This is a genomic window from Paraniabella aurantiaca, assembly GCF_050309965.1.
Taxonomy (GTDB): domain Bacteria; phylum Bacteroidota; class Bacteroidia; order Chitinophagales; family Chitinophagaceae; genus Niabella.
This window is the reverse complement of record NZ_JBLOSY010000001.1, coordinates 2,074,951-2,132,621: the sequence shown is the minus strand read 5'-3', so window position 1 is coordinate 2,132,621 and position 57,671 is coordinate 2,074,951. Positions and strand designations below refer to the sequence as shown.

The window sequence follows — 57,671 nt, the reverse complement described above, 5'->3', positions numbered from 1 at the left end:
ATGACTCACTAGCCATTTCGTTAGAATCAACAGACTTCAACTCCGGTACGACAAAGTCTCTTTTGTTAATGACAACCTGCTTTAAAAAAGTCTTTAGCTTCCATGAATTCTCATACATATCATCATATATATATTTTATCTGTCCATTTTTAAACCTTAAACTGGCTGCCTCCATTGGATAACCCAACAAATACGGAAAATTCTTCTTCCCTGTATATATTATCTCCTCCAGGTCATCTACTGAAAATATTTCTTTATTAAAACAAATGAAGTTGCAGTCTATACGAATAATGGGCACATTCTTCCAATAAACATAAGCAGAATAAAATCCCGTAAAACAAGTCATGCCATTAAAGACGACAATTAGTATAATTTTTGAAATCGTATACTGATCCTCTCCATGTTTAAACAGAATCAATGGCATCAACGAGCCCAGCGCAAGCAAAGACAGGATAACGACAATATTTACCAGGTAAAATTTGATTTTATGCCTTACTGATACTACAGTCATAATAAAATATAAATGTAATAATAAACTTTATGTCTATTGTATGAGCCAGTTTCTCCCAACTAAATATTTCCTGCACTTTTCACAAAAACCGGTTTCTTCATTCAATGGATTTCGGCCTTCTGCATTCCTCATATAACAGGATTTTACAGGACAGTGTGGTAGCCCAGAGGCATGTCCTAATTCATGAACAGCCAGCTTATATAGCGGTTCATCTGCCTGCATTTTTGAAAGCCTGAAAGTCGATACAATGCAAGAACGGCCGGGCCAGTAGCTTAATCCCATCACACCCCAATCGGGAATGTCATTTTTACCAATGCTAATGTCCTTATCAGTAACACCCAATACTATTACATTTTTATCCGGGTGTTTTACTAACAAAAAATTCAGCAGAGAATCGGCCCGGTAACGTTGCCTTGGTGCAGAAAATGCCAGCTTTGGCAAATCAATTGTTGCACTCACTTTAACAGCATGAAAATGCAACTTTAATCGCTTTGCGATAGCATCTACCTGCTTTTGAGAAATACCTGAAAATGGCTGTACTACGATTGTTGTAGCAACAGGCATTACGTTCTTTTTCTTTTCGGAACAAGCTACACTCAATAAAACGGCCGTCACCATCATTAACCTAAACAACCAATAGATTCGGGGTTTACGCATGCTCATTTGTCCAATATATTAGCCTGTGCCTGCTCCAATAATCTATTGATAAAGTCGAACAATGCTGTTGCCTGGTATTTAAACGAAGTCTGGTACTTGATCCTTATACTGCTACCCGAGAGCTTATCGAAATATACCCAGCCACCGATCTCTCGCATCATATATTTGGGTTGCGTATTCGCATTAAATACGCTATCAGGTTGATAATTTGCTAAAAAGTCTTCATGTATTTGCTGAATGATTTTGAGGTTCTCTACCATCACCTTCCCAATGTTGATATTTTCCTGTTGCCACTCTACATAAGGATCAAAATAAAGATTGCCCTCAAAGTCATAGCGTTGATCGTAATACCCGATAACTGAAGAAAAATCAGGGAACTTAACCGGCAGGTCAGAATGCCTGGGTAGTATCAGGAAAGGCGACAACCTATCGTCGATTATCTCAATAATATCGCCGTCAATAGTTCTCGCAATAGTGAGACCATTTAGCGCCCGGGTTTCTTCGACCACTTCCCAATTCCAAAAATCCATGTAGTCCAAAAAATTATTCTGTATAAAACCGGGATCGGGTTCTTCGATCATTAACAGTTCATTGATGGAGCCAAAGCCTAATTGACCTAAAAAGCTTTTATAACCGTCGGGTAACGAAAATTTTACCGATTGATTTATTTGCTGCAATTGATGATCAGACAGCGGTTGTAGCTTGCCTACTATAAAAACATTTTCGTTCATAGGGTCTATTCTATAAGTTGGTTGAAGCTATTCATTTTCTTCGTTGCTTTTTACCTCTATATAGCTTTCAGGCGTGTATGTTACTCTTGCAAAATTTTTGGTAATGAGTTCTGTAGCTACTACCTCTCCACTTTTAAATTTCAGGATCTTATCTCGCCATATCTCGTTTTTCCGATAAAACTGTCCATCTATCTTTAAAAACCGGTGATCTTTTTCTGTAACATGATACGCATAGTCTAATTCAGCATCAATCCGGAGTTCTCCTTCCAGGCATTTATCTGTAAACCACAAATTAATCTGAAAAGTATGATCGGTATTGTTCGCAAACTGGTAGTCGCGGTAATTATAGAAAACGGTAGCCCCGCTGCCAAAAGGTAAAACCCGCCCATCATCAGGAAACGGATCGAAGGAATGATGATAACGCTCTGTAACCGTTAAAGGACTATGAATCACCAACCAATGAATAAGGTTAGATATCTGGCAAATACCGCCGCCAATTCCTGCTCTCGCTTTTCCGAAGGATAACTCCATTCCCAATAAATATCCCTTTCGCCTGGTGGGTAAGCCTACCAATTTGCAAAAGGAAAAAGTTTCGCCCGGCCGGATGAGGATGCCATCAATTTGCTTTGCTGCAATTTTCAAATTAGTTACTTTATTTACCTGTAACTGCCTGTCGCTGTCGCCCAGCTTTTTTAATAGAACCGATTGATGTTTTTTTATCCTAAAAGGAAGTTTTTCAGTTGAGTGTTTGCGGGTGTATGTTGTAGTATCAAAATACCATTGGCTATAACGCCTCAACCGCCTAACCCAAACGGCGAGGAAGTATAATGCGGGGTGTCGCTGACTAATTAATCTCCTTTTTGTCACAGTATGTTGCATGAATAAGCTAACAAAGGCCAGTATCCTCACTCAATTTTCTTACGCTGCTCATTATAAAGACCCACCAACAGGCTATTACCATTCTTATCTATCTTTACGCCTCCATACTTAGCACTGTCATATTTTTCGGCCTGTCCTTCTTCAAAAAAGAAAGATTCGGCACCTATATTTACGTTCCAATAATCCGGCGCGGTATATGTAATAAGATGCTCTCCTTTATGTAGCGGAATTATATTTTTTTGAAACCGTACCCGGTTGGCTACGCCATTCGAATCTAACCGAACAACGCAATAGCCGCGTTTAGGCATACTGTCAGCATTAAGGTTTTCAGAGATAGCATACCTCAATGTCATATAATCACCCTGCATTAAAGAGCGGGGATCAACAGGGGCCAATTCCAACAAAACCAGTTGCCCCTCTTCCAACAATTGCTCTTTTTTTATAATAGAGTAATTGAAGTAAACCAGTAATACAACCAGGTTCACCAATATAACGATCCATTTAATTTTTTTCATTGGTGCCTAATTTTATGTGCGTGAACAGGTAAATAACAATAAAAAGAATACCCGACGAAAATAGTAATATCGATTTAGTGAGCAGGGTTATATTAAGATCATAATAATATTGTGAGATAAAATAGATAAAGGCCAAAACACCCAACACAAAACCTGTTTTATCATTGATTAAAAAGCTTAGCAGAATAATTAAGATAGCGCCTGATATGGCAGGTGAAGACAATGTAGGCAATAATACCAAAACGGTAAAAACGCTGATCAAAATTTTGTGTCGCATCTTAGTTACATTCAGTATTGCAAATAATTGGAATACTACATAAACAATAGCAGCAATAATAACAACAGAACACAGCCAGCTATAACTAAAGTAAGCATGCACCAACCCATTCTTACCAACCAACACCAACCCGGCAAGAAAAGAGAACACGAGCCCCGTTCTCAAGGGGTTATAGAGCCTGGACAATGCTTTATTGCTGGTAATGATGGCTGCTTCTTTAAGGAAGAGCCAGGCCATTAGCAAGGCCATTACTGCTACATACAAGCTAACCAGGTTGTACTGACGATTAGATAGGATAAGTGTCAGTATGCTTCCGTTTACGATCAATAAAGCCACAAAGGACAGTATATAGGTTTGTACAGATACCAGGGAGCAAAAGGCGATACCAATAAAAACAGTAAAAATAATGTTCGCATTTACCTGCATCTTGTCCAAACCTACCCCCAGTAATACAAAGCCTATAATAAAGAAGGAGACGCATAGGGTGTCCATAATTATTTTATCCGCCTTCCTGCTTAACACAGCAGATCCGGCAATAGCGGCTATTCCTAAAAACAATAAGCCCATTTCAGAATCGTACAGGCCTACCAAAAAAAGAAACCCGATAAATGCCAGGCTAGCCAGTATGCCACCTACAACAGACAGTATTTTCACCGCAATGGATGGATGGACGTGATCATGCTTTTGATACGTAGCAATAATAGCGTCCGCATCATATCGAACCTTTTCGTCGCCGTTAGCTATATGTGCTAACAATACTTCTATATGCTCCTTAGTTTTCATTTTTATCGTTTTCGTGTTGATCTGCTAAACCTAACTGAGATGCCTCATTGTTCCATTGCCGCTGCAATGAAAGGAGCCCCTTTATTACCAGTGTTACACTGCCAATAATAAACATACAAACAAACAGGAGCATGGAACCATAATCTGAGGTTTTGAGCAGTAAAGCAGATAATATAATGATCATGCTGAGTGGAATAATCGAGAGATAAATCAGCTTCCTGGCTTTTAAGCCATACAGTATACCGACTGCAAAAGCCACTATGGTGAATAAAACCAGGAAAGGAAAAGATCCAGCGTTTCCTTCAAAAACGCCTATCACCATCCCGATGGTAGCGTAGGTAACCGATGCCAATGCGATGGTATTTAAAAACCAGCCTGGTGCATGCAAATCTTTTTTATACTTCGACAGTAGGATGAAACCAAATAGCACCAGGGCATTCACAACAAAGAGCAGGGTGAAAATAAAAATCTCGTCCCAGTCTTTCGCCACTTGCTGGGTATATAATATGACAGTGGTATTAATCAATAACAGATACAGCAACCATAGTGGTGCAAAATTTGATACTACTGCCCACAGGGTTATAAACACCACCCATGCTAAAAAGAAATCATAAGCATTGGCTCCTGTTTGGTACACCTGCCCAAATACCGCGAACAGCACACCTACTAAAGCCGCTGCGCCGGTTAGTATAATGTTCCTTGTATTAGCGTTGAGTTTAGGAAGAAATATTAAACCCGTTGTTACCATGATCAGGGCTTCCACCAATCCTATTTTGGCAAACTTGTGCAGGCTGGCCCAGTTGTAGGCAAAAAAGAAAATGATACCGGCCACTGTAAACCCAATGCCCAATGTTATAAAAAACAACTGCAGAAACTTTTGCCAGGCTTCTTTATTGTTGTAAACATGGGCCTCCAACAGACCGGCTACTTTCTTTTTGTCCAGGTTACTATGGCGGCTTACAATATGTACATCTTCCCTTTCTATATTGTTCATATACAAATATGTTTAAAATTCAGGACAACACTTGTTTTAATACCACGATTGAACAGATGATTAACAATATCTCCGATTAGCTGTCTAAATTATAGGGATTGCAGGTGTTATAGTTTGATATTTGTCAAAAAATATGATAAGGCTTTGTCAATTGCTCAATCTCTATTAATATCGTAATTTCTAGCGTCCCTTGCAAGATTGATTTGCGGGAACTACTAAGCATTACTTAACTGCGATGGCGCGAAGACGCCAGGAATTTACAAGGCTTAGGCAGGTTTATTGTATAGAATACAGTAAGGCCAGTTCAATTCCGCTTCAATAAGCCTAATACACATTATCCAGCTTCACCTTTGTCAGCTTCTTCAAACTACCCTTCTGCGTTTTAGTATGCCCCTGCCAGTGATAGGTTTTGCCGCTTACCTGGGTAATGATGCCCGTTTTGCCAGCCTGCTCATATATTCGATACACTGCCGATGCATTTTTAAAAACAACAGCCATATCTCCAGGCTTGTTTTCAAAAGTAAAGTCATGGCTTTGGTACACGGCTTCCAACGGATAAGAAAACTCCACCTCATCCTTATTTTTAAGAACCGCATAGTACAACATACGGTCGTTAAAATTAAATAACACTACCTGCTTACCGTTTTGAGGCACTTTAAAAGATAGTATTACATCCACCCCCTCCTCACTCAGATCAATGCTTTTAGCAGTCGATGCTACCATTCTTTTACCATTCCATTTTTCGACGGTGCTGGTATAAAAAGGTGCATGATATTCTTCTGTAACTATGCTGATTTCTTTAGGTATGTTATTTACTACGCTATACTCCGAAGATTGGTGCCAGCAACAGCCGTCCTTAGTCATGGTGTAGATTTTCTTTTCTTTGGCATCCACGCTAAACATGCCGCAGTTTTCCTGTGCCAGTTTTGTAAAAGCCTCATTAAAACGAAAGCCCTGCCCTGTAGCCAGGTAAATACGAAAGGAAGGTCCATGATAGCAACTGTTCTGTCCATCGCAAATGGCAAAGTCTTTTTTACCATCAAAATTGTAATCTTCGTACATAATGAGGCTTTGCTCACCGTATGGTAGCGACTTGACATTAGCCTTGGCTTTTCCATCGTGTAAGGAAAGTGCCAGCTCTTCAGCATCCACTTTAATCAGCTGTTTATTAGTTTGGGCATTATAGATAGCTACCCAACCTTTACTAAACACTTCGCTTGTATCGCTGATAAAAATTTTACCGTAATACTCTTTTGAAAAATGATCTACTTTAAATACGGTTTGTCCACAGCAAAACACAGAAATCAACAAAGCAGCCAGGGTAGCATTAAATTTCATAAGAATTAGTTGTGTTGCAAATTTACTAGTTATACTATTGAACTATTAAGGGATGAGGACCATTAGGGAGAACGCTTAATGATCCTAAACTTGTTAATGGTTTAATTTTTCTCCACTGCTTCGCCTATATTTCTTGAACCATGAAGGCATTAAGGTTATTAAGAAGAAGAACGCTTAATGATTCTTAACTCCTCTTACCATATTATTTTTCAAAGTCTACTTTATACAGCGTTAGGTACTGCGCAGGCAAATGCAAGGCCGGAGCTGATCTTGAGATAACACAGCCAGAACTATCTGCCCCGCTTTTTATAGTAATATCATTACCTGATACTTTTACCTCAGCAGGTGTTTTAAATAAGAAAAAATACTGCTTGTTTTGATAAACGCTTACGATGTTTAAATCGTTTTGCTTTTCCACCTTTAAAAAATCCGGTGCGCGGCCTCCCATGGATGGAGGTACGGCATAATTGGCAGTGCCTATAACGAAACGCTTATCCTTGCTCAATGCAGTTAATGCTTTCGCTATTGGCTCATCATAATCGTAAGAACTCCCGGTTGATTTAATATTGGTGATCAGCTTCCAGTTTTTGTCATACAGGTTAAAAGCATTACCATCTTTCACTGCTATATAATCAAAGCGCTCTTTATAAAAATGATCCCAGGGCTTTACATCCTCCTTATATTGATATTGTTGCTCCGAAGCGTAATCAGTTGCGGCAGTATTATTATAAATACTAAAAGGAAAATCATACTCGTCAGAATTAATTTCTTTCACCTTCACCATTTTTTTATTGTTTTTAAAAACATAATAATTGCTGCGTTTGGGAAATTCCGTTTTTGGTTCTCTAACTATTTGCGGAGGAGTTAGTCCATTTTTATCTTTTTTGGGAGCAGGCTTAGGGCTTGCATCTTTGATAAGTTTCGGTAATTTTTGAAATTTTGCAACAATATAGTCCGGCCCCAGGTTCTTAAACTCATAAAATTTTTCTTTCAGCGGAATTTGCAATCCAGACTTCTGGCCCTGTAAATATTCTTTCTTATTGTTAGTGATGAATTCAAAATACTCGTCCTGTATATAAACATGATTGGGTTGAAATTCATCATACTCCTTTTTACTTCCGTTGTATAAATGAAACACCAGGGTTTTACCCTTCTTATTTTCAAGAATAGTAAGACTATCAATTGAATTGTGTCTTTCCCAATCTGAGTAAGCAGCTTTTACAACATCATTGCCTTGCACATCAGTAATACCATACAAGCCATTGTGCTGATAAGTGAAATACTTTTGCTGGGCTAAGCCAACAAGGGGCAACATGAGAAACAGGAATAATAATTTTTTCATAAAAGGTTTTGAATATCTATTTTTTTACACAGGTCTTAATATAGCTCTGGTACAATTAAAGTTCAAAAATAGGGATATATTAAATTTCTTTTTAAAACATTAAGGGATAAAGGTAATTAAGAATAGCGCTTGATGAGGCCTGATTTCTTTATAATCACTCATACATAGTAGCTCCCTTAAATATATCAGCAAATAATTTCCAGCTCGCCTCGTTGGCATTTATGTTTTGTTGTGTATTATCATAGTAGCCTTGTATATCTTCAGCATAAGCGCTTATAGCTTCTAAAAAATCTGGCAGGGTTTTGTTCTCCCAACTGTCAGGATTTTCAATAAAATCTCTTCTTAGCTGCTCTATAAATTCTATAAAGGTTTGCCGACTATGTATTTCAAAATCTGCAGTTTCATTCGTCATATTTTAATCTTATAAGGTATAAAGGCAATTAAGAAGAATATCTTACGTTTTAATGCTTTGATTCTATAGGGATCCAAATTTCTTCTTCTGACATAGGATCATTATTCTGGTATTTATCACCCAGCACTTCAAAATGTGGCCTGTTGCTTAAAGTATAGTTGGAACCGGGCAACCATGTTTCAAAAATATACTGAAAAATAGAATTATCTGTATTCAATCCTTTATAGGCAAAAACTGCGTAAAGGCCGCCCTGCAAAATAAAGGTCTCCATTCCTGCTGGTACACTTTCAAAATTTGCCACTTCAACCGCTGCCCATCTTTCAAACTGGTTCGTTGGTTGAAAGTCGATAAAATGTTTTGGGCCATAAATAACTAATGATATCAGATCACCGGTCAGGTTATTAGCTATTTCTTTATGCCTGGGTACAAAGCTTTGCCAGAGCTCACCAATTTTATAGTGAGCAAAACTCATAGTTAGCCGTTTGCCTATTAATTTCTTTTCTGATATTGTTTCAATGCGTGGTTCTATCATTGACTTTAACATTATTTCAACCTATCAATACTCATTAGGATACAAAGACACTGAAGCCACATAATCACCATTCTTATCAACATACCGGGCCCTTAATTCTACATCATTTTTTTTGAACACCGTAAGGTCGGGATTTTTTGCAACTGCTTTTAGCATCGCTTCCTTTTGCACATCTTTGAGCGCCTGCGTATCAATTTGTGTTTTTTCTATAGTAGTAAGCGTGTAGTTATATTGAAAAGTTTTGCCCGACAACGCATTAACACCGTCAAATCTTGTTGTGCTATCAATTATAATAGGTACATGGGCATTGATCTTATTAGCAGCCTGTATTAAATCGTCATTAAAACTGGTATCTGAAGTACCAAACGCTACCCTTAGAATAAAGCTTATAAATGCGACTATGATTATCCCGAATATGATTCTTGCACCAGTACTTGTTTGTTTTTGTATTTCGTACATATAGGTTATTTATTTTTCTCCATTATCAGCAGCTCGAATGTTTCTGGTATGAAGGCAATTAAGAACAACGCCTTAATGAACCTTAACTTCTTAATGTTTTACTTCTTCCCCGTTACCAGCAGCTCGCACACTTCAACACCCAATACCTCAGCAATTTTAAATAAACTTTCAACCGTAGGTTGGTTATCATTGGTGCACCATTTGGAAACAGCAGCTTTACTAACACCCATTGTTTCAGCCAGCCATATATTGGTTTTTTCCTTTTCGATCAGGACAATTTTTATTCGATTGAAGCGTCGTTTTTGTTTTGCCATCAATTGTATTTCAGATGCGGAAAGTGATTTAGAGGCAACTAACTGAAAAAACATGAATAAGCATCAAAAAGAAAAAATAGACCTATTTAAAATTAATTAATTAACTTTAAGTAAACTTTTAATACTTTTGTTAGACTTTAATAAAGAGATAATGATTCTTATAGATACTTCTTAATGATCATCTAAATTTGCAAGCACATAAGTAATTTATAGCGTGTTTGCTTTATTCTCGTTCTCCGAAACTACGACCTTCGAAACGAACCGGGAAATAAGGTAAATCGCTCACGTTCTTGCGTGGGCGTTCTTATTCTGGTTCAGGGTGTCGTAGCCCTCGGAGACGATAAGGACTAACCCACGCATTTTTATTGCGGGGTATCTTATTTACTTCAACACACCTGCAATGAACTACACCACCACCACTTTCAACGAAGCCGAATGGCTGCGTGTATTGTTTTTACTAAGCGATACGGAGCAATGGCTGCAACAACAGCATACCCAACATTTTTACCAATTGCCATTAAAGCAACATAAAAAGCTACTGCGTAATAACTGGTATTTAAGTCCGGCTGCATTGGCCCATATTATAGAGCGGCATTACTATAAAATAAGCCGGCATCCCTGCGCGGGTAAGTTTACCACTAGCATACCCGAGTTAGTGGCTTATATACGCGAAGCCTTTACACAGCCATCCACGCCCGTGCCGGATAGTGTGAACCTGCAACGCACCTTAACCACACCTACGCCTATTGGCTTCGACAACCAAGGTAATACCGTAGCAGCGCTCACCGTAATCAGCAATGCCGGAGGCCGCATTATTACTGCATTTCCGGGACATATTTACTCACCGCTATAAATAACTATGAAAAACCAATACCAGCTTTGCGGCTTACTCAGCCGCGCTACCCTATTTTGTAAAGGCAATCCTTTAAAAGCTGATGCGCTTGCAATGATCCAGGAATTTTTTAGTTATGCTACACCACAAGAGCATTTAAAAGCCATTGATGATTTCTGTACCGCTGCTTTAAAAGACGGCTATCATTGGCAGCAGGGCAGCGCGGCCAATGCCCTCTTTTATAGTGAGCAGCTGGAGCTGCTGCTGGAAGCGGCTTATCTCATTTATATAAAGCCTCAAAAGTATCCTTTTAAAAAACGCGCCGTTGCTAACCTATCCGTAAAGGAGTTGCCTGTATTATTATCGGCTAAAGAATATCAAAACCAGTTGCTGGTGATAGCGCAGTTTTTTAAACAGCCTTTATTGCATTGGAAGCAGTTATTATATGCCTGCACGCATGGCGTGTTGTCGAATAGCTCTGTAGCGGAGGAAGTGGATGCAGCGGAAGTGTTGGGGTTGTGTAATGAGTTGAAGCGGTTGGTGGGTGCGGCTAATTGTATTATAGAAAGATAGCTACCAATAATGTTCCTGCAGCTATAGAGAAATAGTTAGCGCCACTACTTTCTTTGAAGCCTGAAAGGCTGATATGATTATAAAAGACCATCATTAATCGATTGCAATCCCGTAGGGATGACATTATTACAAATCTCTTAAGACTGATAGCATAATATCACCCCTTCGGGGTTTAAACCGCTTTTCTTAGGCCGTGTTATAATTATTTCATCCCTTGCGGGATTAAGATGAATTGAATGAGCTGAACCTGATCTTAAGTATTACCCAAACACATGTAAATTAGATTAGATTAAATACGGATATGTACACCATAGAAAAAAGAAAACTATTGATAATTGAAGAAGTGCTGAAAGTGGATAATGAAGAGGTTTTAAAGGCTTTGGAGGGGATGTTGAAAAATACCAAAACAAAGACGCCTCGTAAGCTAGAAGTAATTCATGGCGATTAGCTGGAAAAGTGGAGATATCAACTATTTTTACATTTCCAAAAAAATCAGTTGCTAATGAGAAGATGCATAGTCTATGTTAGGTTGAACCTGTTATGTCTTTCGCTAATTATTTGTCAGGCCTGTAAGAAAGAAACTAATTCGTCCTCTGCGCCCGTGAATTTAGAAAATTACAGGACATTTCAGCTATCTGCCGGCGATTACAAAAGTTTTGTACTAAAATCTGATCACACCCTCTGGGCTGCTGGAAGCAATCAAAATGAAGAGTTCGGATTAGGCGTCGCACCTGAAGTGAAGAATGGTTTAATTAAGATAATGACTAATGTGTCAGCAGTTTCCTCCGGAATTGTATATACGTTGGTTGTAAAAAACGACGGCACTTTGTGGATGTCGGGTAAGAATGGGCCTGGCCTGGAAGCCGGTGTAGGGTTTATAAAAATAGCCGATGATGTTGTCAGTGCAAAGGCGGTATATGTGACCGGTATAGCACTCGGTGTTTTCTTGAAAAGCGATAAAAGCGTTTGGATGATAAGTGCAGGACAAGAGCCTAAAGTGCGAAAGCTTATGGATGGGGTTTCAAAAATAGAGGCCGGTGCCCGCCATGCATTATTCCTTAGCCCCGACCATGTCCTTTGGGGATTTGGAGAAAATTCCAGTGGACAATTTGGTACTGGCCATAACGACCCCAGAATGCCCAATGGGATGGCCACAACTCCTATCCAGCTAACGAACAACGTAATTGATATGGCAGGAGGCAATTTACACACACTCATTCTTAAAACAGACAAAACACTTTGGGCAGCTGGTAATAATGGTGGTGGCCAACTTGGCGATGGAACAACGACTACCAGATTCTTGCCGGTAAAAATAACGGATAAGGTTATTGGTATTTCGTGCGGCTTTACCCACAGTTTTTACATTAAAGAAGATCTCTCTCTTTGGGCAATGGGCAATAACGGAAGTGGTCAATTTGGCGATGGAACAACTAATGGAAAACTGGTCCCAATAAAAATTACAGATAAGGTAGTTAAAGTAAGCTCCGGAATTTCACAAACTATTATATTAAAAACGGATAGTACATTTTGGGCCGCGGGATCAAACAAATACGGAGAACTGGGCACTGGAGAAACAACATCAAGTCTGACTTTCGCAAAAATGAAGTTTAATGAATAAGATAATTGCGTGCACCGGGTAGCTAAGATCAAATTCTTAAACACTTTACACGCACACGAAGTCCAGCAACGCATAGCCCGCGTATAAGAACTCGGCCAGTAAATAAATAAAAAACCCGGGGGTCAACCGGGTTTTATTTTTCAATTTTTTATTTCTTTACGCTTCGCAGCTCACACAGGTAACCAAACTTGTTACCAGCTCTTTGCTCACACTCTGGCTGCGCTGGTAGTACAGGGTTTTTACACCCAGCTGCCATGCTTCAATCATCAGCTTGTTTACATCTTTAATGGGCAGGTTGCTGGGTATGTTCAGGTTCAGGCTCTGTGCCTGGTCTACATACTGCTGGCGAATGGCGGCCTGCTGTACAATCTCCAGCTGGCTTATTTCTTTAAAGGTTTTAAATACCGATTTTTCTTCAGGGGTTAAACCGCCTACCTGCTGCACGCTACCGTGGTTCAGCATAATATTGCGCCAGGTATCTTCATTATCGATGCCTTTAAACTCCAGTAATTGTTTCAGGTATTTGTTCTGGCGCATAAAGTTACCTTTTGCCAAACCTGCTTTATAATAGTTACTGCTGAATGGTTCAATACCCGGAGAGGTTTGTCCTAATATAGCAGAAGAAGAAGTTGTAGGAGCAATAGCCATGGTAGTGGTATTGCGGCGGCCATAGCCTTTTAATACTTCCGGCTCACCATAAATTCTTGCCAAGTCCATCGTAGCTTTATCAGCTTTCTCTTTAATATCAGCAAATATTTTAGAAGTCAGCTGTTTGGCTCTTAAACCTTCAAACGGAATCATATTGCGCTGCAGGTAAGAGTGCCAGCCCAATACACCCAGGCCTAAAGCACGGTGACGCTTAGCGAATTTGTTGGCGCTTGCCAGGTAGTGATTACCTTCTGTTTTATTAATAAATTCCTGTAAAACCGCATCCAGGAAGAAGATAGCCAAACGCACCGCATCGGTATCTTTCCACTCATCATACAGCTCCAGGTTCATAGAGCTCAGGCAGCAAATGAACGACTCGTCATTGGTAGAAGGCAGCATGATCTCCGAGCAAAGATTGCTGGCATTGATCATGTAGTTCAGATCTTTATATACCTGAGGTTTGTTACGGTTTACGTTATCGGTAAAGAAGATATAAGGCAATCCTTTCTGCTGGCGGCTTTCGAGCAGCTTAGCCCAGATCTCACGTTTTTCTTTATCGCCATCAACCATATCCTGCATCCAGTAGTCGGGTACGCATACACCGGTAAACAGGTTTTGTATGGGGTGACCAATGCTTTTGATCTGTAAAAATTCGCCGATATCCGGATGATCAATATCCAGGTAAGCTGCAAAAGCACCGCGGCGCACACCTCCCTGAGAAATGGTATCCATCGCTGTATCAAACAAACGCATAAAGCTTACCGCACCGCTACTTTTACCGTTATCGGTAACCGAGCTACCACGGCCACGCAGATCTCCAAAATAAGCTGATGTACCACCGCCTATTTTAGTCTGCATGATCACTTCACCCAGCTTATGTGTAATGCCCTCGATATGATCGGGTACATGTACGTTAAAACAAGAAATAGGCAACCCTCTTTCAGTACCCATATTGGCCCAGATAGGCGAGCTCAGGCTCATCCAGCCACGCTCTACCATTTCCATAAACGCTTCTTTCAATTCCGGCTTATACAGGCGTTGCGCTGCTGCTGCACACACACGCTCAATAGCGCCTTCTACGGTTTCACCCTTCAACAGGTAACCGCGGTTGAGTATTTGCTCACTTTCTTCGTTTCTCCACCACATTTTCTCTGTGATGGGCGTTTTTTGTATCATTGGGTCCATTACTTCCATTTTGCTATAGGTTTTAACAGGTTTTAGTATTTATTGTTTAGAGGGCGTAGTTAAGTTTACGGTTGACAGTTGTTAGTTGACTGCTGTCATCTGTACACTGTCATCTATCAACTAAAAAAGATCATCCGCCGTAATACTCTTATCGTGCTTGGTATAATCAACCGGGCGCTTTGCAAAAAAATCGTCCAGGCTGTTGGCAAACACTTCTTCTTCAAACCAGCGCATGGGGCGGTATTGCTCGGCGCTGATAAAGTATTGCGATGGCAGGCCAATTTTATTCAGGCTTTCATCTACACGGAACTTGATAAAATTGCTCAGGTCTTTTTTGTTCAGAATATCTACATCCCCCTCTTCAAATATCCAGTCCAGTATCTGCTCTTCAATAGCAATCGACTCTTTTACCATATCGGTAATGCGCGAAAGCGTTGCTTCGTTCAGCACTTCAGGATATTCTTCTTTTATTTTATTGATCAGGTAGATACCGGCATTGGCATGTATCTGCTCGTCAACCGATGTCCAGGCAATAATATTGCTTACGTTCTTCATCCAGCCTTTAAAGCGGGTAAAAGACAGAATAATCGCAAACTGGCTGAATAAGGATACGTTTTCAATTAAGATTGTGAACAAAATCAGCGCAATACTATACTCCTGCTTGTCGTTCGACTTGGTATTTTTTAAAACATTCGATAAATATTCGATACGTTCTTTAATTACCGGTACTTCTATCAATGTTTCGAACTCATCATTGTAACCCAGCACTTCCACCAGTCTGGAGTAAGCTTCGCTATGACGAAACTCGCACTCAGCAAAGGTGCTCCCCAGGCCATTCAGCTCAGGTTTAGGCAGGTGATTGTACAGGTTGCCCCAAAAAGATTTTACGGCCACTTCAATTTGAGCGATCGCCAGTAAAGCGCGCTTTACGGCGTTACGCTCAGCAGGCGTAAGATGGCTGTGGAAATCCTGTGTATCTGCGGTGAAATCCACTTCGGAGTGCACCCAGAACGATTTATTGATAGCGCTGGTAAACTGCAATACCTCGGGGTATTCAAAGGGCTTATAGTTTACGCGTTTGTCGAACAATCCCATGATCAAAAATTTTTAAAATAAGGTTCTATAAAATAGAAGAGAGACAAAGGGCCTTTAGCATTACCGGTTAAGTAACTGACTATCAAGCATTTCTGCCTTTTCTTCTTTAAAATATAATTTGGATTTTAACTTTCCGTTGTTAATGGCCTGGCTTACATCCGCCTCACACATCTTAACACTACCGGTTAAGCAATTGTTAACTACAATCCGCAAAACCGAGTACAAATTAATTCAATAAAAAACAGAAATAGTAAAGTTGTTATTCACACGATGTGCGAAACTTTGGTTGGATTTTTTGAACGGTTGATAACCTGTTTTTTATAAATTATGGGTACCGGCAAAATATAATTAGTCATTGACACAGTGCTACTTATACAAGTGCTTTATAGGAGAATCATTGCCCTGAAAAGCCCTGTGGAAAAGGGTTTGAACGCTTTTGTTTAAATGTTGTTAACCTGTAACTAACATAGCGGGCTATTCAACACCTAACTGCCTGAAAGCCGTGCCCAGGGCCGTTTTTATTCTGGCCGATCTTACTCTGCGCATGCGTTAACCGTGGAGGATACTTTTATATGTTGGACAAGTCATCAACCGAATTATTGCGGCCGGAGAACCTATGCAGGGGGATTATTGATAGGTCTGTCGCGGTTGTAGATACCTCGCGCGGGGTTGCGGGCCACTTCGTTGGGGTTGGTAAACCTATAATTGGGTCCGGAACCTCAAAAATGAGGCTGCATAACCCTGGGGGGCCAGTAAAAGACCGCGCCGAATATATATTTTATACGATGAGACAGGTAAAAGACCTGTAGGGAGGTATGCAAAACACGTACAAACCTGTTGCGACTAACCAACACCGCTTTTAGCTTGCTTCGCCGGTTGCAAATTCGTCGATTGATGAATAATGTCACCCCTTCGGGGTTCCACTACGCAATACCCTGTTTTCTATAGCAATACCATTCCTTCTGAATTGATCAACATGCCATCCGCTACTGCATAGGTTAAGACCTATTGAAGGGCGCACTGTGGTTATTTTACGCTTATGAGTAAAGTTTTGTGCTTACGAATGTCCGCTCTGCGTTTGCTCTGCGCACTCCTTTTTCTGCGGTTAATCCCTTTTCAATTATAAGGGGGTAAGAAGAAAAGAGATAGTGCAGCGTTATTTAATTTTCATCCTATACTTTCATCGGTTTTTACGGTGTCGCAACTTATTGAATATACTCCGGAGCCCTGGTATGTTTTATGAAAATATAACCATCAAACAGATCAGAAATCTTCATTTCATCACTATACAAAATACCCTTGGGCGGTCCGTAACCAATAAGGCGAAGCGGAAGGGCTGTTGTATCAGTTTTCAACTTATCTAAGCTTATGAAGAATGCTTCGTTTTTTTGCTCAGAGAAAAACTCATCCCATCCCGGCTTTTTTACATCAGGTAATTTATACTTCTGCATTGAGTTGGACTTTGTATTAAACCGGTCTGCCGTGCCGCCATAAGCTCCCTCTGCAGTACCTGTTGCTAACGAATAATAAGCCGGCTCTAGCTGCTTTATGTAACCTCCGCAACCACCCACCATATTATTTTTGAATGGGGATTTTAAGGCCAGATGAACGGTATGTGCCCAAATAATCATTTTATCATTCTTTGCCAAATCAACAGCCATGCGTGCCATATTTTTATCGCGCCCACCCTCGCCCATACACCAGAACTTTACGTTATTGATTGATGCCTGAAGCAGGTCTGACGCAGGCACGTCATTCACCTTCATAAGGCTGTCTATTTGTTTCAGGTTGGAGCGCGTGTTTTGAACACTGGCTCTTATATTAGCCCTATCCACATTTTTCATCTGGTTACTCCAGGCATTGTCATAAAATAAGGCATCTTTAATCAGGTTTTCTGATAGAAGCATCAAATCCTTATTTCCTGTTTTCTTTATTTCCTCGTTAATTATTTTCGCGGTGTTCGCCTGGTAATTAAAATCCATCCCAACAATAGAAATCTTATCAGCATGAGTTTGGTTAAAAGTTCTGATCCATTCAAAAAATGCTTCTACTTCTGCTGTTTGCCATAATGAATTCAAGCTCATCTTCATCCCTTCTTTTACAGGTTTTTCAGAATTGACCCACTGGTTTAAATAGTAAGTATCGCCAAATGCATTCTCAAAACAAATGATCCTGAAACCTTTCTTCTCAACGAATTCTTTAATTAAACTGATCCGGATATCATTAAACTCCTTTGTACCATGCGTTCCCTCTCCCAATCCTACAATTTTATGTTTTCCCATTTCTTCGATCAGCGGCTGAAGCTTTAATATAGTGGCCTTATTATCAGCGATGTTTAAAGGCACAATGCTCTCGTCTATTTTAGGTTGAGCAAAAAGATATAACGTAAAATGCAGTAGGAGAAGTAGCATCACAGGCAGTTTCATAATGTTTTGTTTAGCTAAAAATAAAAATTTCTATCATGTAAAAATTGTTAATTTTCATGATCAATGTTAATAAACAAACGACATGTTTATTTGCAGTAACAATAACTATATTTCTATATGAATCTGAGAAAAATAGAGGCAGCAGATAATGCTACACTTGCTACCATTATACGTAGTGCTTTTGAAGAATTTGACGCTCCCAAAACAGGCACCGTTTATTCTGATGCCACAACCGATGACCTATTCACATTATTCTTAAAAGAGCGATCAGTATTATGGGTAGCTGAGATAAATGGGGTTATAGCAGGATGCTGTGGCGTGTATCCAACGCCGGGACTTCCGCCTGACTATGCGGAGTTGGTCAAGTTTTATTTAAGCAAAGCCGCGCGCGGGCTGGGTGTGGGTCGTGCTTTAATGGAGCAATGCACGCAATCGGCCATAGACATGGGCTATACACATTTGTACCTGGAAAGCCAGCCTAAGTTTAGCCATGCAGTTCGTATTTATGAAAAGCAGGGCTACCGGCTGCTGGACCACCCTTTGGGAGAGTCGGGGCATACGTCTTGTGATATATGGATGGTGAAGGAGTTGAGCGGTGATTCCTAAAGAGACTCACATCGAGGACGGCGAGTCCGCTGGCGCAGAGACTCGCCTGTTGACTCGAAGAGATCAGAGTCGCTAGCCGAGTCTCACAGCAGGAAAGTGTGTGAAGGCGTGGACTCGGCGCAGAACGAGATGTACCCGGTGTTAACGTGTGAGGTCGACATCTGCTAACTCTAAATAATGCAACACTTCGTAACAGCCTTGTTTACCTGTGAGATAATACCCTGCGGAACAATGTATATAGTTAACCGGAGCATCAGCCAACATCCATTTGCCTTTGCAGGGATTAGCATGAATATAATTGAGCTTTTGTCTTAAGAATGCATTGATTCTGCATTCCTTCCAATTAAAAGAATCCTCCCACACTTCATGCAATTTATTTCTTTTCCTATCAGACATGTTTACGTCCCACTTCAGTTTATGCAGCAGCGTTTCTTCGCTCATTGCTTTTAAACGCTTTACAATGCCATAGGCCATAAATCGCTTACCATTTCCCACTATAGTGTTAATCGGTTGACCGGTGTTTCTAAAAGCTATCAGCACATGTATATGATTGGGCATAATTACATACCCTACAATATAATGTCCTTTGCTCTTTAGGTAGTCGAACCACTGATATACCAGATCGTAACCATCTACAATTTGTATCAAAGGTTGCCAGTGCAGGCAGGTGAAGGTGATAAAATACACGCCCTCCGGTTCGGTGATTTTTCTTTTGGTTGGCATAGCATAAAGTTACGACTCCTTTAGAGATCCGACAAGGATAAGAATAGTCGAGCCCAGGTTACACTCGACTGAATAACTAAAAACCCCGCTGTTTAGTACAGCGGGGCCAAATCACGTCATTTAACGTCGAGTCCTATGGAGACTCGACTGCTAATGCTTAAAATGCCTCATACCTGTCAAAACCATTGCCAGGTTGTTCTCTTTACAATAGTCGATAGAGTCCTTATCGCGGATAGAACCTCCGGGCTGGATAAAGGCTGCAATGCCTGCGCTGTGCGCTATTTGTACGCTATCATTAAAAGGGAAAAATGCATCACTTGCTAATACTGCACCATTCAGGTCAAAACCAAATTGTTTGGCTTTTTCCAATGAATGACGCACCGCATCTACACGGCTGGTTTGCCCGGCGCCCTTACCTACTAATTGCTTATTCTTTACCAAAGCAATGGCATTCGATTTTAAATGCTTGCAGATGATATTCGCAAATTCCAGATCTGCTTTTTCTTCAGCTGTTGCAGTACGGCCACCTTCTTCTTTCCACTCAGTATAAGATCCTTCATCAGTGGCTTGTTGCAACACACCGTTTAATACAGACTTAAACTGCACTTTTACCTGTGGCAATTCTTTCAGCTGTAATAGTATCCTGTTCTTTTTAGATTTCAGGATGGTTAAAGCTGCTTCATCAAACGCAGGAGCAATCAATACTTCAAAGAAAATTTCGTTGATGGCGTTAGCTGTAGCTTCATCAATAGTACCATTAGTAACCAATACACCACCAAATGCACTTTCAGGATCACCAGCTAAAGCAGTAGTCCAGGCATCAGCTGTAGTGCTGCGACCGCCTACACCACAAACATTGGTATGCTTAATGATGGCAAAAACAACCTCATCCGTTTTAGGAAACTCAGCGATCAGTTGTACCGCTGCATCCACATCCACCAGGTTATTATAAGAAAGTTCTTTACCATTTAATTTTTCAAACAGCTTGTCGTAATCGCCGTAGAAAATGCCCTGCTGGTGCGGGTTTTCGCCGTAACGCATAATTTTAGGATGCGTTTCTGAATGGAAGAAATATTCCACATCAGTATTGGTTGTATTGAAATATTTAGCAATAGCCACATCATAATGCCCTACTGTTTCAAATGCTTTTGCAGCAAAGCCTTTACGCTGTTCGATAGAGGTTTCGCCATTCTGCGTTTTCAATAATTCGGTAATAGCCGCATAATCTTTTTTGGCAGCTACAACGAGTACATCTTTAAAATTCTTAGCTGCCGCACGTATCATTGATGGACCACCAATATCGATTTTTTCAATAATCGCCTTCTCTTCAGTGGTAGAAGCTACTGTTTCTTCAAAAGGATACAGATCTACAATCACCAGGTCGATTTCCGGAATCTTATATTCTTTCATTTCCTGCACATCACTCTCCAGGTCTCTTCTGCCCAAAATACCACCAAACACCGATGGATGCAGGGTTTTAACACGACCGCCTAAAATAGAAGGATAAGTAGTCAGGTTTTCAACCGGCACCACGGGTATACCCAGGTCTTCAATAAATTTTTGTGTGCCACCCGTGGTATAAATAGTAATACCCAGGCGGTCTAATTCTCTAACAATAGGTTCCAGGCCGTCTTTATAAAAAACGGAAATGAGGGCTGATTGAATTTTTTTGTTCATGATTGTTATGTGATGTGATGTTGTTTAACTTAAAGCAAATGCCACTGCAGCATCTGAATGAATTTTTGTGGTATCAAATGCAGGAATATCTAAATGCTCCTGTTTAATTAATAACGGGATTTCGGTACAACCCAGTATCACGCCTTCTGCACCCTGAGCTATTAATTGATGAATGATATCCAAAAAGCCAGCTCTGGTTTCGTCAGTCACAATACCTTTATACAGCTCGGCTTCCAGCTTTTGGGCAATATAATTCCGGCCTGCCTCATCCGGCACCAGGGCTTCAATACCTTTTTGGGCCAGTTTATCCTTGAAAAAATCACGCTCCATGGTAAATTTCGTTCCCAGCAATGCCACTTTTTTTAGATCTTTTTGCCGGATGGCTTCAGCAGTTGCCACAGCCACGTGGATCAGGGGGACATTAATAACCTCCGCTACCCTGTCCGCCAGTAAATGCATGGTATTGGCGCCGAGCAGAATGGCTTCAGCACCTGCTTTTTGCAAACTTTCGCAGGCATTCTTTAAAATGGAGAAGGTAGCCTCCCAATTATCAGCCAGGTTATTATTATGGATTTCCTGGAAATTAACAGAATAGATGATGCACTCCGCGTAATTAAGACCACCCAATTTTGCATTGATGCCTTCGTTGATATAACGGTAATAATCAGTTGTGGAGACCCAGCTAATGCCGCCCACCAGTCCCAGTTTTTTCATTTAAATTGATCTGAATGAGTGCGCAAATGTACTGTAAAAAAGACAGTAGAGAAAGTTACAGTTATCATTAAATTCACTTGTACCGATTTCAGCCTACTTAACTGCAATAATAAATTGATAATCAAAAAATAATGGCGTCCACCAATTTCAGCTTTTTGTATTTATTCATATAGCTGAGATCACAAAATTTACTGTTATAATAACAGTAAAAAGTTATGATGAATCTCATACATAAACTTAAATCTTCTGCATCGCTAATACAGGCTCATTACAAAAGCGCCTTCTGTAGCCACATTATGACAGGCAATTTGCAGGGAGTCGCAGTCCCGCACCCAATAACGGGCTTTCCAGGCCGGAACAGAGCCGTCAATTACGATTTGTGACGGTTGGACCATTTTTACCAGGTCGGATATATACAACCGTGGGTTACCCGATAGAATCACCAGGTCTGCGGATAAAGAAGCCGTTTCAACGGATTTTTGTAGGGACTGATTAATGCGTATCACCTTCTGATCATGAAAGATGAGCGCATTGCCTGACGGCTGTTCCCATTTTGGGTCACGCCCTGCAGTTATCCGGTGCAAAATGCGCGAAGGATTCAGCACGTAATTCATCACCGATGTATTCGCCAAAGCTTCGGCATCTCCATAATAAGAATAATTTCTCCCATTAATAACATCCATAGCAGCATACCGGTTGGCATTATATACAATTAGCTTTTGCTGTTTGCCAGCATTATAAAAAGAAGTTGCTCTTATCAGCAGGAAAACGCTCAAACTGGACATAGCCCACCAGAAACCAGATTTTCGTTGCGACATCAACCAAAATCCCATACCGGCAATAAAAACAAACAATAGCAAAGATTGAGACAGGCTGATATTGATGCCCGACCAGACCGCTAAAGGAAAATCTTCCATGCGCTCAATAAATGTATTCAACCACCAGATCAACCCATTTAACAGGTGTCCTATAAAAGCTGCAATGATTTTTATGGGAGACAAAAGCACCAACACCAGTGTGGCGACTAAAACAATAGTAGACACCGGCACCACCACCAGGTTGCTCAATAAGAAATACACAGGAAATTGATGAAAATAATACAGCGCAATGGGCGTGGTCAATATCTGTGCTGCGATACTTACCGCCGCCAGCTGCCATATCGCATCGAGTATTTTATTCTTAATGAATAGTAAGTTATAGATAGGTTTATAAAACACAACGATGCTTAGCACCGCTGCATAAGACAATTGAAATCCTACATCCCACAACCAATAAGGATTATAACACAACTGGCAAAAAGCAGATGCGGCCAGTATATTGTAAATAGAGGCGTTGCGATTGATCTGCGTCCCCACTGTAATAAAAGTAAACATCACGGCAGCCCGTACAATAGAAGCAGCTCCGCCGGTTATGAACGAAAAAAACCAAAGCAAGCTGAGCACCAGCACGGCGTGCAGCCATTGGGTCTTTTTCTTCCGAAGAAGTGGCGCAAACAACAAATTCAACAACCAGTATAATAAAGCCAGGTGCATGCCCGATACGGCTATTACATGCACCACACCAGTATTGGTGTACGACTGTAAGAGGCTTTTATCCAGGTCATCTTTATAGCCGATCAACATAGCTTCCGCCAGTCCTTGCTCTTTGGCCCCTTTAATATGCGTTTTAACGGCATTCAGCGCGTAGTTTCTCGATTGCAGCAGCCAGCTTTTATACCATGGCAGATAATTGCTCGGCAGCTGATGATAATCTTTATGCATTAAATATACCTGGTGCGTAATGCCATTAAACAACGCATAGCGCTTATAATCGAAGCCGCCCGGGTTACCCGCATTACGTATTTCCTGGAGATCGCGGTTAAAAAGAATTCTGTCGCCGGCGCGCAAAGTATAATTGAGACTATCCTTCTTTAGATAGATAATAATACTGCCCGAAGCATTTATTTTCTTCCCCTCTTTAAAAACATACATGACAGATGCTGTAGCCTTGTAGGATCTTTCTTTGGCAACCAGCGGTTCATCGATCGTCACCACGACAAGATCTCCGGGTTGGTACTGTTTACCCAACCAATCCCGGTGATTGCGCGTATCCTTTAACCAGGCAAGGATCATACCGCAGGATACAAGCGCTATCATTAATACCCATCCCCGCCAGGGCGCCCATTGCCAGCTTTGAAAATTGCGTAGAGCCCCCATCATAAAAAAAACTAACAATGAAACGACAAAAGCTATGATACTTATAGTCAAAGAGATCTGCAGGTACCATTGAAGCATGATGCCGGCAAGCATTGGTAGCAAAAGCCTTATTATAGGATTGTGCTTTATAAACATAGTTAGCCTATACCCGATGTTTTAGGTTATGTCGTAGGTTATAGTCAGCACTAAGTTACAATAAAAATTAAATATTTTTCATATATGGCTATAATTCTTGAGGACACGAATTAAGGCTATTTGGCAAGAATAAGCCCGTTGGATAAAAGCCCATTTACAAAAAATAAATGCCAGGAGGAAAAGAATCAGGATAGCTTAAAACTAAAACCTTCGTGCTTGAGCGCTTCCTTCAGCCTAGGTAAGGAAGCTTTGCCCATGCCATGCAATTTTAAAATTTCTTTTTCAGAATAAGTGGCTAGTTGTTGCAAGGTGGTAATGCCCGCTGCCTCCAGGGCCCTGCGGGCCGGGGCGCTGAGGGCGGAAAAGAAACCACCCGGTTTGTTTTGCTTTTCACATTCAGGACAAACCGGGCAGTCACTACTTTTATAGTACTGGTGCCCGTTAGGACAGGTTCTTAATGTTTTTGACGAGGCCATACTGTTTAAATTCACGATCAGAACGATTCATCAGTTTTTCTCGGCATAGGCTTTAAAATTATTGAGAATGGCTTGCCAACCCGCCTGCTGCATTTCTTCGGGATTTTGAGACTCGGCCTCAAAATGCTCATCGATTTTTGTTCCACCATCCGCTTCAGTAAAATGAACTTTTACTTTCCGCCCATCGCCTAATGTATATTCGAGGTACTGCGCTTCGGTAACTACATCGAATGTACCGCCGAAATCAAAACCGAAGCTGCCATCTTTGGCTTCCATCCTATAAGAGAATTGACCTCCGGGTTTTAGATCATGTTCCGCTTTGGGAGAGTGCCAATCGGGTGAAGCGGCGTTCCATTGTTGGATATCGGATGGAGTGGTCCACAACTTCCATACTTTCTCCACAGGTGCGTTTACTAATGCTGAAACAGTGATTACATTTGATTTTGTTTCCATAATGATTTTGTTTTGTTACACAAACATACATCGCCTATCTATTTGAAATGATGGACATTAGCGACTAATACAAGGTATTTTGCGACAGCCCGGCACCCTGTTAATCTTCTCTTACGAAAGGATTATTGCGCTTCTCATAGCCAATGCTGGTGCCGCCGCCATGACCTGAGTAAACTTTTGTAGCGTCTGGCAAAGTATACAGCTCTGTTTTTATAGAGCGCTCCAGCTCATCATAGTCTCCGCCGGGTAAATCAGTACGTCCGATGCTTCCGCTGAACAATACATCACCACTGATCACATAACCATCTTTCTCATTATAGAAACTGACACTGCCTGGTGAATGCCCGGGTGTAAATAAAACTTTGAGCTCATTGTCGCCGATACTGATAATATCGCCTGGAAGAAGCCATTTCATTTCTCCATCATAGTTTTCAAAAGGTAGGCCATATATGTCTGCCGATTTAGGCGCGAAACTCAAAACCATTTTTTCAGTTTCGTTCAGGTACAAAGGCAACTGCCAGGTCTCACTAACGAATTTGTTTCCAAAAACATGGTCCAAATGACAATGCGTATTGAGCAGGTATACCGGTTTTAGATTTTTGGACTGTATAAAGCGCATCAATTCATTCCGCTCCTCCTCAAAATAACAGCCGGGGTCGATAACACAGCAGTCCCCATTTTCGGCGTAAAGCACATAGGTATTTTCCTGTATGGGGTTAAAAGTAAATTTATGTACAGATAACATTTTTTGTTAAATTTTTTGATTTGACGCAAAAGTAATTGATGCAACTAAGACGACTACATATTTACAATTTAAAACAATCGTAAATTTGCGGTCGATGAATCTTACCCTAAAGTTTTTAATCCTGGTTATCGGACTGACTAGCTGTACCGTTTCTTTTTCACAGAAAACACTAAAGGGGTTAGTGAAAGATGCCCATAGTGACGAAGCTATCGCATTTGCGTCGGTTATTTTTAAAGGCACTTCAATGGGCGCCATAACCGACTCTGCCGGAAGGTTTGCATTTTCCATCAGTGACTGGCCCTCCGATACACTAATCGTCAGCTATGTAGGTTATGAGACATTTTTCCTCACCATGGATCATGCTAAAAGTGATTTAGATATTACTATTCCCATGGAGCGTGGCACAACCGATGATGTGGTAATCGTAAAATCAAAGATCGATAAAGGATTGTGGCTCTGGAAAAAAGTGGTAGAGCATAAACCACAGAACAACCGGTACAAATTTGACAATTTTTCTTACGAGCTATATAATAAACTGGAGATAGACCTTAAGAATTTTAAAAGTCTGCAAAGAATCACGAGATTTAAACCCCTACGGCCTATCAACGACCTCATCAATCAAAATATAGATACTTCAGAAGGCATCAAAATATTACCCACCTATCTCACGGAAGCGATCAGTAATTATTATTACCAGAAAAAACCGATGAAGCGTAGGGAAGAAATTATTGGCGCTAATACGAATGGCATCAAAAACGAAAGCATGGTGAAGTTCCTGGGGGGAATGGACCAGGTAATTAACGTGTATAATAATTTCATTAATGTTTTTAATAAAGAGTTTATAAGTCCTGTTAGTGACAATGGTGATTTTTATTATAAGTATACTGTAGCCGATACGCAATACATTGCGGGGGAAAGGTATTATCACCTTTTGTTCAGGCCCCGGCGCAAAGGCATGAATACTTTTGAAGGCGATTGCTGGGTACATTTTGGCAGCTTTGCTATTCAGAAAATGAATTTAGCTTTAGACAAAACTGCTGATGTCAACTTCATGGAGCGCTTTAGTTATATACAGGAGTATACACGACTGGCGGATAGTAACTGGTTTGTAAGCCGGGAAAAACTGGTAGTGGATGTTGCACCCGTGGGTGACAAAACACCTGGTATTATTGGCCGTAAAACAAGTACCTATCGCAATATAGTGGTCAACGACAGCTCAGTAGTTGCCCGGCTAAAGCTGAATAAAGAACTGGAAGAAATTGTCACCGTTCCCGGCGCCCAGCAAAAAGACAACACTTACTGGGAATCCGCCCGACACGAGGAGCTCAGCACTACCGAAAAGAATATTGTGAAGATGATCGACACCATTATGAATGCCCCGGTATATCAAAAGCTAACCAGGCAACTGGAGTTTATGGGTACCGGGTATTTTGATGTAGGTAATGTAAGATTGGGATCTGCTTACAACTGGTTTTCGGGTAACGCATGGGAAGGATTCAGGATGCGGTTTGATGTGGCCAGCAATAAGCATTTTAATAAAAAATTCATGTACCATACCTACCTGGCTTATGGCTTTAGCGATAAAAAGTTAAAAGGTATGGGTGAGCTTTTTTTCCTGCCTAAAAAAGATCCGCGCCAGTACTGGGCTTTAACCTATAAAAATGATCTTGACTTTGGGCAGCGTTACTATGGCGAGATTTCATCGGATAATATATTTTCCTTCGCGGTGCGTAAACCTGGCGTTCCCATGAAGTTTATGAACCTGGCGGAGGGTAGCTTTGAATTTTTCAACGAACTGCCTAACGGCTTTTCGGTAAAAGCGACTGCTGCCAACAAAACCTATACACCCCTGGCCAATCTTTTGCCAGCTGATGCATTTGGTGAAGGCTTGAAACGCTTAACGACTACCGAGCTTTCTGTACGCCTTCGTTTTGCTTTCCTGGAAAAATTCCTGGAGTCCACCTTCTACCGGGCGAGCCTGGGCAGCCCCTATCCTATTGTGGAAGCTACTTATACCAAAGGCATATCAGGCGTTTTAAATAGCAGGTACAATTATTCAAAGATATTAGCCTCCGTTTCAGATTATATCAAAACACCGCCATTCGGTATTATCAACTACCAGCTATATGCAGGAAAAACGTTTGGTACTGCTCCTTATATGTTTTTAGATGTGGCACCCGGCAACGAAATGTATTACTACAACAAATATGCATTCAATACCATGATCCGTTATCAATATGTTCATGACCAGTTTGCAGGTATCAACTATGAGCATAATATTGGTAACGGTATTTTTAAGCTGATCCCTAAATCAAAATTCAGGCAGTTCTACACCATTAAAGCATTATGGGGATCACTATCCGATGCTAATAAGGCACTTAATTTTCAACCAGGCCATAGCTTCTTGTCATTAGACGGGAAGACCTACCTGGAACTGGGAACAGGGGTCGACAATATTCTGAGAGTATTGAGGGTTGATTTTATATGGCGTGTACTGCCAGGAGAGCAGCCCACATCTTCTATCAAAAACTTTGGTGTGTTTGGAAGCCTTCGCTTTAATTTTTAAGAGACTTCGTTGCAGCTTACTTTGAAACACATCGTCACATAGCAGTAGCATCGTCTAAAGAAAACATTAGCTGCACAATAGTCCCATCAAAAGTTCTACAAAGTACCCGACGAACTTGCTGTGGTTCTGCCAAACTTAAGTTTCAGGAAGATCATCGTCAGCGACAATACTAATATCAATACATTGGTCATAATAATAACCAGGTCTTTTTTAAGCACTCCGTAAATTACCCACAAAACCTGGTTGGCTGCAGCTATTAAAAACATATTCAGCGATACATCTTTTGCAGACTTTTCTTTTACGGTCTTTATTACCTGGGGTAAAAACGTAAGCGTCGTTAAAAGGCCGGCAACATAGCCAAGTATATCAACAAATTCCATATCAGTGGGTTTAGTATTGCAAAAATAGATATCCTTTATGAGTTGAGCATTTTTATCAATTTGCTTTAGCAGCGGAAAATTAACAGACAACTTTTTATACAGCCACTCAGATTACATTAAATACCTCAGGTACAATGCTCAATACCTCATTTTATGAAGCCTTGTTATTTTATTATATTTCAAAGTTTGCCATCTCGATTATCGTTATTATTTTTCCCGCATGAATAAAATATTCCCTGCCCTTTTATTATGCATTATTGCTGTTAGCAGTTGCAGCAGAAAAATAACTGAGACAGGAAAAGCTTCTTTTTATGCCGATAAATTTGTGGGACGTAAAACCGCCAGCGGAGCGGTATTCAAACAAAATAAGCTAACCGCCGCTCACAAAACCTTGCCCTTTGGCACCAAAGTAAAAGTGAAAAACAAGGCCAACGGCAAAACAGTTAAAGTGCGTATTAATGACCGGGGACCTTTTGTACAAGGCCGGATCATTGATCTCAGCAAAAAGGCTGCTAAACGGCTGGATATGGTGAATGCAGGTGTTTCGGATGTCACCATCAAATACAAAAAAAAGAAGTAACCAGGCTGGAACAATTATTGCGGCCTGAAGCAAAATACTCACCATGAGCCATTACCAGGGAAAGATATTGAGCAGTACCTCTTCAATGGATGATCCTAACTTCGATTCGTCTGTTGTTTTTATAGCAGAACACAATGAACAGGGTGCTTTAGGATTTGTGATCAATAAGATTTTTAACCGCACATTAAATGATTTGGTGGAGTTCAGCGGTAGTCCTGCATTTCCTTTATACGAAGGTGGCCCGGTTGACCAGGAACATCTCTATTTCGTTCATCACCGCAGCGACTTAATACCGGGAGGCACACCTATTATTGATGATATTTACCTGGGCGGAGATTTTAAAAAAACTATCGAACAGATCAATAATAATAGTCTGACATCAAAAGACATTAAGATCTTTATTGGTTATTGCGGATGGGATACCGGCGAGCTGGAAGCAGAAATCGAGGAAGGTAGTTGGGAGGTGAAAGAGTTGGATGTAAGTGCTTTATTTACTGATAACGTAACATAAGCCACAACTCAACTATAGCTTACTATGTTTCTTAATCCAGTCTACTATCAGGTAGCATGCAGGCGCATACACATTACCATGATCAAATCCCTGCAGCTCGTATAACTTTACCTCTTTAACGCCTATACCTTTCAATACCGAATATAGATGCGCATTCTCTTCGTAGCGTGCCATCATTTCCAGATTCTTATCTCCGGTCATCAACAATGTTGGAGGTATGTCTTTACGGACTACATTCAATGGCGCCAACGCATCTACGATAGGTATATCCATCGGCAGTCCACGCTCCTTCCTGATCGTGTAATGGGTGTTGGTCTGTCCGCTTATAGGTAACAGTCCCCGAATACGGTTCGCATCTATTCCAAATTGGGAAAGATATTTTTTATCCAACCCAACCATTAAAGCCAGGTAACCTCCGGCCGAATGTCCCGAAACATAGATATGATCGGCACTGCCGCCCAAAGAATCAATATGTTTAAAAGCCCAGGCCACAGCTTCCGCAGCATCATCTATATAAGCGGGACTCTTCGCCTTTGGACTTAAACGATAATTAGCCGCAATTACAGCAATACCCTTGTTTTTTAATTCCTGCGGGATGCCCTTTTCTCCGCCCTCCAGACCGCCCCCATGAAACCATACTACAGTAGCAAAACTTTTCTTGTCCTTAGGGTAATAAATATCTAATACGCACCTGGATTTCTTATAAGCATCTTTTTCTGTTTTAGATACGTAAGAAATATTCTCTTTAAGAATATAGTCCTGCGCAAAAACACGAAAGGCTATACCGCACAATAACAACAGTAAAGGGAGCTTGCGTAACATAGTTTTACTTATTTTTAGTAATAAAATTATTCCAACACCGGGCTTAACCATCTTTCCGCATCTTCTATACTCATGCCCTTTCTTTTGGCGTAATCTTCCAGCTGATCCCGACCTATCTTACCCAAACCAAAATAATGGCTTTTAGGATGGGCAAAATACCATCCGCATACCGATGCGGGAGGGTCCATTGCCAGGCTTTCGGTTAAGGTAATGCCTATATTATCTGTTACTTTCAACAAATCAAACAGCTTATATTTTTCTGTATGATCAGGACAGGCAGGATATCCTGGGGCAGGCCTTATACCATCATATTCTTCCCATATCAGGTCTTTATTGGTCAGGTTCTCTTCTTTGGCATAGCCCCAATACTCCTTCCTCGATCTCTCGTGAAGACATTCAGCAAAAGCTTCTACAAACCTGTCGGCTAACACCTGGACCATGATCTTATTATAATCATCAAACTCAGCGGCGAAACGGTCAATATGCTGCTTCGCGCCATGAATAGTGACTGCAAAAGCGCCCATATAATCCTGTCCTTTCTCTTTGGGCATCACGAAATCGGCTAATGAGAAGTTGAAGTGTCCAGCTGCCTTCTTCGACTGCTGACGTAATGACTCCAGTTTTACTTCTGCTCCGTTAGCTTCGATGGTTATCGTATCTGCATTATTACTAGTGGCCGGCCAGAAGCCAATAACGCCATCAGCAGTAAACCATTTTTCTGCTACAATGCGTTCTACCATTTTCTGTGCCTCGGCTAAAAGCTTGGTAGCTTCTGCTCCAAACTTCTCGTCACTCAATACCTGTGGGTACCTGCCCGGCATTTCCCAGGCAATAAAGAACGGGCTCCAATCGAGGTATTTTGCTATTTCGCCGAGATCAAAATCTTTAAAGACTTTAACGCCATCTATGGCTGGCTGAGTGGGCGTATAGCTATCCCAGTCCAGTTGCTCTTTAGCAGCTACAGCATCTTTATAAGCAATCAAATCTTTCTTGTTCTTATTGGCGAATTGCTGACGCAGGCCTTCATATTCCTCACTGGTTTTATCTAATAATCCCTGCTTGTCTTTACCTAACAAAGTGCTTACGGCTGTTACACTTCTGGAAGCATCCAGAATGTGCATTACGCCATTATCATACTGGGGAGCAATCTTCACTGCTGTATGCATACGGGAAGTAGTAGCACCCCCAATTAATAAGGGCTGCTTCATATTGCGACGCTTCATTTCATGGGCTACGTGAACCATCTCATCCAGTGAAGGCGTAATTAACCCACTCAATCCAATAATATGCGCGCCTTCCCTTTCAGCAGTATCCAATATTTTATCGGCAGGCACCATTACGCCTAAATCGATTACATCATACCCATTACAGCCTAACACAACTCCTACAATATTTTTACCGATATCATGCACATCACCTTTTACAGTAGCTAACAAAACTTTACCTGCTCCTCCCGCCTGAGCAGATGGATTAGCCAGCTTTTCCTCTTCAATAAAAGGTGTTAACCAGGCAACAGATTTTTTCATCACACGTGCACTTTTTACCACCTGAGGTAAAAACATCTTACCTGCACCAAACAAGTCACCTACCACATCCATACCCGCCATTAAAGGGCCTTCAATCACTTCCAACGGCCGGGGATATTTTTGCCTGGCTTCTTCAGTATCTGTATCGATATAATCCGTAATACCATTTACCAATGCATGTTTCAGGCGTTCCTCAACGGTATTATCCCGCCAGGCATCGTTTTTCTTCTCTACTTTTCCTTCAGATTTAACTGTTTCTGCAAAAGTGATTAGTTTCTCGGTAGCTTCATTGTTATCATTATTTCGATTAAGAATAACATCCTCGCAAAGCTGTCTTAGCTGTGGCTCTATTTCATCATACACGACTAACTGCCCCGCATTTACGATACCCATGTTCATGCCAGCCTGAATGGCATAGTATAAAAAAACAGAGTGCATCGCCTCACGTACCGGCTCATTCCCTCTGAAAGAGAATGACAGGTTACTAACCCCACCACTTACCCCGGTTAACGGCATGAGTTGTTTAATACGACGGGTAGCTTCAATAAAGTCCACCCCATAATTATTATGCTCCTCCAAACCAGTAGCCACTGCAAATATGTTCGGATCGAAAATAATGTCCTGCCCTTTAAAGCCGAGTTGCTCTGTAAGTATCTTATAAGCACGATGACAAATCTCAACTTTACGATCTTCTGTATCTGCCTGTCCTTTTTCGTCGAAGGCCATTACAATAACTGCGGCGCCGTAGTTTTGACAGGTGATCGCCTGTTCAATAAACTTTTGCTCCCCTTCTTTTAAAGAAATAGAGTTTACAATACATTTTCCCTGTACGCACTTCAAACCGGCTTCAATAATTTCAAATTTCGAAGAGTCGATCATCAAAGGTACTTTGCATATATCCGGCTCACTTTGCAGGAGGTTGACAAAGGTTGTCATAGCCTGCACGCCATCTAACAACGCATCATCCATATTGATGTCAATAACCTGGGCCCCGTTCTCTACCTGTTGGCGTGCCACACTCAGTGCTTCTTCGTATTTATTTTCACGAATCAGGCGTGCAAATTTTTTAGAACCCGTTACGTTGGTTCTTTCCCCGATATTGATAAAATTAGTTTCAGGGCGTACAATTAATGGTTCTAAGCCCGAAAGACGGAGATATGGTTTGATAGTTAAACTCATAATTTTATTCTTTGCCACCAAGACATAAAGACGCAAAAAAACACAAAGGCTATAACACCATTCGTTTGATACCGTCTTTAATAAGTGGAACTGTGAAATTAATAATGTATCCCAAATGTTTGTTTGATAGCCGCAAATAACTAAGTAACTGAGCCTCCCATACAGGATGATAATTTTCCTGAGCCTTCAATTCAATGATTATCGCATCTGCAACCAAAATATCAAGTCTCAATCCATCTTCAAACTCAATACCATCATAAACAACGGGTACTCTTTTTTGCTTTATAAAAGATATTTGACGTTTAGTTAATTCGTAACAGAAACAAGATTCATAAACCTTTTCCAATAAACCAGGTCCCAGTGCTTTGTGTATATGATAAGCAATATCGACAACTTGTTTACCTAAAAACTCAATATGATTCCTTTCTTCTTCGAGCATCTTTCTGTCTTAAGTGTCTTTGTGGCTAAGCTTCTTCCACCACAGGTAATACCCTCGGCTGTATTGTTTTTACCGCCTTCGCAATTTCACGGATATGATCAGGTGTAGTGCCACAGCAGCCTCCTACAATATTTACAAAGCCCTGGTTAGCCCAATCGTCAAGAAAAGCTGCCGTTTGTGTAGGTAGCTCATCATACTCACCCATTGCATTGGGTAGTCCTGCATTGGGATAAGCAGATACATAACAACCGGCAATTTGTGATAACTCTTCTACGTGCGCCCTCATTTCCCGGGCGCCCAAAGCACAATTAAGTCCAATACTTAATGGATTGGCATGCGCCACCGAAATATAGAAAGCTTCTAATGTTTGTCCGCTCAGGGTACGCCCCGAAGCATCCGTAATAGTACCGCTGATCATGATCTCACATTCGGAACCCGGATGCTCCCTGAAATATTTTTTGGCTGAAAAAATAGCCGCTTTCGCGTTCAGGGTATCGAAGATGGTTTCAATTAGAAGGATATCTGCACCTGCCTCAATTAACGCATGAATCTGTTCGGTATAAGCCACCACTACCTCATCAAAGGTAACCGCACGATAACCAGGATTATTTACATCGGGAGAAAGACTCAATGTTTTATTCAATGGGCCGATAGCGCCCGCAACGAATTTTGGCGCCTGATCTCCTGTTTCTTTTTGATACTCAAGGATCGCATCCTTCGCACATTGCACAGAAGCTACGTTTAGCTCATGTGCCAATGCCTGCATATCATAATCAGCCTGGGCGATAGATGTACTGCTAAACGTGTTGGTTTCAATAATATCAGACCCTGCCAGCAGATATTCTTTATGAATCGCTTTGATCACATCGGGCCGGGTGATACTCAGCAGATCATTATTACCTCTCACATCTGTGTGCCAGTCTTTAAATCGATCGCCTCTGTAATCTTCTTCGGTAAGCTTATAGCGTTGTATCATGGTACCCATAGCACCATCCAGCACTAATATTTTTTCATTCAATAAATTTCTTATTGTACTCATTCGTAACAATTTAAATTTTGCCTTGTTTTATTGAACTAATTATAAACGTGGGAACCTGAAGAGTGGTCTTACGTTTATTAGTTCATTTTTTTACGCAGGGTGAACAATAAACAAATCCGCCTGCGGGATGCAAAGTTACGACAAAAGTCAAAAATTTGGGTTGTATTGCAATCTATAGCTTAAAACACTAAAAAAAATTTAAAATGTAGTAAAAAACACTAAAAAGCAATAGCCAGGTGTATATACACTTGGCTATTACACTATGAAGAATAAAGAAGATTAGTTACGACCCCGCATACCTCCTCCTCCTCCGCCGCCAAAGCCACCACCTCCGGATCCTCTCCTCTCAAAATTACGGCGTTCTCCACCACCTCCTTCACCCCCCTCTCCACGGCCGCCTCCGCCTCTTCTGCCTCCACCGCCGAATTTTCGTGGATAATAAGAAAGCGTAACCATAAAGAACTGCTGCAATCCGTTAGATACCGTAGTGCTTACATTAGTTAAGCTTGAAGTAGTTGCAATGTTCTGGTTTTTCTTCAATATATCCATCGCAGATAACTTTACTTCTGCCTGCTTGGTTTTTAAGAACCGGTAAGTAGCAAAGGCATTCCATAAAGTAGAGGACTGATTAGTTGTATTGTTGGTAACATAATTAATAGTACTGCTGATTGTCAGATCCCGTATAGGAGACAGGTTCAGGTTCCCCTGGGTAATATAATTAACGGTGTGTAATGAAGCTATATCCTGACGGCTTTGCCGGCTGCTATTAGTATTAATTGCCTGTGAGGCCTGAATATTTCCAATATCTCCCAGCGTATAAAACACTCCAATATTGTAGGTAAGATTATTGGCCTTAGCAATATTGTATAAACCATCTACATAATTTGGAGAAGTGGTATTACTATAGTTGAAAGAATAATTAAACTGAAGCACCTTATTATTTTTCAACTTGAAGGAAGTTCTTCCGGTAAAACCAGCACTATAATTACGTCTTCCGTCCATATTAATTAAATAAATAGTTCTTCGGCTTGTACTGTCGTCGAAAAAGCTACTATCTACTATGCCCCGGTTAACCTGGCTGGCAGCACCATTTAGCTCAAAACTCAGATCTGCTTTACGTGCAGGTTGTTCCCGGCGGTAATTTAAATTGAAGGTAAGACCATTGGTTATATATGGCTTTAGGTTGGCATTACCTAAATTGATATTATATACGTTAGTACTAGTATCAACGATAGGCCGTAATTGATCAACAGTGGGAATTGAAGGATTTGAAGACCCGTTTAAATTTGCTTCAATAGTATATTTATTAAAGCGCTGGTAATTATAACCAACTGATGCTGAAGGTGTGAAGAAGTTAAAAGAGCGATCAATATTGCGGTAATCGAAATTAGACTCATTTCTTTCTGTTAAAAATTGTCCTTGAACATTAGCCGATACATTAATATACCGGTTAAATCGATCTGATAACCGTCTCGTAAAATTCTTGGAAAGCCTTAGAGAGGGTCTGTCCTCGATCCTTGTAACACGGTTATCGTTGGTTAGGGAATCATTAATTATATAATTTGCTGTCAAGGAATCATAGTCACTTACAAGCGTATTAGATTCTGAGCGCGAAAATGAAACGTTATTATTTAAAACCATATTGATGTTCCATAAACTAAAATTACCAAACAGCAGACGCTTTAACGCATTGTAATTCATCCCGAGATTGGTATTAAAGCTTGAGCCTTCGTTATTGTTCTTCCGGTTATAATACCTGTTCTCACTAGGTCGTTCGTAAGAAATAAAATCGGTCAGGTTTTTACTTTCACTTTTTGAATCATTCAGGCTTAAATTATAATTGAGGCCAAAGCTTTTCAGGTTGCGATCATCATCATCTTTGTTTCTGAATGAAGTAGAGAAATTAAGACCGTTGCTGGAGTTCATTGAAGAAGTGGTGCTCTTACTTCGGCTCACGGGATTTCCATCTTCTGTAAAACGTTCAGTTAAACCACTGGAATTTCTTTCACCATCAGAAGAGCTAAAATTCAGATTTACAGAAAAATCTTTATCCTGATCTCGTTTGTTATAACTAAGTCCCGCGTTATGCGAATTATTATCTGAATTACTTTCCTGCAGTGCATCCTGTAAATAGACTCTATTAGGCACTGTAATCCTAGAGTCAGTAGTTGAACTTGTAAAATTCCGCGTATTTCTAAAATCATAATTAGCTCTGAGCTGGTTATTAAAACGGCTGTTATTGGTTTGAGAAAAATCGTATTGCACATTACCACCCAAAAACAGCACCCGGTTAATACCATTACTACCAAAGTTCGCTACGTACCTGTTATTAGGATTATAGTTCCGGTAAGTGCTTTGTTGAAACATCTCCTGCAAACCCGCCGATTTATTAATATTATTCATACTGGCGGCTATTCCGCCCCTTATCCGTTTATTATAAGCGAGTCCCGACGCATCCCCTTCATACCGATCATCGGTACCAATACCGGCACCGGCTTTACCAAAGTAACCGAATTTTTTATCCTCGCGTAACTTGATATTCATCGTCAGCATAGAGTCTGCGGGGTTATCATCAATATTGTCCTTCGTATAATCTGTTTCTTTATACACCTGTATTTTCTCTATAGCATTCTTTGGCAGGTTTTGCGTAGCCATTGCCGGATCACTGCCGAAGAAGGGCTTACCGTCTACATATACATTATTTACTTTTCGCCCGTTAACGGTGATCGTTCCATCACCCCACATGGTAACACCCGGCACTCTTCTCAACATATCTTCTACCACCGCGTTAGAATCTAATTTAAAAGCTGCGGGATTGATCTCCAGGGTATCTCCGTTCATAGTGATCGGAACAACAGCTTTAACCACCACTTCATCCATGGTACCCTGGCTCTTGGCCAACAGTACATTTTTAAAATTGAAACTCCGATTAGCAGAATCTAAAGTGATCGTTTTAGAAAACGGGTTATATCCTGTAAAAGAAAAATTGATATTAACCGGGGTGAAAAACGGTATATCATTAAAGGTGAAAGCACCATCTTCTCCGGTTATATGATAATTCACCAGCGAAGAATCAGATTTCTTATACAGTGTTATTGTTACAGATTGCAACGCATAATCATCAGCCGAGTCCTTTACAATACCTGTAATAGAACCGCTACGCGTGGAATCTTTTTGAGCCAATAGCAAAGAGGGTAAAAAAGCTATAAGCAGCACAGTTATTAGTATCCGCATTATCCGATCTTATTTTTGGGTTTTAATTGAATGATAACCGGATTATCTGTACGGGTACCCTTTTCAAAATATTGTTTAACGGCAGGTTTGTATTGAGGATTCTTTGCCTGGTTATAGTCTCTGTTCTGGAACATTGTAGAAGATGAAGCGCTCGTGTATAAATAATTACCATCGCTGTATTGAATGCTTGTTGATAGAACCGGCAAAAAAGCGTTGGTGCTATCAGCCGTTATTTTACCGGTTGCATAGAAGCGATTGGTAGATTCATCAAACAGGAAGTTCCGGTCTCTAGGGCTACGATTATAATCAAGCGAGAAGAAAAGATATTGTTGCAGTTGATAAACACCATAAATCTTCCATACAAAATTTCCGTTCTGCTCGCGATACAAATCAAAATCGTTTTTAGATCGGAAAGGATTTGCGAAAAAGGATTTTGACAGGGAATTTTCTAGAGGTAATATTAAGGTATACAGCAGGGATGTGCTGTCATTTGTCAATTTATAGATGCCATAACTATAAGGCCGGGTAAATAATAACGCTCCGGGATCGTTGGTAGGGAAAAATGAAATTTGCTCCGGTTTGAAATAATAAGTATCGTTTCGTTTATTATAAGGGAGATACCTGCTTATGTTCTTCTCCCCATCGTACACTTTAAGCTCATACTCTGTTTGATCGTTAAATTTACGGTTTGCAAATATGTAGCTGTACGCCCATTGATTGCCATTAAATATAGTAGGATCAACAAGAGACAAGCTGAATCCTTTTAACCGTTGAATCTTCTCCTTATGAATGTCGCCCAGATCATAGTAAGCCGACCAGGTAAATCTCGCAAAGGATTTATTGGTTGGATCTTCCATCATTTTTTCAATTTCGGCTGGCGAAAAATTGTAGTTCTTATTGCTGCCCGAGATAAAAATGGCATTCTTTGCTTTGTCTAGCTGAATGGATTTAATAATGCAGTTAGGCGGCCGGTATTTCTTTATAAATTTTCCTTTCTTATCAAAGAAATAAATAAAGTTCGTGTCCGCATCCCAAATAATAAAGTATTTGTCAGATACCAATAACTGCCTTATGCGGCCAAAAATGCTTTTTTTGGTTGTTTCGAGAGGTATATAGTCTATTTCCTCAAATACTTTTGACGCATTCGCACCCGATGCAAAACCCGGCTGAAAGTACAGTTCCTTTCCGTTTTGGCCCATAACGGCATAACATGCCGACAGGCAAAAAATCGTTATCCATTTTCTCATAACCCCTTTGACGTTGGAAAAATCATTTTCCTGCAATTTTTAATTGAAAAACCGATATTAATTATCGGTTTGACTATTAAAAGGTTAAAAGGTTTAAAAAAATAAAAAAGGCCCGCTGTAAAAACAGCACGCCTATAATCGATTGCCAAAATAAAAAAATATATGAAAAACCTTAATAGGTTGAAACTACTACATTAGTTAAAAGCATAGCTTAAAGTAACACCGTAAGTACGCGGATCACCTAATACGCCGGCATAATGTCCTGCATTACCACCGGCAGGCAATAATTGTTCAAAATAGTTTTTATCCAAAATATTACGTCCCCAGATGAAGGCCGAAAACCCTTTCGTAGCTCTAAATCCAAGTCTTGCATTCACCAATCCATAGCCAGCTACATTTAAGTAAGCAGATGGAGAGGGGCTGGAAGAAAAACCAGAGCGGGCAAAGAAGTCAGCCCCGATAAAGAAACGATTGGCTCTTCCGAATAAAGATGATGGGGTTGAATATTCACCGCCTAAAGAGCCCGCCCATTTAGAAATTCCTGGTATGGCACCTCCCGAAATATCTTTGAAGGCCACCTGAACATTATCCGCATTGGTTGCGCCTGTTTCTTCCAGAGGCAAAGGTGCGTTAGTGAACTTCACATAAATCCCCTCAGAATAAGCCAGCGCACCATAGAAGCTGAAATGATGGTTTAACCGATAAGACGCATCAGCTTCTATACCTCTTACACGAACTTTGTCTGCATTGGCGATATAACCCCTGTTTACTCCCAACTCGGCCGATTGAACGTTTGTCTGGTAATCTTTGATATCTGAATTGTAAGCAGCTATATTAAAGGTAAGATCTGCTGTAAGGTTCGTTTTAACACCTACTTCGTAATGCTTAGTATACTCTGGCCGGATAACAGCCAAATCTGTTGCAGGCTGACCATTAACAGTTGGCAAACCTGCCACGTTTACACCTACCGGCTTGTAGCTTGTTGAAAAGGTACCAAAAGCATTTATTTTTCTTGAAGGCCTATAAGCCAATGTTACCTGGTAAGTAGCATTACGCTCATATGCATCCGCTTCGTAAAACTGGTTGCTATATACACCGTTTTTTAATGCTAATAATGCAGGATCCGTTGTTTGTAAGCCACCATATGTTTTACGGTCATATACTACCTGCTTTTCATCATAATTCAATCGTATACCTGGCTGAATGTGGAAATGATCAATAAACTCCCAGTCTACGTTGGCGAATACCGCAGCACTTTTAGAACGGATGGAAGAATTAGTTTTGATACCATAGCCTTCAAAAAGACCCGGAGTTTTCCAAAGCGCGCTGGTAGAGCTCTGTGAAAAGCGCCACTGATCGCGACCAGATTCTTCTGTTCCGTCAATCTTTACTTCCTGTCCCAGGTAAAATACGCCTATAACACCGCTCAGCTTATCTGTAATATCACCTGCATACCTGATCTCCTGGGAAATGTTTTTATGTTTGGCCGGGTTTTGAGATTTAGCTAAAGCCTGTAAACCTGTAAAGTCCCTGTCATTAGACGGATCCCAGTTCCAATAACGCCATGCAGTAGTGGCAGTAAGTACTCCTGGTCCTATTTTACTATCGATATTAACCGATGCACCGCCTATTTCATTACCTGAATTCCATGGTGTATCATGATCGATCACACGCATAAATGCATCTACCTGTCCCTCCTTGTTTATATTAGGTAATTTATAATTTAAGTCGGAGGTGATTGCATTAAATTGTCTGTATGCCGGTCTTTTTGTTGTAACTACTCCTGCTACTACCTGCGCATATCCATCAGGTCTTTGCTTATTGTATTCACCTGCTAAAGTAACAGAGGTATTATCGGATACGTTATACAGAAATTGCGTACGTAAACCCAAGTTATTGATATCATTGGTATACTTATCAGTTGCAATATTATGTACTGTTCCATCTCTTTGTGTTCCGGAGAAAGACACACGGGCCGCTAATCTTTTGGTCAGGGGCCCTGTAACAGAAGCTTTGGCCTGTATAAATCCAAAGTTGCCATAGCTTACTTCAAGGTTACCGCCGGGCACAAAGCTTGGCTTACGGGTAGTAATATTGATAGCACCCGAAGTAGTGTTTTTACCGAATAACGTTCCCTGTGGACCTCTTAACACTTCTATCCTTTCAATATCTACAAAATCAAGTGTTGCTACAGCAGGACGTGCGTAATACACCCCATCTACATAGTAACCCACACCCGGATCCAGACCGTCATTGGTCAATCCGAATGGAGAACCCAGTCCACGGATATTAATACCGGTGTTTCTTGGGTTGGAGGTATACATTTGTAAAGAAGGAACAATTTCTTTTACACGGGTAACATTAAATGCACCTGATTCTTCAATCTGCTTGCCTCCTACCACAGATACGTTAATAGGCACATCCTGCAATACTTCACGCCGGCGCCTGGAGGTAATTACTACGGTATCTGTTTGATACAGTACCTGTAGTTTAACAATAAGTGAATCTTCCAGATTTCTCACCGCTATATTGCGAATTGCATAGTTAACCGATGAGACGGTTACAGTGAAAGGTATTTTGGGTACCTGTGATAAAGTAAAAATACCGGCACCGTCGGTTGTGGTTCCCTGTGTAGTACCTTTAATAACTACACTTGCGCCGGGTAAAGGATCATTGTTTTCATTAACCACCTTACCAGCCAGCTGGGCATTCACCAGCGCCGGCAGAAAGACTGCAAGAAGAAATGTTAGTTTAAGTTGGCTCGATCTTTTTTGTTTCATTGTTATGCTTTGATAAATTTTGGCGATTTAGACTTGTTACCCGGGCATGTCGATTATAAAGAAAATGGGCGGCAACAAAGTCTATTGTTTATGTAGACTAATATTGTAAAAAAATAGTTGACGATGTATTAACAGCAACAGCAGCTTTTACCTTGAAAGGCGCTACAACAACAACTTTTATAATACTTCTGCGTATACATACTTTTAAAATGTGAGTGCAAATATAGGTGCATTAAATTAGTCCACAAAAAAAGTAGACTATTTTTTAAAAAAATATTTAGAGGAATATGGCTTTGCAAATGGTGATAAGGCTCATTACGATAACGAGTACGCCGACCACGAAAAACATTTTTCGCACAGGTAAACGGGAGGTTAGCATGGCTGAGAAAGGAGCTGTGATAATACCGCCTATTAATAATCCGGCAACAATATTCCAGTGATGAATACCAATAGTGAAAATAAAAGTAACAGCGCTGGTTACGGTTAAGATAAATTTAGCAACAGTGGAGCTGCCCACCACATAACGAGGTGTTCTGCCATTTTTAATAAAAGTACCCGTTACCAAAGGGCCCCAACCACCACCGCCAAATGAATCGATAAAACCACCGGCCAATCCCAATAAAGGGATATTTGTTTTCTTCTTTTCTATTCTGCGCTCTTTGCTTTTAAATACATTAGTTAGTATTCGAACGCCGAGATATAATGTATAAGCAGCGATAAAAGGCTTCGTTATTGCAGCATATTTTTCACCCACGTAAGTAAGCAACAACGCGCCTATAACAGCTCCTATTATTGCCGGCAGCGCAAGTGCTTTGATGAGCTTTTTATTGACATTGCCTAATTTGAAATGGCTGATACTGCCTGCCGCAGTAGTAAACGACTCTGCAGAATGAATACTGGCACTTACTACAGGCGGAGGAACATTGAGCATCAGCAAAATGGTAGTACAAATCACCCCATACCCCATGCCCATGGAACCGGCTACTATTTCGGCCAGAAAGCCCGTCAGCAGCATCCAGTAAAACAGATGATGGTCTTTATTTAATTCCTGTAAAATCACATCCACCAGGCCAAATGCATACAAAGCATATACACTTAAGCTTACCAATAATACAATGCCTAATATAATAAGGTACCAATTGGTACTTTTTTGAGCTTTGGCTACTACATCAGCAGACTCAACCATTTCACCTGCAGGCTCGGCGTCCGATTCGAAAGCTTTTAAAGCTTCATCCGGATTTTCGACCAGAGAGCGGGTTACGTTATTAAGCACTTTTACCTTATGATCAAAGTCGCCCGATAGCTTATTGCGCAAGGCCTGCATATTATCCAACACATCATCAATCTCGTCGGGTATTGACTCGTTAAGGGTCTCTTTCAAACGCTTGGCAATGGTGGGCGATTTACCATTAGTGGAAATAGCTATTTTAAGATTTCCCTTTTTAACAACAGAGCCCAGGTAAAAATCACAAAGCTCTGGCTTGTCGGCCACATTCACCAGCTTCTCACAAGCCGTAGCATCCACTCTCACCTGCTGTGCTACCTGTAAATCATTTACAGCTGCAATAACGAGGTCGGCCGCCCGGATATCGGCTATTTGGTATGCCCGCTCCTCCAGTACAATGGTATTGTAAGGCTTTACAAATTCACGAACCGCGTCGCTTATTTGTATGGCCACCAGTTTGATTTGAGTAGCAGGAGCATTTCTAACAACAGCCAGCAGTTTTTCCAAGCCGATATTACCTCCCCCAATAATTAAAAGCTTCAACTGCTCCAGCTTTAAAAAAACGGGAAACAGATTGTTGCTAATATCAGCTTTATTATTTGTATGTGCGGACTCGCTCAAGTATGTAGATTGTACGATATAAGTTGTACCATGTACGAATTAAAACTGATCAGCTATATTCAGCAAAACAAGGGTGCGACGCAAGAGAGATGATAGTAGCATCCAGGCCGGGACAATAAAATTATTTATCCTTTTTGGTCGTTTTTAAAATTTTGCTGACAGAATCCTTATGCGAAAAACTGTCTTTATCGGTTACCTCGCTTTGGTTATATACCAAAGAATTAGCAGGTACATTGAACGTTACCCAGGCATTACCACCTATTACACAGTCCCGCCCAATTGTAATATCACCCAAAATAGTTGCTCCCGAGTAAATAATCACATTGTCTTCAATAGTAGGATGTCTTTTAGATTTCTTTTTTGTTTTTGCAGAGTTTAAAGCACCTACCGTCACACCCTGGTACATTCTTACATCATTGCCTATTACTGATGTTTCCCCAATCACAACACCGGTACCATGATCTATAAAAAAGTTTTTGCCAATAGTGGCGTAAGGATGAATGTCGATACCCGTCTTGCTGTGCGCATATTCTGCAAAAAGCCTTGGCAAGCCACGTATACCTTGTTTACGTAATTGGTTTGAAATACGATAAACTGCAATGGCATAGAACCCTGGATAGGTTTGCAATATCTGGCTTACATTCAGTGCCGCAGGATCATTCGCCACAAACGCCGCCGCATCTTCCTGTAAGGTTGCATAAATATCAGGTAAAGCAGTAAAGAAAACTTCAACGGCCTGTTGAGATTTAGCTCCGTCATTTAGCACATCATATATTAATGTGGCCAGGTGACTTTGTAATGAGTAAAAGCCTTTTTCCAGGTCACTTTCCTTTTGATTAACCCCTGTTTTAGGGATAAACAAAAACTGGAAGATATCATCAATAAACTGATGTGCCAGGTCTTTATCGGGCAGGTTGCCCAATTTGGCATTGTTCTGTAAAAGGAGTTTTATAAAGTTCTTACTGCTCATTGCTTAATAGTTAAAATGTTGATGAGTTGATATGTTGACAAGGAAAGTACTACTTTTTAGCTAACAAACATATCAACTTTTTAACTCAATTAAAGAATCCACTTCCTGTGAGAGAAATCGCCGAAGGTTTCATTTTCTTTTTTCTCTTTGGTATAAACCCCAAATAACTCATCGAGCGTGGTCAGTATCTGCTCTTCGTTCAGGCTATCTTTAAACTTAGTGTTTAATCTTTCACCTAACCTATCGCCACCAATGTGCAAATTGTATTTGCCGTAAGCAGTACCTACAAAACCTATTTCAGCGTTTGGAGATCTGCCACAGCCATTGGGGCAACCTGTCATACGCATTACGATATTATCATTGTGCATACTATGCTTTTCCAGTATGGGTTCCAGCTTGGAAATCAGGGTAGGTAAATAACGTTGCCCTTCAGCTAACGCTAACGGACAAGTATTGAACGCTACGCAGGCAATTGCATTTTTTCTTAATGCTCCTGCTTTATCTGTATATTCAATAATGCCATACTCATTTAGCAATACTTCAATAGCGGCTTTATCCTTGGAACTGATGTCTGTAAGAATTACATTTTGATTGGCTGTAAAACGGAAATTACATTTACCTAATTCTGCAATTTTAAGCAGGCAGGTTTTAAAATCAATTCCTTCACCATCTAATACGCGACCATTTTCTACAAATACCGTATAATGCCATTTTTTATCTGCGCTTTGCATCCAGCCATACCGGTCTATCCTTTCAGTGAAAGTATACGGACGGGCAGGCTCTAATTTAAAGCCACAACGCTTTTCAATTTCTTCCCGATATTTATCAACACCCAGTTTGTCTACGGTATATTTTAAGCGAGATAATTTCCGGTCGGCACGGTTTCCAAAATCACGTTGTACAGTGATGGTTTCGTACACTGCTTTCAGTATTTTTTCTTCATCATTCTCCACAAATCCCAACACTGTAGCCAGTCTTGCGTAAGTATTAGGGTTACCATGTGTAGTTCCTAATCCTCCTCCGGCAGCCAGGTTAAAACCTACCAGCTTATCATTTTGAATAATAGCGATCAGCGCTATATCATTGATGAATACATCTACATCATTATTAGGAGGAACCGCTATACCAATCTTTAGTTTACGGGGCAGATAACGATCTTTATATAAGGGATCTTCTTCTGTCTTCTCTCCTATTTTTTCTTTATCGATCCATATCTCGTACCAGGCCTGTGTTTTAGGCTTCGCCATTTCGCTGATCTTAGATGCGAATTGAAATACTTCGTCATGAACCGGTGATTCGCCAGGATTAGAAGTACAACAAACGTTACGGTTTACGTCGCCGCAAGTAGCAATAGAATCTAACCCTGCCAGGTTAAACGACTGCATAGTAGGTTTTATATGCGACTTCAAAATTCCGTGTAATTGCACGGTTTGCCTGGTGGTTATTTTAATGGTTCCGGTAGAATGCTCTCCCGCCACATGGTGCATCGCTACCCATTGTTCGGGTTTTAAGAAACCTCCCGGTAAACGCAGGCGCAACATAAAAGAATACAGCCACTCCAGCTTCTTGGCACTACGTTCCTCACGTCTGTCCCGGTCATCCTGCTGGTACATACCGTGAAATTTGATCAGGTTCGTATCATCTTCACGCACGGCCCCTGTATAGCTATCCGACAGACTTTCCTTTAAAGTACCACGCAATCCGTTACTGGCAATTTTTATCTTTTCTACTGGTGATTGTTCGCTCATTTAATTTTAGTTGATTAGTTAACAAGTTGATTAGTTGACGGGGTTACACAAAATCCCTTTTTAACTTTACAACCTATCAACCAGTTACCCTTATTGAATACAAATTACTTTTTCTGCTATAATTATATGTCATCTAAATTACAATGTCTCCCTGTACCATTGAGGCCCGCTCGGTATATTGCCTCTGTTATATATCTCAATACACCTATTCGTTCGTCTTCTATATATCGCCGCTATGCGGCTCAAAACCTCTTTTATTTCATTTCCCCGGATTTTAATCCGGGGCTATTTACATTTGACCGCTACGCGGTTGCCTTGTTAACTTTTAACCCTATAAACCAGTTAACCTTACTCAATACACATCCTTCTCCCAACGTCCTTCTTCTACTAATTGGTGCAGGTATTTCTCTGCCTCTTCTTCCGTTTTATTACCATGCTCTTTAAAAATTTCTACGAGCATTTTCTCGACGTCTTTACTGGTTGGTTCCCGCTTTCCACTGATGTACATATAGGCACCATTGCTGATCCAATCGTACAACTCGGCACCTCTTTGTTTCATACGATGCTGTACATATATCTTTTCTTTCTGATCGCGTGAGAACGCTACATCCAGGTTGGTTAACACACCTGTTTGCAAATAATCCTGCAATTCTGTTTGATATAAAAAATCTGTGACAAAATGTTGCTCTCCAAAGAACAACCAGTTACGGCCTTCAGCACCCTGCGCATCTCTCTCAGCAATAAAAGAACGGAAAGGCGCAATACCTGTACCTGGTCCGATCATGATCACATCCTTATCATTAGCGGGAAGCCTGAAGTGCTTTTGCTTCTGTATGAAGAATTCAAACTCAGTACCTGCCGGATGAGTTGAAAAGAACTCACTGCTCACGCCGGTACGCTTATCGTCTTCCACATAGTATTCATCCTTACTTACCGTAATATGTATTTCGCCCAAACCATGGCTTCCGGGAGCTGAAGAGATAGAATATAACCTTGGCGCCTGGGGCGTTAAGATCTTTATCACTTCTTCAAAGGCTGCAGCAGCCTTTATTGGATACTTTTTGAGCAAATCAGGAATGCTCAATCTTAATTCTTCGGGGATCTCATAACCCGTTATAGCCGCATATTGTTTTATGGTAGACTTAAGCGGGTATAAGATGTTCAGATGTTTCTTTAATAACTCACGAACCGGCGCCTTCACTTTAGCGGTTTGTATTTCCAGTTCCGGATTTACACCTGTTAGAGCAATGATTTCTTCTACTGCCGCATCACTGTTTACCGGTATTAGCCCCAGCGCATCGCCGGGTAAATAATCCAGATCCTCATCGGTACTGATCTCTACGTGATAAGTTTCTTTGTTGCTGCCTCTATCGTTTAAGTTGATGTTGGTTACGATAATGCCATTGTAATGTTTTTTACCGGCAGGTTTCTTTTCTTCAACCAATGGAGCCGCAATAGCCGGAACACTTCCTACGCTGGTTTGCAATACAGTGGCTACATTGTCGATCCAATGAAGTGAATCTTCCTCGTAGTCTACATCGCACTTTTTCAGCGGTAACATGCGATGAGCGCCCAGGGCTTCCAGCCTTGCATCGATATCTTCCCCGGTTTTACAAAATTGCGCATAAGAGGTATCGCCAAGTGCGAGTACGCCGAATTTCATTTTTTTCAACTCGACAGCCTGCTCGTGTAGCTGGTCATAAAATTTCTTAGCCAGCAAAGGAGGCTCTCCTTCACCCTGCGTACTGATCACTACAAAGAAATACTCTTCTTTAGTCAGGTCTGTAAACCTGTATTGATCCAGTCCGGCCAGCTTAACACCAATGCCTTTCTTCTTGGCAATACCCGCCAGCTGTGTAGCCAGCTTTTTGGAGTTCCCTGTTTCTGTGCCGTATGCCAGCGTAATTTTTTTGTTTAGTGCTACAGGCGCCCCTGATGAGGGAAGCGCGCCCTGCAATGCGCCGGCCTGCCCAGCAATATAGCCATTCAGCCAGATCAGTTCTTCCCTGGAAAGTGTAGAAGTAAATTCTTTAATCTTCTGCAGTTTATCTTCAGATAACATGCTTTATTGGTTTATTAAGTTCGTTGATGTTTTGGATTCCTTCGCTTACGGGCACAAAATATTGCTCCTCGTGCTCACTATTTTTCAGCCATTTAAACTGTTGATGTAACGCCACCACTTTCCCGATGATCACCAACGAGGGTGAAACAAATTTCTTTCCTGCCAGTACCTGGTCGTAATCATAAATATTGCACTCATGTATACGCTGATAACAGGTAGTGGCCTGCTCTGCCACTGCTACATGCACATCTTTCTGAACACCGAAATGCTGAAGCTTTCTTACAACATTTTCGAGTGTGCCGGATGACATATAAAAAACCAGCGTATCGTTAGTTCGTGCCAGATCCTGCCAATGCTCATCTGTTACAATATCCGATTTATAATAGGTCAAAAATCTTACTGAAGTAGCATAACCACGTGCTGTTAAAGGTATACCTGCGTAGGCCGCGGCACCCAAAGATGCCGTAACACCCGGTATAATTTCGTAAGGAATTTTATTGGCGATCAATACCTGCAGTTCGTCTAAAACATTAGAGAAGATAGATACATCGCCTCCTTTTAAACGAACCACCCGTTTGCCTTTCAATGCATAATCAACAATCAACTCATTGATCACCTGTTGAGGTGTTGAAATATTGTTGCGGCATTCCTTGCCCACTCTTACTATTTCTGCACCGGCCGAAACGTAACGGTGTAATATTACCTCGCTTACGAGGCGGTCTATCAAAACCACTTCAGCCTCGCGTAGTGCATTAGCAGCTTTTACTGTGATCAAATCAGGGTCACCAGGACCTGCAGCAGCCAATACCACTGAGCCTATGCCGTCCTGTGGCGGGTTTAAATGACTTGTTGTATGATGAGAAAGAATCATTGGTTCAGAGTGCTTGTTTAGGATAATAAAACAGCAGCTACAGTACTATTGCTGGTTTCATCCACCAATATCGCATTACCATAGTCACTGATCTTATCAAACGGATCATATACCAAAGGTTGTGCGGTTTTAATTTTAGCTTTCACCACCTCGTTCAGCTTCACATTATCGGTAACCCCGGTATGCTCTAAAGTATTCACGTCCAGCTTGTACTCAATTTCTCTTATAATCGTACGTATTAACCGCCCTTTGTGTTGTAAGAAATATTTATTGCCCTGTACCAGTGGCTTGTTGTCCAGCCAGCAAAGGATCACTTCTATTTCGCTCTCAGTTTTAGGCTGATTATCACTGCGAACAAATGTGTCGCCGCGACTTACATCTATATCATCGGCCAGGTGCAGCACCACGGCCTGCGGTGCAAAAGCTTCTTCTACTTCCTCACCCGCAATTTCAATCCTGGAAAGCGTTGTTTCTATACCTGCAGGCAACACGGTGATCTTGTCGCCTTTTTTGTAAACACCGCTTACTACCTGGCCTGCATAACCTCTATAGTCGTGCAACTCTTTGGTCTGAGGACGTATTACATATTGTACCTGAAAACGGGGGTCGGAATGATTAATATCCTCAGACACTTCTACTTCTTCTAAAAATTGCAGTAAAGGTTGCCCTGTAAACCAACTCATTTTAGCCGAAGGCTCTACTATATTATCACCATGCAGAGCAGCAATAGGTATGTAGGTAACATTAGTTAAACCCAGCTGAGCTGCTACTTTTTCGTAGTCCGCTTTAATCTCATTGTAACGCGCTTCCGAAAAATCAACCAGGTCCATTTTATTGATCGCTACCACAACATGCGGCATTTTCAATAAAGAGGCGATGATTGAGTGACGGCGTGTTTGTTCTATTACACCTGAACGGGCATCTATAAGAATAATGATCAGGCTGGAGTTGGATGCCCCGGTGATCATATTACGGGTGTACTGAACATGCCCGGGCGCGTCAGCAATAATAAACTTCCTTTTGGGTGTGTTAAAATAGCGATAAGCTACATCAATAGTAATACCCTGTTCTCTTTCTGCACGTAAGCCATCGGTCAATAATGCCAGGTCAATACCATCAGCATTTTTATTCTTGGATTGCTTTTCCAAAGCTTCCAGCTGATCCACCAGGATGCTTTTGCTATCGTATAATAAGCGACCTATTAATGTGCTTTTACCGTCGTCTACACTACCTGCGGTTATGAATCTGAGAATGTCCATTTTTGTTGATTAGTTGAATAGTTGACTAGTTGATTAGTTAAACTTGCTATTTCTTTCCATTCAGATAAGTAATGTAACCGTTAAGTAACCTACCAACCTCATCTATTCGTTTTCTAAAATAATTTATCTGTTCTTCGGTTATGTATTCTTCATCAAGGGCATCAATCAAATGATTCAAGGTTTCACTTAACGAGCCTCTTGCAATAACACAAAACCGTAATCTATCTGGTATCGTATGCCTTCCATGCCCCTCAGATATTTGTGTCCCTACACAACGGGAACTTCTTATCAGCTGGTCCGAAAGTCGAAATCTTTCTATATCCGGAAATGTCTTAGTTAACGCTGTAATTTCCTTTTTCAAAACTCTGGCGGCTTTCCAAACTTCCAGATCTTCAAAACTTTGGTACATTTGGTTGATTAGTTTATTTGTTGATTAGTCGGTTCGCTTGTTTTCCCTGGTCAACCAGTTAACCAATCAACCAGTCAACCTCTCAACCTTTCAACCAACCCTAAAAATACCCCCCCTTCTTCCTGTCTTCCATTGCTGCTTCTGTAACACGGTCGTCAATGCGGGTTTCACCACGCTCAGATATGCGGGTGGCCATAATTTCGTTCACCACTTCATCCAGTGTAGAGGCGCTCGATTCTACTGCGGCGGTGCAAGTCATATCACCCACCGTACGATAACGTACGCGCTTGTTAACAATCACATCCTCTTCATCTATAGTAATGAAATCGGAAACAGCAATTAACTGACCTTCGTGCACCAACACATCCCTGTTGTGGGCAAAATATATAGAAGGCAGTTGTACTTCTTCTTTTTTAATATAGCTCCACACGTCCAGCTCTGTCCAGTTACTGATGGGGAATACCCTTACGTTTTCGCCTTTGTGGATACGGCCGTTATAGATATTCCACAATTCAGGACGCTGCAGTTTAGGATCCCACTGACCAAACTCATCGCGAACAGAAAAAATACGCTCTTTGGCGCGGGCTTTTTCTTCGTCGCGGCGTGCTCCGCCAATACAGGCATCGAATTTAAATTCTTCGATAGTATCTAACAGGGTGTGGGTTTGTAACCAATTACGGCTGGCGAATTTGCCTTTGGGTTCGGTAAGCTTTTTCTCGCGGATGGTATCTTCTACTTTCCGTACGATCAACTCAGCACCCAATTCTTTCGCCAGGTTATCGCGATAGGCCAGGGCTTCAGGAAAATTATGCCCTGTATCAATATGTACTAAGGGAAAAGGAATTTTACCCGGCGCAAAGGCCTTTTTGGCTAATTGAACCAGGGTAATAGAATCTTTACCGCCGCTGAAAAGCAAGGCTGGTTTTTCGAACTGTGCAGCTACTTCGCGCATGATGAAGATGCTCTCGGCTTCTAACTGCTCTAAATAGTCTAATTCGTATTTGCTCATTTTTATTTTATTAGTCTCCCAGCTCCCATTTCTGCAGGAGAAAGGAAGACGACAATCGATTGTATGTTTAGATGAGCTTTAAACCGGACTCCTTCGACAAGCTCAGGATAAATTGCGACCGATAGTTGCCATATAACCGGGGCGATCAACCGAGCGTGGCAAAACCGATGCTATCTATTCTTCGGCCGGGCTCATCATTATTTTAGCTGTTAACATGAAGGCCGCATTCTTTATGCGACACTTCCCACCACCAACGACCAGCGCGCGCGTCTTCTCCCGGCTCAATGGCCCGGGTACAAGGTGCACAACCGATGCTGATAAAACCTTTATCATGCAGTGGATTATAAGGAATATTGTTTTCCTTTATATAGTCGATCATCTGCTCGTAAGTCCAGTGAATTAAAGGATTGAACTTGTATAACTGGCGGGCATCATCCCATTCCAGCATTTTCATCTCTTTCCTGTTATCCGACTGATCGGCTCTTAAGCCGGTGATCCATACTTTAGCCCCCTGTAAAGCCCTGTTCAGTGGCTTCACTTTACGGATAAAGCAACATTGCTTACGATTTTCAACAGACTCAAAAAAGGCATTTACACCCTTTTCATTTACAAATTGCTCCACATCCGCCGCCTCAGGAAAATACACCTGAATATTGGTTTTGTAGCGTGCATTTGTTTTTTCGAGTAGTTCGTAATGTTCGTAAAAAAGACGCCCGGTATCGAGCGTAAATATTTTTACAGGCAGGTTATTGCGGGCAATTACATGAGTAAGCACCTGGTCTTCCTGGCCTAATGAAGTCGAAAAAACAGTTTCTTGCGGAAACTGCTTCGACACTATTGCTATAGCTTCTGCAACAGAAGCGTTTTCGATATCCTGTATTTGTTGTTCTGTAAACATTCCGGGTTCATGGTTAATGGTTCATAGCACATTGAAAGAGCTATGAACCATCAACTATTATCTATGAACTATAAATTAGGTTGTGGGGTGTAACGCAGGTAAGGTTTTACCACTTTTACACCTTTAGGAAATTTTTGAATTGCATCTTCAGTGCTGATAGCAGGTACCACAATTACATCTTCACCATGTGTCCAGTCTGCAGGAGTTGCCACGCTGTGGTTCGCTGTCAGTTGCAGAGAATCCAATACCCGCAATACTTCCGTAAAGTTTCTACCCGTTGAAGCCGGATAAGTGATGATTAATTTTACTTTTTTATCGGGACCAATAATGAATAAAGAACGCACCGTTGCTTTTTCAGAAGCATTTGGGTGGATCATATCATATAAAGTTGCGATATTCCTTTCAGGATCGGCTAAAATAGGAAACTCAACATTGGTATTTTGAGTTTCATTAATATCATTGCGCCAGCCGAAATGGCTATCCAATGGATCAACGCTTACAGCTAATACCTTGGTATTGCGTTTTGCAAATTCCTCTTTTAACAAAGCTGTTTTTCCTAACTCAGTAGTACAAACCGGAGTGTAGTCTGCAGGGTGAGAGAATAAAATACCCCAACCTTCGCCTAAATACTCGTGAAAATTGATTTCACCTTCGGTTGATTGTGCCGTAAAGTCTGGTGCGATATCGCCTAATCTTAATGACATAGTGTTGTAATTTTAAAAGTGGAAGGCAAATATAAGTCATTTCTCATAACCCACCAACTTAGTAGGGTATTATCCCAAAAGTGCCAGTTTTTTGGCTTATTTTTTAGAAAAACTTATAACAATTGCCTGAAAAGTAATACTTTTTTCTAAGTTTCGGTTCTTAACGCACCCGAAGTACCTTAGCTAAACTCATTACTCATTTGACACAAAAGTGGTAAATGATGGCCGGGAATGATAATGCATTGCGACGATAATGGGTCTCAATGTAGTTAATCTCTCAAATCTGCCAGTGTTTTGCTCTCAAGCACCGCCAGTGTAGCATCCCGTACTTCTACCATAGCATCGTGGAGGCCGCAATGCTTTTCATTACAGTTATCGCAGCGCTTGTAAAAGTATAGACTTACGCAGGGCAACATGGCGATAGGTCCGTCTATAAGGCGGATAATTTTTGCCATTTTTATCGTCGCAGGCTCCACTTTAAAGAAGTAGCCTCCCCCTTTTCCCTTTTTACTGTCAAGGATATCTGCTTTTTTAAGCTCCAGCAGGATATTTTCTAAAAACTTGAGGGGTATCTTTTTTTTTTCGGAGATCTCTGAAATCAACACAGGTCCGTCCTTCTGCCTGTCGGCAAGGTAAGTAAGAGCTTTAAATGCGTATTGAGATTTTTTGGTAAGCATATGTAATAGTCTACAAATTTACAAGAAATTTCTCATTTGTAAATTGTTACCGGATGAATAGAACGTTTCACCACGGTGTATTAAGGAAATGAGTACACAATTACACGTTTGAAATAACGCTTTCCCTCTGCAGTTCCGGTTCACCAGCTTAATTTGTTCGAGCAGAAGTTCATCAGGATTCTTTACCGAGCTTCTTTAATACTTTACGTTTAAGTCTTGTATAAAACTCTTTATTAAACAGATTAGAATCGTGCATGGCTTTGTAAATCAGGAAAATACCCACCGGAACCAGTACGAAAGTGGAGAGCCACATCCCCGAAAAAGCGCTCATTTCCATTTCTTTAGCCAGCTTTTCGCCGCGGGTGGAAACAAAATAGAACACCATGAAGAAAATAATGGCAAAGATCATCGGCGTGCCCAAACCACCTTTCCTGATAATTGAACCTAAAGGCGCCCCAATCATAAATAATACGATACAGGCCAGTGCTAAAGCAATTTTTTTATGCCACTCTATCTTATACTTCTGTAATGTTTTTTCCTGCTCTACAATATTGTTTCCGTTCATCTCCAGGTTATTACGGAAACTTTCCAAACTCGTTAATGCCCTATCCTGTATCTGCTGCCGTGCACTGTCCGGTAGCAAAGCAGTAAAACTATTAGGATCTTTCTTAACCGGCTTCACTTTCGCAGCAGCTTTGGCCACGCTATCTTTTTTAGCAGCTGAAGTATCTTTTTTATTTTTCGTCGTATCTTTTGCAGAAGCTACCGTTCTGGCGGCAATGTCTGATCTTTTATTTTTAACACTGTCCCTGTTACCGCTCCTTTGAGGCGGCGGAGGAGCCAAAGGCTTCAGGCCCATTTTTATGGAGTCTCTTCTCGCCTTACGCCGGGTAGAATCGGCTGTACGCTTAAAACGGATAGAGTCTTTCCGGGCCACACGTTTCAGCGAATCAGCTTTCAGCCTCTGCCGGGTACTATCCAGTTTTGCCCTGGCTCTTGCCGAATCCTTCTCTGCCTTTGTGCTATCTTTTTTAACGCCCATGTAGGCGTCTATATTGGCTTTGAAATTGAGTATGGAATCAGGGATCTTAATGTCCTTAGTAATACTGTCCCTATAGTTTAAGATCATGAAGTTGGCATAGATCGTAGCCTCGAAATTTTTGGCTATTTCTCCGTTAAACTTACTGATGGAGTCAATAGCTACATTTAATTGCCGCATATTGTACATCCGCTCATTATTAACGTTGGCGCTGTCGTCCGTTTTGGTAAACTTAAAGGAGCTGATGTCCATCTGCATTTTATACTCCTTAAAACCAAGTCGTATATAGTCTGTAGTAGAATCTTCTTTGCTTCCCCGTTCCTCGTATCTCCATCCATTTTTAAAAACAATATCCAGGAAACGCTTATCAGGCGAAGGTTTCATCACGCCATCGCTGGCAATCAAAAACGCATCCTGCAAGCTATTATCGCCCGCCTGGTAAACAATTACGTCTCTGATAATAGAATCATTGGCTTCCTTCTTTCCTATCTTAATGGCAAACTTGTCAATACCATCAAAAAAAACACCTTCCTTAATAGCAAACGCAGGTTTAGCCAGTACAATATCGGCCAATAAGGTTCGCGACTTAAGGTTGGCTACCGGTATAACATAATTGGAAAAAAGAAAGGCACCCAAAGCAATACAGGTGGCTACAACAAACAGAGGTCGCATAAAGCGCATGAGCGAAATACCTGCGGATTTAATGGCTACCAGCTCAAAGCTCTCCCCAAGATTGCCAAAAGTCATCAGCGAAGACAGCAATACAGATAAGGGTAAAGCCAAAGGAATTAAAACGGCACTCTGGTACCAGATGAATTTCATGATCGTACCGGCATCCAGCCCCTTACCCACAAAATCATCAATCCACAGCCAGAAGAACTGCATGATCAATACAAACAGCGTAATGAAAAAAGTGGCCACAAACGGGCCTATAAAAGCTTTTATAATTAGTTTATCTAACTTCTTCACCTGCTTAATAGTATATCTTTACCTGATGCAATCAGCAAAAATAAGTCTTTCACCCCAGCATATAAAGCTTGTTACCAATGCCGACTGGATTTTAACAAAGAATGAAATTCTGCTGCACATTAAAACAGCATTTGAAGATCTTTATAACTGGCAGCAGTTCATCATAAAACAACGTTCATTGCCTGCCGATGTGCTCAAACCCGGAGGTAAAATATCACGTGGTGAAAATTATCTTGGTTTGCCCTGGATAGTTTTAGACAATCCCCGCCACTTTGCAAAGGGAAATATTTTTGCCATAAGAACCTTATTCTGGTGGGGCCGGTTTTTCAGCACTACGCTACATCTTTCCGGCCAGTGGCTACAAACAATGGGACAGAAACTTGTAAACGCCTTCGAAAGCCTGCAAGGGGAATCTTTAAAAATATGTTACAGCGGCGATGAATGGGTGCATGATATCAACAACACCTCTTACAGCTCCTTAAGCACTATAGATCGTGAAAGTTTCGAAAAAATAATACAGGAAGCCCCTTTTGTGAAAATTGTGGCGTATACCAGCATTACAAATATCGAAAACTCAATAGAAATACTAATGCAGCAGTTTGAGTTTTTAGTAACCATACTTGAAAATGACAGCTAATTACCGTCATCTGTCAACGTACACCTGTTACTTAATTAGTTTCCCAGCCTGTGAAAAAGGTCTTTCACCTGGTAGTCCCAAAGCTGGCTTTGATCCTTTATTTCTCTTTTTTCGGCAAAATCGGTGATCACCAGTATAGTTTGGTTGGTTATTTCAGACTTATCTATTTTGAACTCAAAATATTCTTCTTTGGGTGAACCTGCCCATTTAAAACGAATATAGCTCTCTTCCTCCTGCTCCAGAACCTCAGCTTCCTCGTAGGTCCCGTTCCAGCCGAAATAAAACTTACCGTCACGTTCATCTACGTGCTCGGCAAACCATTCTCCCAACCCGTTAGAGGTAGCTAAAAACTCATACAATATAGTTGGGGAGCAGCGAACGGGATACTCCAATGTGAACTTCTGTTTACTCATCGTCACGAAATA

Annotated in this window: 53 protein-coding genes (1 of these 53 running past the window's edge); 9 read left to right on the top strand and 44 right to left on the bottom strand. The window is 41.0% G+C overall.

From position 1 onward, the window contains the following. The 13 genes from ACLOAU_RS09300 to ACLOAU_RS09240 all read right to left on the bottom strand — a co-directional run. Positions 1-511, bottom strand: the 5' portion of a protein-coding gene (locus tag ACLOAU_RS09300) for a hypothetical protein (protein ID WP_427861591.1). Its footprint begins 437 nt before the window's first position; 511 of the gene's 948 nt are visible here — the first part of the coding sequence; its start codon is at positions 509-511; its stop codon lies off the left edge, out of view. Between the two features lie 33 nt (positions 512-544). Further along, positions 545-1,174, bottom strand: coding sequence for a hypothetical protein (locus ACLOAU_RS09295; RefSeq protein WP_427861590.1), 630 nt, complete (start codon positions 1,172-1,174; stop codon positions 545-547). Continuing rightward, a complete protein-coding gene (locus tag ACLOAU_RS09290) occupies positions 1,171-1,899 on the bottom strand; it encodes a hypothetical protein (protein ID WP_427861589.1) in 729 nt (242 codons plus the stop codon). Before ACLOAU_RS09290 ends, ACLOAU_RS09295 begins: the two co-directional genes overlap by 4 nt. A gap of 27 nt (positions 1,900-1,926) precedes the next feature. Then, positions 1,927-2,766: a VanW family protein gene (locus tag ACLOAU_RS09285; RefSeq protein WP_427861588.1), complete on the bottom strand. Its 840-nt coding sequence runs from the start codon at positions 2,764-2,766 to the stop codon at positions 1,927-1,929. 38 nt (positions 2,767-2,804) lie between these two features. Next, positions 2,805-3,293 (bottom strand): GDYXXLXY domain-containing protein, encoded by a 489-nt coding sequence (locus tag ACLOAU_RS09280; protein ID WP_427861587.1) that lies wholly within the window; start codon positions 3,291-3,293, stop codon positions 2,805-2,807. After that, complete coding sequence (locus ACLOAU_RS09275) at positions 3,280-4,353, bottom strand: DUF4401 domain-containing protein (RefSeq protein ID WP_427861586.1); 1,074 nt, start codon at positions 4,351-4,353, stop codon at positions 3,280-3,282. Before ACLOAU_RS09275 ends, ACLOAU_RS09280 begins: the two co-directional genes overlap by 14 nt. Continuing rightward, positions 4,343-5,347, bottom strand: coding sequence for a DUF2157 domain-containing protein (locus ACLOAU_RS09270; protein ID WP_427861585.1), 1,005 nt, complete (start codon positions 5,345-5,347; stop codon positions 4,343-4,345). Before ACLOAU_RS09270 ends, ACLOAU_RS09275 begins: the two co-directional genes overlap by 11 nt. Before the next feature lie 324 nt (positions 5,348-5,671). Then, positions 5,672-6,685, bottom strand: coding sequence for an XAC2610-related protein (locus ACLOAU_RS09265; RefSeq protein WP_427861584.1), 1,014 nt, complete (start codon positions 6,683-6,685; stop codon positions 5,672-5,674). A 202-nt stretch (positions 6,686-6,887) separates the two neighbouring features. Then, entirely contained in the window at positions 6,888-8,027 is a 1,140-nt protein-coding gene (locus tag ACLOAU_RS09260; RefSeq protein WP_427861583.1) for a hypothetical protein, read from the bottom strand. A 154-nt stretch (positions 8,028-8,181) separates the two neighbouring features. Then, positions 8,182-8,439, bottom strand: a complete 258-nt coding sequence (locus ACLOAU_RS09255; protein ID WP_427861582.1) for a DUF7660 family protein — start codon at positions 8,437-8,439, stop codon at positions 8,182-8,184. A gap of 49 nt (positions 8,440-8,488) precedes the next feature. Beyond that, a complete protein-coding gene (locus ACLOAU_RS09250; RefSeq protein ID WP_427861581.1) occupies positions 8,489-8,971 on the bottom strand; it encodes a GyrI-like domain-containing protein in 483 nt (160 codons plus the stop codon). Between the two features lie 24 nt (positions 8,972-8,995). Further along, positions 8,996-9,430: a DUF8479 domain-containing protein gene (locus ACLOAU_RS09245; RefSeq protein WP_427861580.1), complete on the bottom strand. Its 435-nt coding sequence runs from the start codon at positions 9,428-9,430 to the stop codon at positions 8,996-8,998. A 98-nt stretch (positions 9,431-9,528) separates the two neighbouring features. After that, positions 9,529-9,744 (bottom strand): helix-turn-helix domain-containing protein, encoded by a 216-nt coding sequence (locus ACLOAU_RS09240; protein WP_427861579.1) that lies wholly within the window; start codon positions 9,742-9,744, stop codon positions 9,529-9,531. Between the two features lie 400 nt (positions 9,745-10,144). Between ACLOAU_RS09240 and ACLOAU_RS09235 the strand changes: the two genes are divergently transcribed. The 4 genes from ACLOAU_RS09235 (at position 10,145) to ACLOAU_RS09220 (ending at position 12,767) form a co-directional block, all read left to right on the top strand. Continuing rightward, positions 10,145-10,597, top strand: coding sequence for a hypothetical protein (locus tag ACLOAU_RS09235; protein WP_427861578.1), 453 nt, complete (start codon positions 10,145-10,147; stop codon positions 10,595-10,597). Positions 10,598-10,603: 6 nt separating this feature from the next. Continuing rightward, a complete protein-coding gene (locus ACLOAU_RS09230; RefSeq protein ID WP_427861577.1) occupies positions 10,604-11,149 on the top strand; it encodes a hypothetical protein in 546 nt (181 codons plus the stop codon). A 301-nt stretch (positions 11,150-11,450) separates the two neighbouring features. Then, positions 11,451-11,597: a hypothetical protein gene (locus ACLOAU_RS09225; RefSeq protein ID WP_427861576.1), complete on the top strand. Its 147-nt coding sequence runs from the start codon at positions 11,451-11,453 to the stop codon at positions 11,595-11,597. 54 nt (positions 11,598-11,651) lie between these two features. Continuing rightward, complete coding sequence (locus ACLOAU_RS09220) at positions 11,652-12,767, top strand: RCC1 domain-containing protein (RefSeq protein ID WP_427861575.1); 1,116 nt, start codon at positions 11,652-11,654, stop codon at positions 12,765-12,767. Positions 12,768-12,923: 156 nt separating this feature from the next. Here ACLOAU_RS09220 and ACLOAU_RS09215 read toward each other — a convergent pair whose 3' ends face one another. From ACLOAU_RS09215 to ACLOAU_RS09205, 3 genes are all read right to left on the bottom strand, one after another. Next, complete coding sequence (locus ACLOAU_RS09215) at positions 12,924-14,600, bottom strand: ribonucleoside-diphosphate reductase subunit alpha (RefSeq protein ID WP_427861574.1); 1,677 nt, start codon at positions 14,598-14,600, stop codon at positions 12,924-12,926. 120 nt (positions 14,601-14,720) lie between these two features. Beyond that, entirely contained in the window at positions 14,721-15,695 is a 975-nt protein-coding gene (locus ACLOAU_RS09210; protein ID WP_427861573.1) for a ribonucleotide-diphosphate reductase subunit beta, read from the bottom strand. A 1,205-nt stretch (positions 15,696-16,900) separates the two neighbouring features. Beyond that, a complete protein-coding gene (locus ACLOAU_RS09205) occupies positions 16,901-18,121 on the bottom strand; it encodes an erythromycin esterase family protein (RefSeq protein WP_427861572.1) in 1,221 nt (406 codons plus the stop codon). A gap of 117 nt (positions 18,122-18,238) precedes the next feature. On the opposite strand from ACLOAU_RS09205, the gene ACLOAU_RS09200 reads away from it, so the two are divergent. Further along, positions 18,239-18,727: a GNAT family N-acetyltransferase gene (locus tag ACLOAU_RS09200; RefSeq protein WP_427861571.1), complete on the top strand. Its 489-nt coding sequence runs from the start codon at positions 18,239-18,241 to the stop codon at positions 18,725-18,727. A 141-nt stretch (positions 18,728-18,868) separates the two neighbouring features. On the opposite strand, the gene ACLOAU_RS09195 is transcribed toward ACLOAU_RS09200, so the two are convergent. From ACLOAU_RS09195 to ACLOAU_RS09165, 7 genes are all read right to left on the bottom strand, one after another. Then, positions 18,869-19,450, bottom strand: coding sequence for a transposase (locus tag ACLOAU_RS09195; protein WP_427861570.1), 582 nt, complete (start codon positions 19,448-19,450; stop codon positions 18,869-18,871). Positions 19,451-19,600: 150 nt separating this feature from the next. Beyond that, positions 19,601-21,127 carry a bifunctional phosphoribosylaminoimidazolecarboxamide formyltransferase/IMP cyclohydrolase gene (purH, locus tag ACLOAU_RS09190; RefSeq protein WP_427861569.1) on the bottom strand — a complete coding sequence of 509 codons (1,527 nt, stop codon included), beginning with the start codon at positions 21,125-21,127 and terminating at the stop codon, positions 19,601-19,603. A 24-nt stretch (positions 21,128-21,151) separates the two neighbouring features. Next, a complete protein-coding gene (locus ACLOAU_RS09185; protein WP_427861568.1) occupies positions 21,152-21,841 on the bottom strand; it encodes an aspartate/glutamate racemase family protein in 690 nt (229 codons plus the stop codon). A 254-nt stretch (positions 21,842-22,095) separates the two neighbouring features. Beyond that, on the bottom strand, positions 22,096-24,129 hold the full coding sequence (locus ACLOAU_RS09180; RefSeq protein ID WP_427861567.1) for a ComEC/Rec2 family competence protein: 2,034 nt from the start codon (positions 24,127-24,129) through the stop codon (positions 22,096-22,098). 227 nt (positions 24,130-24,356) lie between these two features. Beyond that, positions 24,357-24,647, bottom strand: coding sequence for an RNA polymerase alpha subunit C-terminal domain-containing protein (locus ACLOAU_RS09175; protein WP_427861566.1), 291 nt, complete (start codon positions 24,645-24,647; stop codon positions 24,357-24,359). Positions 24,648-24,677: 30 nt separating this feature from the next. Beyond that, the gene (locus ACLOAU_RS09170) at positions 24,678-25,100 is read right to left on the bottom strand and encodes an SRPBCC family protein (RefSeq protein ID WP_427861565.1); all 423 of its coding nucleotides are present in this window, start codon (positions 25,098-25,100) and stop codon (positions 24,678-24,680) included. A gap of 100 nt (positions 25,101-25,200) precedes the next feature. Further along, on the bottom strand, positions 25,201-25,845 hold the full coding sequence (locus ACLOAU_RS09165) for an MBL fold metallo-hydrolase (protein WP_427861564.1): 645 nt from the start codon (positions 25,843-25,845) through the stop codon (positions 25,201-25,203). Between the two features lie 94 nt (positions 25,846-25,939). Here ACLOAU_RS09165 and ACLOAU_RS09160 point away from each other — a divergent pair, with 94 nt between their 5' ends. Further along, positions 25,940-28,411, top strand: coding sequence for a DUF5686 family protein (locus tag ACLOAU_RS09160; protein WP_427861563.1), 2,472 nt, complete (start codon positions 25,940-25,942; stop codon positions 28,409-28,411). A gap of 95 nt (positions 28,412-28,506) precedes the next feature. Here the strand turns inward: ACLOAU_RS09160 and ACLOAU_RS09155 are convergent, their stop codons facing one another. Next, positions 28,507-28,791, bottom strand: coding sequence for a SemiSWEET family sugar transporter (locus ACLOAU_RS09155; RefSeq protein ID WP_427861562.1), 285 nt, complete (start codon positions 28,789-28,791; stop codon positions 28,507-28,509). Positions 28,792-29,011: 220 nt separating this feature from the next. On the opposite strand from ACLOAU_RS09155, the gene ACLOAU_RS09150 reads away from it, so the two are divergent. Both ACLOAU_RS09150 and ACLOAU_RS09145 read left to right on the top strand, forming a co-directional pair. Next, entirely contained in the window at positions 29,012-29,371 is a 360-nt protein-coding gene (locus tag ACLOAU_RS09150) for a septal ring lytic transglycosylase RlpA family protein (protein WP_427861561.1), read from the top strand. A gap of 43 nt (positions 29,372-29,414) precedes the next feature. Further along, complete coding sequence (locus ACLOAU_RS09145; protein WP_427861560.1) at positions 29,415-29,882, top strand: YqgE/AlgH family protein; 468 nt, start codon at positions 29,415-29,417, stop codon at positions 29,880-29,882. A 12-nt stretch (positions 29,883-29,894) separates the two neighbouring features. Here ACLOAU_RS09145 and ACLOAU_RS09140 read toward each other — a convergent pair whose 3' ends face one another. The 19 genes from ACLOAU_RS09140 to ACLOAU_RS09050 all read right to left on the bottom strand — a co-directional run bounded on the left by ACLOAU_RS09140 (position 29,895) and on the right by ACLOAU_RS09050 (position 56,609). Further along, a complete protein-coding gene (locus ACLOAU_RS09140) occupies positions 29,895-30,704 on the bottom strand; it encodes an alpha/beta hydrolase (protein WP_427861559.1) in 810 nt (269 codons plus the stop codon). A 26-nt stretch (positions 30,705-30,730) separates the two neighbouring features. Beyond that, positions 30,731-33,409 carry a methionine synthase gene (gene metH / locus ACLOAU_RS09135; RefSeq protein ID WP_427861558.1) on the bottom strand — a complete coding sequence of 893 codons (2,679 nt, stop codon included), beginning with the start codon at positions 33,407-33,409 and terminating at the stop codon, positions 30,731-30,733. Between the two features lie 49 nt (positions 33,410-33,458). Then, entirely contained in the window at positions 33,459-33,848 is a 390-nt protein-coding gene (locus ACLOAU_RS09130) for a GxxExxY protein (protein WP_427861557.1), read from the bottom strand. Positions 33,849-33,873: 25 nt separating this feature from the next. Next, a complete protein-coding gene (locus ACLOAU_RS09125; protein ID WP_427861556.1) occupies positions 33,874-34,887 on the bottom strand; it encodes a homocysteine S-methyltransferase family protein in 1,014 nt (337 codons plus the stop codon). A 279-nt stretch (positions 34,888-35,166) separates the two neighbouring features. Further along, complete coding sequence (locus ACLOAU_RS09120) at positions 35,167-38,121, bottom strand: outer membrane beta-barrel protein (RefSeq protein WP_427861555.1); 2,955 nt, start codon at positions 38,119-38,121, stop codon at positions 35,167-35,169. Further along, complete coding sequence (locus ACLOAU_RS09115) at positions 38,121-39,368, bottom strand: 6-bladed beta-propeller (RefSeq protein ID WP_427861554.1); 1,248 nt, start codon at positions 39,366-39,368, stop codon at positions 38,121-38,123. Before ACLOAU_RS09115 ends, ACLOAU_RS09120 begins: the two co-directional genes overlap by 1 nt. A 194-nt stretch (positions 39,369-39,562) precedes the next feature. Continuing rightward, positions 39,563-42,148 (bottom strand): TonB-dependent receptor, encoded by a 2,586-nt coding sequence (locus tag ACLOAU_RS09110; protein ID WP_427861553.1) that lies wholly within the window; start codon positions 42,146-42,148, stop codon positions 39,563-39,565. Between the two features lie 277 nt (positions 42,149-42,425). Then, positions 42,426-43,994 carry a TSUP family transporter gene (locus tag ACLOAU_RS09105; protein WP_427861552.1) on the bottom strand — a complete coding sequence of 523 codons (1,569 nt, stop codon included), beginning with the start codon at positions 43,992-43,994 and terminating at the stop codon, positions 42,426-42,428. A 121-nt stretch (positions 43,995-44,115) separates the two neighbouring features. Continuing rightward, the gene (gene epsC, locus ACLOAU_RS09100) at positions 44,116-44,964 is read right to left on the bottom strand and encodes a serine O-acetyltransferase EpsC (RefSeq protein ID WP_427861551.1); all 849 of its coding nucleotides are present in this window, start codon (positions 44,962-44,964) and stop codon (positions 44,116-44,118) included. Between the two features lie 89 nt (positions 44,965-45,053). Then, positions 45,054-46,712 (bottom strand): NADPH-dependent assimilatory sulfite reductase hemoprotein subunit, encoded by a 1,659-nt coding sequence (locus ACLOAU_RS09095; protein ID WP_427861550.1) that lies wholly within the window; start codon positions 46,710-46,712, stop codon positions 45,054-45,056. 352 nt (positions 46,713-47,064) lie between these two features. Then, positions 47,065-48,774, bottom strand: coding sequence for a diflavin oxidoreductase (locus ACLOAU_RS09090; protein WP_427861549.1), 1,710 nt, complete (start codon positions 48,772-48,774; stop codon positions 47,065-47,067). Continuing rightward, entirely contained in the window at positions 48,764-49,645 is an 882-nt protein-coding gene (gene cobA, locus ACLOAU_RS09085) for a uroporphyrinogen-III C-methyltransferase (RefSeq protein ID WP_427861548.1), read from the bottom strand. The genes ACLOAU_RS09090 and cobA overlap by 11 nt, the downstream gene beginning before the upstream one ends. A 17-nt stretch (positions 49,646-49,662) precedes the next feature. Next, positions 49,663-50,904 carry a sulfate adenylyltransferase subunit 1 gene (locus tag ACLOAU_RS09080; protein ID WP_427861547.1) on the bottom strand — a complete coding sequence of 414 codons (1,242 nt, stop codon included), beginning with the start codon at positions 50,902-50,904 and terminating at the stop codon, positions 49,663-49,665. Between the two features lie 46 nt (positions 50,905-50,950). Next, entirely contained in the window at positions 50,951-51,313 is a 363-nt protein-coding gene (locus tag ACLOAU_RS09075) for a four helix bundle protein (protein WP_427861546.1), read from the bottom strand. Positions 51,314-51,413: 100 nt separating this feature from the next. Beyond that, positions 51,414-52,322 carry a sulfate adenylyltransferase subunit CysD gene (gene cysD / locus ACLOAU_RS09070; RefSeq protein ID WP_427861545.1) on the bottom strand — a complete coding sequence of 303 codons (909 nt, stop codon included), beginning with the start codon at positions 52,320-52,322 and terminating at the stop codon, positions 51,414-51,416. A gap of 202 nt (positions 52,323-52,524) precedes the next feature. Further along, the gene (locus tag ACLOAU_RS09065) at positions 52,525-53,220 is read right to left on the bottom strand and encodes a phosphoadenylyl-sulfate reductase (RefSeq protein ID WP_427861544.1); all 696 of its coding nucleotides are present in this window, start codon (positions 53,218-53,220) and stop codon (positions 52,525-52,527) included. Positions 53,221-53,288: 68 nt separating this feature from the next. Then, a complete protein-coding gene (locus ACLOAU_RS09060; RefSeq protein ID WP_427861543.1) occupies positions 53,289-53,924 on the bottom strand; it encodes a peroxiredoxin in 636 nt (211 codons plus the stop codon). 269 nt (positions 53,925-54,193) lie between these two features. Continuing rightward, positions 54,194-54,601, bottom strand: a complete 408-nt coding sequence (locus ACLOAU_RS09055; RefSeq protein ID WP_427861542.1) for an RrF2 family transcriptional regulator — start codon at positions 54,599-54,601, stop codon at positions 54,194-54,196. A 172-nt stretch (positions 54,602-54,773) separates the two neighbouring features. Then, the gene (locus ACLOAU_RS09050; protein WP_427861541.1) at positions 54,774-56,609 is read right to left on the bottom strand and encodes an LptF/LptG family permease; all 1,836 of its coding nucleotides are present in this window, start codon (positions 56,607-56,609) and stop codon (positions 54,774-54,776) included. A 25-nt stretch (positions 56,610-56,634) separates the two neighbouring features. On the opposite strand from ACLOAU_RS09050, the gene ACLOAU_RS09045 reads away from it, so the two are divergent. Continuing rightward, positions 56,635-57,246, top strand: a complete 612-nt coding sequence (locus ACLOAU_RS09045; RefSeq protein ID WP_427861540.1) for a hypothetical protein — start codon at positions 56,635-56,637, stop codon at positions 57,244-57,246. A 35-nt stretch (positions 57,247-57,281) separates the two neighbouring features. Here the strand turns inward: ACLOAU_RS09045 and ACLOAU_RS09040 are convergent, their stop codons facing one another. Further along, positions 57,282-57,659 (bottom strand): START-like domain-containing protein, encoded by a 378-nt coding sequence (locus tag ACLOAU_RS09040; protein WP_427861539.1) that lies wholly within the window; start codon positions 57,657-57,659, stop codon positions 57,282-57,284. Positions 57,660-57,671: the final 12 nt, after the last annotated feature.

Bases quoted from the DNA above. Each gene is read 5' to 3' on its own strand.
- ACLOAU_RS09295 (WP_427861590.1), bottom strand. From the start codon at position 1,174: ATGAGCATGCGTAAACCCCGAATCTATTGGTTGTTTAGGTTAATGATG.
- ACLOAU_RS09290 (WP_427861589.1), bottom strand. From the start codon at position 1,899: ATGAACGAAAATGTTTTTATAGTAGGCAAGCTACAACCGCTGTCTGAT.
- ACLOAU_RS09280 (WP_427861587.1), bottom strand. From the start codon at position 3,293: ATGAAAAAAATTAAATGGATCGTTATATTGGTGAACCTGGTTGTATTA.
- ACLOAU_RS09275 (WP_427861586.1), bottom strand. From the start codon at position 4,353: ATGAAAACTAAGGAGCATATAGAAGTATTGTTAGCACATATAGCTAAC.
- ACLOAU_RS09270 (WP_427861585.1), bottom strand. From the start codon at position 5,347: ATGAACAATATAGAAAGGGAAGATGTACATATTGTAAGCCGCCATAGT.
- ACLOAU_RS09265 (WP_427861584.1), bottom strand. From the start codon at position 6,685: ATGAAATTTAATGCTACCCTGGCTGCTTTGTTGATTTCTGTGTTTTGC.
- ACLOAU_RS09260 (WP_427861583.1), bottom strand. From the start codon at position 8,027: ATGAAAAAATTATTATTCCTGTTTCTCATGTTGCCCCTTGTTGGCTTA.
- ACLOAU_RS09255 (WP_427861582.1), bottom strand. From the start codon at position 8,439: ATGACGAATGAAACTGCAGATTTTGAAATACATAGTCGGCAAACCTTT.
- ACLOAU_RS09250 (WP_427861581.1), bottom strand. From the start codon at position 8,971: ATGATAGAACCACGCATTGAAACAATATCAGAAAAGAAATTAATAGGC.
- ACLOAU_RS09245 (WP_427861580.1), bottom strand. From the start codon at position 9,430: ATGTACGAAATACAAAAACAAACAAGTACTGGTGCAAGAATCATATTC.
- ACLOAU_RS09240 (WP_427861579.1), bottom strand. From the start codon at position 9,744: ATGGCAAAACAAAAACGACGCTTCAATCGAATAAAAATTGTCCTGATC.
- ACLOAU_RS09235 (WP_427861578.1), top strand. From the start codon at position 10,145: ATGAACTACACCACCACCACTTTCAACGAAGCCGAATGGCTGCGTGTA.
- ACLOAU_RS09230 (WP_427861577.1), top strand. From the start codon at position 10,604: ATGAAAAACCAATACCAGCTTTGCGGCTTACTCAGCCGCGCTACCCTA.
- ACLOAU_RS09225 (WP_427861576.1), top strand. From the start codon at position 11,451: ATGTACACCATAGAAAAAAGAAAACTATTGATAATTGAAGAAGTGCTG.
- ACLOAU_RS09220 (WP_427861575.1), top strand. From the start codon at position 11,652: ATGAGAAGATGCATAGTCTATGTTAGGTTGAACCTGTTATGTCTTTCG.
- ACLOAU_RS09215 (WP_427861574.1), bottom strand. From the start codon at position 14,600: ATGGACCCAATGATACAAAAAACGCCCATCACAGAGAAAATGTGGTGG.
- ACLOAU_RS09210 (WP_427861573.1), bottom strand. From the start codon at position 15,695: ATGGGATTGTTCGACAAACGCGTAAACTATAAGCCCTTTGAATACCCC.
- ACLOAU_RS09205 (WP_427861572.1), bottom strand. From the start codon at position 18,121: ATGAAACTGCCTGTGATGCTACTTCTCCTACTGCATTTTACGTTATAT.
- ACLOAU_RS09200 (WP_427861571.1), top strand. From the start codon at position 18,239: ATGAATCTGAGAAAAATAGAGGCAGCAGATAATGCTACACTTGCTACC.
- ACLOAU_RS09195 (WP_427861570.1), bottom strand. From the start codon at position 19,450: ATGCCAACCAAAAGAAAAATCACCGAACCGGAGGGCGTGTATTTTATC.
- purH (WP_427861569.1), bottom strand. From the start codon at position 21,127: ATGAACAAAAAAATTCAATCAGCCCTCATTTCCGTTTTTTATAAAGAC.
- ACLOAU_RS09185 (WP_427861568.1), bottom strand. From the start codon at position 21,841: ATGAAAAAACTGGGACTGGTGGGCGGCATTAGCTGGGTCTCCACAACT.
- ACLOAU_RS09180 (WP_427861567.1), bottom strand. From the start codon at position 24,129: ATGCTTGCCGGCATCATGCTTCAATGGTACCTGCAGATCTCTTTGACT.
- ACLOAU_RS09175 (WP_427861566.1), bottom strand. From the start codon at position 24,647: ATGGCCTCGTCAAAAACATTAAGAACCTGTCCTAACGGGCACCAGTAC.
- ACLOAU_RS09170 (WP_427861565.1), bottom strand. From the start codon at position 25,100: ATGGAAACAAAATCAAATGTAATCACTGTTTCAGCATTAGTAAACGCA.
- ACLOAU_RS09165 (WP_427861564.1), bottom strand. From the start codon at position 25,845: ATGTTATCTGTACATAAATTTACTTTTAACCCCATACAGGAAAATACC.
- ACLOAU_RS09160 (WP_427861563.1), top strand. From the start codon at position 25,940: ATGAATCTTACCCTAAAGTTTTTAATCCTGGTTATCGGACTGACTAGC.
- ACLOAU_RS09155 (WP_427861562.1), bottom strand. From the start codon at position 28,791: ATGGAATTTGTTGATATACTTGGCTATGTTGCCGGCCTTTTAACGACG.
- ACLOAU_RS09150 (WP_427861561.1), top strand. From the start codon at position 29,012: ATGAATAAAATATTCCCTGCCCTTTTATTATGCATTATTGCTGTTAGC.
- ACLOAU_RS09145 (WP_427861560.1), top strand. From the start codon at position 29,415: ATGAGCCATTACCAGGGAAAGATATTGAGCAGTACCTCTTCAATGGAT.
- ACLOAU_RS09140 (WP_427861559.1), bottom strand. From the start codon at position 30,704: ATGTTACGCAAGCTCCCTTTACTGTTGTTATTGTGCGGTATAGCCTTT.
- metH (WP_427861558.1), bottom strand. From the start codon at position 33,409: ATGAGTTTAACTATCAAACCATATCTCCGTCTTTCGGGCTTAGAACCA.
- ACLOAU_RS09130 (WP_427861557.1), bottom strand. From the start codon at position 33,848: ATGCTCGAAGAAGAAAGGAATCATATTGAGTTTTTAGGTAAACAAGTT.
- ACLOAU_RS09125 (WP_427861556.1), bottom strand. From the start codon at position 34,887: ATGAGTACAATAAGAAATTTATTGAATGAAAAAATATTAGTGCTGGAT.
- ACLOAU_RS09120 (WP_427861555.1), bottom strand. From the start codon at position 38,121: ATGCGGATACTAATAACTGTGCTGCTTATAGCTTTTTTACCCTCTTTG.
- ACLOAU_RS09115 (WP_427861554.1), bottom strand. From the start codon at position 39,368: ATGAGAAAATGGATAACGATTTTTTGCCTGTCGGCATGTTATGCCGTT.
- ACLOAU_RS09110 (WP_427861553.1), bottom strand. From the start codon at position 42,148: ATGAAACAAAAAAGATCGAGCCAACTTAAACTAACATTTCTTCTTGCA.
- epsC (WP_427861551.1), bottom strand. From the start codon at position 44,964: ATGAGCAGTAAGAACTTTATAAAACTCCTTTTACAGAACAATGCCAAA.
- ACLOAU_RS09095 (WP_427861550.1), bottom strand. From the start codon at position 46,712: ATGAGCGAACAATCACCAGTAGAAAAGATAAAAATTGCCAGTAACGGA.
- ACLOAU_RS09090 (WP_427861549.1), bottom strand. From the start codon at position 48,774: ATGTTATCTGAAGATAAACTGCAGAAGATTAAAGAATTTACTTCTACA.
- cobA (WP_427861548.1), bottom strand. From the start codon at position 49,645: ATGATTCTTTCTCATCATACAACAAGTCATTTAAACCCGCCACAGGAC.
- ACLOAU_RS09080 (WP_427861547.1), bottom strand. From the start codon at position 50,904: ATGGACATTCTCAGATTCATAACCGCAGGTAGTGTAGACGACGGTAAA.
- ACLOAU_RS09075 (WP_427861546.1), bottom strand. From the start codon at position 51,313: ATGTACCAAAGTTTTGAAGATCTGGAAGTTTGGAAAGCCGCCAGAGTT.
- cysD (WP_427861545.1), bottom strand. From the start codon at position 52,322: ATGAGCAAATACGAATTAGACTATTTAGAGCAGTTAGAAGCCGAGAGC.
- ACLOAU_RS09065 (WP_427861544.1), bottom strand. From the start codon at position 53,220: ATGTTTACAGAACAACAAATACAGGATATCGAAAACGCTTCTGTTGCA.
- ACLOAU_RS09060 (WP_427861543.1), bottom strand. From the start codon at position 53,924: ATGTCATTAAGATTAGGCGATATCGCACCAGACTTTACGGCACAATCA.
- ACLOAU_RS09055 (WP_427861542.1), bottom strand. From the start codon at position 54,601: ATGCTTACCAAAAAATCTCAATACGCATTTAAAGCTCTTACTTACCTT.
- ACLOAU_RS09045 (WP_427861540.1), top strand. From the start codon at position 56,635: ATGCAATCAGCAAAAATAAGTCTTTCACCCCAGCATATAAAGCTTGTT.
- ACLOAU_RS09040 (WP_427861539.1), bottom strand. From the start codon at position 57,659: ATGAGTAAACAGAAGTTCACATTGGAGTATCCCGTTCGCTGCTCCCCA.